At 56.0% G+C, this 57,671-nt stretch carries 54 protein-coding genes (1 of these 54 running past the window's edge); 40 read left to right on the plus strand and 14 right to left on the minus strand.

All coding sequences use genetic code 11. From position 1 onward, the window contains the following. The first annotated feature begins 185 nt into the window (after positions 1–185). The 21 genes from ACRBB0_RS08200 to ACRBB0_RS08300 all read left to right on the plus strand — a co-directional run bounded on the left by ACRBB0_RS08200 (position 186) and on the right by ACRBB0_RS08300 (position 23,251). Positions 186–1,874 carry a sensor histidine kinase gene (locus ACRBB0_RS08200; protein ID WP_431373935.1) on the plus strand — a complete coding sequence of 563 codons (1,689 nt, stop codon included), beginning with the start codon at positions 186–188 and terminating at the stop codon, positions 1,872–1,874. Next, on the plus strand, positions 1,871–3,208 hold the full coding sequence (locus ACRBB0_RS08205; protein WP_431373936.1) for a sigma-54-dependent transcriptional regulator: 1,338 nt from the start codon (positions 1,871–1,873) through the stop codon (positions 3,206–3,208). The genes ACRBB0_RS08200 and ACRBB0_RS08205 overlap by 4 nt, the downstream gene beginning before the upstream one ends. Continuing rightward, on the plus strand, positions 3,205–4,443 hold the full coding sequence (locus ACRBB0_RS08210) for an ABC transporter substrate-binding protein (RefSeq protein WP_431373937.1): 1,239 nt from the start codon (positions 3,205–3,207) through the stop codon (positions 4,441–4,443). The genes ACRBB0_RS08205 and ACRBB0_RS08210 overlap by 4 nt, the downstream gene beginning before the upstream one ends. 248 nt (positions 4,444–4,691) lie before the next feature. Beyond that, the gene (locus ACRBB0_RS08215) at positions 4,692–6,020 is read left to right on the plus strand and encodes an ABC transporter substrate-binding protein (protein ID WP_431373938.1); all 1,329 of its coding nucleotides are present in this window, start codon (positions 4,692–4,694) and stop codon (positions 6,018–6,020) included. Positions 6,021–6,058: 38 nt separating this feature from the next. Continuing rightward, positions 6,059–7,087, plus strand: coding sequence for a branched-chain amino acid ABC transporter permease (locus ACRBB0_RS08220; protein WP_431373939.1), 1,029 nt, complete (start codon positions 6,059–6,061; stop codon positions 7,085–7,087). Further along, a complete protein-coding gene (locus tag ACRBB0_RS08225; RefSeq protein ID WP_431373940.1) occupies positions 7,084–8,067 on the plus strand; it encodes a branched-chain amino acid ABC transporter permease in 984 nt (327 codons plus the stop codon). Before ACRBB0_RS08220 ends, ACRBB0_RS08225 begins: the two co-directional genes overlap by 4 nt. Position 8,068: 1 nt before the next feature. Then, positions 8,069–8,890, plus strand: coding sequence for an ABC transporter ATP-binding protein (locus tag ACRBB0_RS08230; protein ID WP_431373941.1), 822 nt, complete (start codon positions 8,069–8,071; stop codon positions 8,888–8,890). Next, on the plus strand, positions 8,890–9,549 hold the full coding sequence (locus ACRBB0_RS08235) for an ABC transporter ATP-binding protein (RefSeq protein ID WP_431373942.1): 660 nt from the start codon (positions 8,890–8,892) through the stop codon (positions 9,547–9,549). The genes ACRBB0_RS08230 and ACRBB0_RS08235 overlap by 1 nt, the downstream gene beginning before the upstream one ends. A 3-nt stretch (positions 9,550–9,552) precedes the next feature. After that, entirely contained in the window at positions 9,553–10,725 is a 1,173-nt protein-coding gene (locus tag ACRBB0_RS08240) for an iron-containing alcohol dehydrogenase (RefSeq protein WP_431373943.1), read from the plus strand. Between the two features lie 81 nt (positions 10,726–10,806). Next, entirely contained in the window at positions 10,807–11,751 is a 945-nt protein-coding gene (locus tag ACRBB0_RS08245; RefSeq protein WP_431373944.1) for a cyclase family protein, read from the plus strand. A 79-nt stretch (positions 11,752–11,830) separates the two neighbouring features. Beyond that, complete coding sequence (locus ACRBB0_RS08250; protein ID WP_431373945.1) at positions 11,831–13,318, plus strand: NAD-dependent succinate-semialdehyde dehydrogenase; 1,488 nt, start codon at positions 11,831–11,833, stop codon at positions 13,316–13,318. A 56-nt stretch (positions 13,319–13,374) separates the two neighbouring features. After that, a complete protein-coding gene (locus ACRBB0_RS08255; protein ID WP_431373946.1) occupies positions 13,375–13,944 on the plus strand; it encodes a ZrgA family zinc uptake protein in 570 nt (189 codons plus the stop codon). Then, on the plus strand, positions 13,941–14,672 hold the full coding sequence (locus tag ACRBB0_RS08260) for an ABC transporter ATP-binding protein (protein WP_431373947.1): 732 nt from the start codon (positions 13,941–13,943) through the stop codon (positions 14,670–14,672). Before ACRBB0_RS08255 ends, ACRBB0_RS08260 begins: the two co-directional genes overlap by 4 nt. Continuing rightward, on the plus strand, positions 14,669–15,925 hold the full coding sequence (locus tag ACRBB0_RS08265; RefSeq protein ID WP_431373948.1) for an ABC transporter permease: 1,257 nt from the start codon (positions 14,669–14,671) through the stop codon (positions 15,923–15,925). The genes ACRBB0_RS08260 and ACRBB0_RS08265 overlap by 4 nt, the downstream gene beginning before the upstream one ends. Positions 15,926–15,939: 14 nt before the next feature. After that, positions 15,940–16,449, plus strand: coding sequence for a DUF3299 domain-containing protein (locus ACRBB0_RS08270; protein ID WP_431373949.1), 510 nt, complete (start codon positions 15,940–15,942; stop codon positions 16,447–16,449). Positions 16,450–16,550: 101 nt separating this feature from the next. Then, a complete protein-coding gene (locus ACRBB0_RS08275; RefSeq protein ID WP_431373950.1) occupies positions 16,551–17,516 on the plus strand; it encodes a dihydrodipicolinate synthase family protein in 966 nt (321 codons plus the stop codon). 176 nt (positions 17,517–17,692) lie between these two features. Beyond that, on the plus strand, positions 17,693–19,825 hold the full coding sequence (locus ACRBB0_RS08280) for a ParB/RepB/Spo0J family partition protein (RefSeq protein WP_431373951.1): 2,133 nt from the start codon (positions 17,693–17,695) through the stop codon (positions 19,823–19,825). Between the two features lie 124 nt (positions 19,826–19,949). Then, positions 19,950–20,357 (plus strand): DUF3768 domain-containing protein, encoded by a 408-nt coding sequence (locus ACRBB0_RS08285; RefSeq protein WP_431373952.1) that lies wholly within the window; start codon positions 19,950–19,952, stop codon positions 20,355–20,357. Between the two features lie 75 nt (positions 20,358–20,432). Next, complete coding sequence (locus tag ACRBB0_RS08290; RefSeq protein ID WP_431373953.1) at positions 20,433–20,795, plus strand: hypothetical protein; 363 nt, start codon at positions 20,433–20,435, stop codon at positions 20,793–20,795. Positions 20,796–20,878: 83 nt separating this feature from the next. After that, positions 20,879–21,457 (plus strand): hypothetical protein, encoded by a 579-nt coding sequence (locus ACRBB0_RS08295; protein ID WP_431373954.1) that lies wholly within the window; start codon positions 20,879–20,881, stop codon positions 21,455–21,457. A 129-nt stretch (positions 21,458–21,586) separates the two neighbouring features. Beyond that, on the plus strand, positions 21,587–23,251 hold the full coding sequence (locus ACRBB0_RS08300; RefSeq protein ID WP_431373955.1) for a hypothetical protein: 1,665 nt from the start codon (positions 21,587–21,589) through the stop codon (positions 23,249–23,251). A 2-nt stretch (positions 23,252–23,253) separates the two neighbouring features. Here the strand turns inward: ACRBB0_RS08300 and ACRBB0_RS08305 are convergent, their stop codons facing one another. After that, the gene (locus ACRBB0_RS08305) at positions 23,254–24,492 is read right to left on the minus strand and encodes an endonuclease/exonuclease/phosphatase family protein (RefSeq protein WP_431373956.1); all 1,239 of its coding nucleotides are present in this window, start codon (positions 24,490–24,492) and stop codon (positions 23,254–23,256) included. A gap of 69 nt (positions 24,493–24,561) precedes the next feature. Between ACRBB0_RS08305 and ACRBB0_RS08310 the strand changes: the two genes are divergently transcribed. The 3 genes from ACRBB0_RS08310 (at position 24,562) to ACRBB0_RS08320 (ending at position 31,213) form a co-directional block, all read left to right on the plus strand. Continuing rightward, on the plus strand, positions 24,562–28,929 hold the full coding sequence (locus ACRBB0_RS08310) for a strawberry notch-like NTP hydrolase domain-containing protein (protein ID WP_431373957.1): 4,368 nt from the start codon (positions 24,562–24,564) through the stop codon (positions 28,927–28,929). Continuing rightward, a complete protein-coding gene (locus tag ACRBB0_RS08315) occupies positions 28,926–29,981 on the plus strand; it encodes a DUF7146 domain-containing protein (RefSeq protein WP_431373958.1) in 1,056 nt (351 codons plus the stop codon). Before ACRBB0_RS08310 ends, ACRBB0_RS08315 begins: the two co-directional genes overlap by 4 nt. Positions 29,982–30,298: 317 nt before the next feature. Continuing rightward, entirely contained in the window at positions 30,299–31,213 is a 915-nt protein-coding gene (locus ACRBB0_RS08320; protein WP_431373959.1) for a DUF2493 domain-containing protein, read from the plus strand. Here ACRBB0_RS08320 and ACRBB0_RS08325 read toward each other — a convergent pair. Further along, positions 31,194–31,397, minus strand: a complete 204-nt coding sequence (locus ACRBB0_RS08325) for a hypothetical protein (RefSeq protein WP_431373960.1) — start codon at positions 31,395–31,397, stop codon at positions 31,194–31,196. The genes ACRBB0_RS08320 and ACRBB0_RS08325 overlap by 20 nt on opposite strands. Before the next feature lie 117 nt (positions 31,398–31,514). Between ACRBB0_RS08325 and ACRBB0_RS08330 the strand changes: the two genes are divergently transcribed. From ACRBB0_RS08330 to ACRBB0_RS08365, 8 genes are all read left to right on the plus strand, one after another. Continuing rightward, positions 31,515–32,030, plus strand: coding sequence for a DotD/TraH family lipoprotein (locus ACRBB0_RS08330; protein WP_431373961.1), 516 nt, complete (start codon positions 31,515–31,517; stop codon positions 32,028–32,030). Beyond that, entirely contained in the window at positions 32,027–32,923 is an 897-nt protein-coding gene (locus tag ACRBB0_RS08335) for a type IV secretory system conjugative DNA transfer family protein (protein WP_431373962.1), read from the plus strand. The genes ACRBB0_RS08330 and ACRBB0_RS08335 overlap by 4 nt, the downstream gene beginning before the upstream one ends. Next, positions 32,920–34,155, plus strand: a complete 1,236-nt coding sequence (locus tag ACRBB0_RS08340; RefSeq protein ID WP_431373963.1) for a type IV pilus twitching motility protein PilT — start codon at positions 32,920–32,922, stop codon at positions 34,153–34,155. Before ACRBB0_RS08335 ends, ACRBB0_RS08340 begins: the two co-directional genes overlap by 4 nt. Before the next feature lie 109 nt (positions 34,156–34,264). Next, positions 34,265–34,822: a TetR/AcrR family transcriptional regulator gene (locus ACRBB0_RS08345; protein WP_431373964.1), complete on the plus strand. Its 558-nt coding sequence runs from the start codon at positions 34,265–34,267 to the stop codon at positions 34,820–34,822. Between the two features lie 23 nt (positions 34,823–34,845). Further along, on the plus strand, positions 34,846–35,703 hold the full coding sequence (locus tag ACRBB0_RS08350) for an SDR family oxidoreductase (RefSeq protein ID WP_431373965.1): 858 nt from the start codon (positions 34,846–34,848) through the stop codon (positions 35,701–35,703). Between the two features lie 56 nt (positions 35,704–35,759). Next, positions 35,760–36,101, plus strand: coding sequence for a DoxX family protein (locus ACRBB0_RS08355; RefSeq protein ID WP_431373966.1), 342 nt, complete (start codon positions 35,760–35,762; stop codon positions 36,099–36,101). 110 nt (positions 36,102–36,211) lie between these two features. After that, complete coding sequence (locus ACRBB0_RS08360; RefSeq protein WP_431373967.1) at positions 36,212–37,585, plus strand: IS1182 family transposase; 1,374 nt, start codon at positions 36,212–36,214, stop codon at positions 37,583–37,585. A gap of 410 nt (positions 37,586–37,995) precedes the next feature. Further along, on the plus strand, positions 37,996–38,457 hold the full coding sequence (locus ACRBB0_RS08365; RefSeq protein ID WP_431373968.1) for an N-acetyltransferase family protein: 462 nt from the start codon (positions 37,996–37,998) through the stop codon (positions 38,455–38,457). Between the two features lie 115 nt (positions 38,458–38,572). Here the strand turns inward: ACRBB0_RS08365 and ACRBB0_RS08370 are convergent, their stop codons facing one another. Next, positions 38,573–39,235, minus strand: coding sequence for an SOS response-associated peptidase (locus tag ACRBB0_RS08370; protein ID WP_431373969.1), 663 nt, complete (start codon positions 39,233–39,235; stop codon positions 38,573–38,575). Between the two features lie 91 nt (positions 39,236–39,326). Between ACRBB0_RS08370 and ACRBB0_RS08375 the strand changes: the two genes are divergently transcribed. Both ACRBB0_RS08375 and ACRBB0_RS08380 read left to right on the plus strand, forming a co-directional pair. Beyond that, on the plus strand, positions 39,327–39,656 hold the full coding sequence (locus ACRBB0_RS08375) for a hypothetical protein (protein WP_431373970.1): 330 nt from the start codon (positions 39,327–39,329) through the stop codon (positions 39,654–39,656). A 79-nt stretch (positions 39,657–39,735) separates the two neighbouring features. Next, the gene (locus ACRBB0_RS08380) at positions 39,736–40,113 is read left to right on the plus strand and encodes a hypothetical protein (protein WP_431373971.1); all 378 of its coding nucleotides are present in this window, start codon (positions 39,736–39,738) and stop codon (positions 40,111–40,113) included. On the opposite strand, the gene ACRBB0_RS08385 is transcribed toward ACRBB0_RS08380, so the two are convergent. Genes ACRBB0_RS08385 through ACRBB0_RS08435 form a run of 11 tightly spaced genes read right to left on the minus strand, consistent with a single transcriptional unit; the run spans position 40,114 to position 51,283 of the window. Next, positions 40,114–42,405, minus strand: coding sequence for a DotA/TraY family protein (locus ACRBB0_RS08385; protein WP_431373972.1), 2,292 nt, complete (start codon positions 42,403–42,405; stop codon positions 40,114–40,116). It lies immediately after the preceding gene. Next, on the minus strand, positions 42,402–42,956 hold the full coding sequence (locus tag ACRBB0_RS08390) for a hypothetical protein (RefSeq protein WP_431373973.1): 555 nt from the start codon (positions 42,954–42,956) through the stop codon (positions 42,402–42,404). The genes ACRBB0_RS08385 and ACRBB0_RS08390 overlap by 4 nt, the downstream gene beginning before the upstream one ends. 17 nt (positions 42,957–42,973) lie before the next feature. Next, a complete protein-coding gene (locus ACRBB0_RS08395) occupies positions 42,974–44,125 on the minus strand; it encodes a hypothetical protein (RefSeq protein ID WP_431373974.1) in 1,152 nt (383 codons plus the stop codon). Continuing rightward, positions 44,118–44,375, minus strand: coding sequence for a hypothetical protein (locus ACRBB0_RS08400; protein WP_431373975.1), 258 nt, complete (start codon positions 44,373–44,375; stop codon positions 44,118–44,120). Before ACRBB0_RS08400 ends, ACRBB0_RS08395 begins: the two co-directional genes overlap by 8 nt. A gap of 4 nt (positions 44,376–44,379) precedes the next feature. Beyond that, entirely contained in the window at positions 44,380–44,985 is a 606-nt protein-coding gene (locus tag ACRBB0_RS08405; RefSeq protein ID WP_431373976.1) for a hypothetical protein, read from the minus strand. Next, the gene (locus ACRBB0_RS08410) at positions 44,982–45,716 is read right to left on the minus strand and encodes a hypothetical protein (protein ID WP_431373977.1); all 735 of its coding nucleotides are present in this window, start codon (positions 45,714–45,716) and stop codon (positions 44,982–44,984) included. Before ACRBB0_RS08410 ends, ACRBB0_RS08405 begins: the two co-directional genes overlap by 4 nt. Then, positions 45,713–46,612, minus strand: coding sequence for a hypothetical protein (locus tag ACRBB0_RS08415; RefSeq protein ID WP_431373978.1), 900 nt, complete (start codon positions 46,610–46,612; stop codon positions 45,713–45,715). The genes ACRBB0_RS08410 and ACRBB0_RS08415 overlap by 4 nt, the downstream gene beginning before the upstream one ends. Continuing rightward, positions 46,609–49,629: an ATP-binding protein gene (locus ACRBB0_RS08420; RefSeq protein WP_431373979.1), complete on the minus strand. Its 3,021-nt coding sequence runs from the start codon at positions 49,627–49,629 to the stop codon at positions 46,609–46,611. Before ACRBB0_RS08420 ends, ACRBB0_RS08415 begins: the two co-directional genes overlap by 4 nt. 18 nt (positions 49,630–49,647) lie before the next feature. Then, entirely contained in the window at positions 49,648–50,061 is a 414-nt protein-coding gene (locus tag ACRBB0_RS08425) for a hypothetical protein (protein ID WP_431373980.1), read from the minus strand. A gap of 16 nt (positions 50,062–50,077) precedes the next feature. Continuing rightward, on the minus strand, positions 50,078–50,626 hold the full coding sequence (locus ACRBB0_RS08430) for a hypothetical protein (protein ID WP_431373981.1): 549 nt from the start codon (positions 50,624–50,626) through the stop codon (positions 50,078–50,080). 15 nt (positions 50,627–50,641) lie between these two features. Further along, a complete protein-coding gene (locus ACRBB0_RS08435; protein WP_431373982.1) occupies positions 50,642–51,283 on the minus strand; it encodes a hypothetical protein in 642 nt (213 codons plus the stop codon). Between the two features lie 389 nt (positions 51,284–51,672). Between ACRBB0_RS08435 and ACRBB0_RS08440 the strand changes: the two genes are divergently transcribed. The 6 genes from ACRBB0_RS08440 to repA form a co-directional block, all read left to right on the plus strand. Next, entirely contained in the window at positions 51,673–52,689 is a 1,017-nt protein-coding gene (locus tag ACRBB0_RS08440; RefSeq protein ID WP_431373983.1) for a hypothetical protein, read from the plus strand. 12 nt (positions 52,690–52,701) lie between these two features. Continuing rightward, a complete protein-coding gene (locus ACRBB0_RS08445; protein WP_431373984.1) occupies positions 52,702–53,349 on the plus strand; it encodes a type IVB secretion system apparatus protein IcmL/DotI in 648 nt (215 codons plus the stop codon). Further along, on the plus strand, positions 53,349–54,575 hold the full coding sequence (locus tag ACRBB0_RS08450) for a DotH/IcmK family type IV secretion protein (protein WP_431373985.1): 1,227 nt from the start codon (positions 53,349–53,351) through the stop codon (positions 54,573–54,575). Before ACRBB0_RS08445 ends, ACRBB0_RS08450 begins: the two co-directional genes overlap by 1 nt. Then, a complete protein-coding gene (locus ACRBB0_RS08455) occupies positions 54,572–55,867 on the plus strand; it encodes a DotG/IcmE/VirB10 family protein (protein ID WP_431373986.1) in 1,296 nt (431 codons plus the stop codon). Before ACRBB0_RS08450 ends, ACRBB0_RS08455 begins: the two co-directional genes overlap by 4 nt. 16 nt (positions 55,868–55,883) lie before the next feature. Further along, entirely contained in the window at positions 55,884–56,231 is a 348-nt protein-coding gene (gene icmT, locus ACRBB0_RS08460; protein ID WP_431373987.1) for an IcmT/TraK family protein, read from the plus strand. 520 nt (positions 56,232–56,751) lie between these two features. Beyond that, positions 56,752–57,671, plus strand: partial view of a plasmid partitioning protein RepA gene (gene repA, locus ACRBB0_RS08465; protein ID WP_431373988.1) — the 5' portion only. Its footprint extends 277 nt past the window's final position; the window shows 920 of its 1,197 coding nt (coding positions 1–920); it begins with the start codon at positions 56,752–56,754; its stop codon lies beyond the right edge, outside the window.

Raw genomic sequence — 57,671 nt, forward strand, 5'->3', positions numbered from 1 at the left:
ATAATCAGACTTATGTTAAGTTATTGATATAATTATCAACAAAGTTCCATAAGAAATATTATGCGGTATTCGATCGCAATGGCGACGGAAGTGCAGTATGAGCGCTTTTCGCTCAAAAACTAGAACGCGAGCGCTTTTCGCTCACTCCACAATTTGATAGTCTTTGGTATGGGGGATCAATTTGCGTGACAAAAAGCTTTTCGTTCAGAAAACTAAATCTTGCCCGACGATATTTGTGGGGAGCCCTTGTCGCTGCCCTTATACCACTCATCCTTATCGCGGCTCTATATGATCAATATAGCGCCAATCTCCTGAACAATCTAATCACCAATCGAGTGAATGCTAATCTGGAAGCAACGGCCGCCAAGATGAGCAACTTTATGTCCGTTCAGGTGAATCGGTTGGAAAACATCGTCGATCTTGCAGACACCAGTGACTTTTTCCGAAGTGAACGACATGACAATATGTCAGGATTGTTGGAGGACATTCTTCTACTCGAAGCTGAAAGTCCGGATATTTATGCCATTGAGCTTGCCGACATAGAAGGCAATATCCTGCAGACTATCCCTTCAACCCGAACACGCCTAAAGCCAGAAAATTACAACACCTTGCCACTTGTTCAACATGGGACCGTCGAAGTGCTTGGCCCGGTCCTTCCCAAAAATGGACGGCCCGGCTGGTTCCTTATTCGCATGCCGGTTATGGTCAATCAGGAAACGATTGGCCTCGTATCCTTGCGAACCCGGCTCGCCTCCCTGACAGAGCAGGTTGCTCCGCTCATAGAACCCGACGTGTACGAGCCGCAGATCGTCGTCTTTGATCGCGTGCATCTCACGTCAGTTGGCACACACGCAGAAGTAGGGAATGCCTTTGCCCGTTCTCGGCAGTTTTTTCCGGGTTGGCGAATTCATCTGGTCGAAGGAAAAGGCAGTCTTCAGGAACCGCGAACCCAAATTCGTTACCTCCTCTTGGTTGCAGCAGCAATTTCCGCGCTGGTGATGATCTATCTGTTTTTCAAAATGTCTGAGCGGGTTTCGCGCTATCTCTTGCCGTTGAACAACGGTGCGAAGGCCATTGCCAATGGCGATTTTTCAACGCCGGTATCCGAAGATGCCCCCGGCGAATTGGGCACCCTTGCGAGATCATTCAATCGCATGCGGGAACAATTAGAAAAACTCATCAAGTCGCGTGTAGATGTTGAACGGCGAGCCGCACTCGGGAATATGGCAGCGAGTATTGCACACGAAATCAGAAACCCACTCACCACTGTCGCGGCCACGGTGCATGGTCTCAATCGCAATGAGGCAGACCCGGAGCGGCGCCAAATGTTTGATGTCATCTCCTCTGAAATCACCCGTGTCGACCATACCATTGCCGAGTTTCTCAATTACGCACGGCCGAGCGATCCTGTCAGGGAGAACGTGTCGGTGCGAGACGTCTTCCGCTCCATCAGAACACTCATTGCGACAACGGCGCATGAAAAAAATATCATCATCAACCTTTCAGGCGATTCCAGTCTCACCATTGAAGTTGACCAAGCACATCTGAGACAAATCCTTTTGAACCTCGTACTCAATGCCATCGATGCGATGCCCGAAGGCGGGCATCTCACGCTTCAAGCCTACAAGGAAAATGGTGCGGCTGTTCTGATTGCATCTGATGATGGCGCTGGCATGGACGACGAGACCAGATCGCGAATTCTCCGGCCCTTTTTTACCACGAAGTCAGGTGGTTCTGGTCTTGGCCTCTCCATCACGAACCAACTCGTTGAGGCCAATCACGGCACGATGGATGTCGAAAGCGAAGAAGGCGTCGGAACAACAATCACCATCACCTTCCCGATGAATGCCGAGCAAAAAAAGGTTGGGTTATGAGCAAGACAACGGTCCTGATCATCGATGACGAAATCAAGCTTACCCAGTCACTCGCCTTTACACTTCGGCAAGCCGGAATGGAATGTCTTGAAGCCCATAATGGTCATGTCGGTTGCAATCTGGCTCAAAAGGAGAGCCCTGATGTCGTTCTGCTAGACGTCAGGATGCCTGGTAAAAACGGCCTCGAAGTCCTTGAGTGGTTTAATGCAGAAATGCCCGAAGTTCCCGTCATCATGATGTCAGCGTTCGACGACACCAAAGATGCCGTCACCGCTATCAAGATGGGAGCTGTTGACTATTTATCGAAGCCGTTCGATGTCGATGAACTAATTCATCTGTTGGATGAAACCAACACGCATCGTCAGCTCAAATCAGAAGTTCAATACTTAAGAGAGCGCAACACAAACGACACCGCACTCATTGGCAATAGTACTGTAATGCGGGACTTGAGAGAACACATTGATCGCATTTCACAGAGCAATCTGGGGACATTGCTTTTAGCCGGAGAGACGGGCGTTGGCAAAGCAGTGGTTGCGCGTCAGATGCATATCAAGAGCAATGGTGGCGAAAGCCCATTCGTTGAGATCAACTGTGCGACATTGCCGGAAAACAAGATTGAAGCTGAACTATTTGGTGCGGAGCGCGGCACCCTGCCCGGTCTCGTCTCAAGGCGCCGTGGACTTGTTGAGATAGCAGACAACGGTACTTTGTTTCTCGATGAAATCGGCGAAATGCCCCTTTCCGTTCAGGCAAAGTTGCTGACATATCTAGAGACAAGAACGTATCGTCCTGTCGGGATCACAAGAGAGCATCATTCAAAAGCTTTGGTTATTGCCGCGACCAATAAGAGCCTCGAGCAAGCGGTTGCTGCAGGAAATTTCCGTCAGGATCTGTTCTATCGACTGAACGTCGTTCCATTAGAAATTCTCCCACTGCGCGAAAGAGATCAGGATATCGCGCTGCTGGCGAAGCACTTTGCGCGTTTTTTTGCAGAGGAATCAGCGTCTAAGTCGATTGGTTTTTCCAGATCAACCCTGACATTCTTCGATTCATACCCATGGCCTGGAAACGTACGGGAACTGAAAAATCTTGTTGAACGTCTAACGATCCTTCATCCAGGCCAAGTCATCTCGGTTGATCAATTGCCGCCTGAAATCCGAAACGTTGAGCCACGCAAACCCGTTTCAATAGAAGAACAGATGGACAACGTCGAACGCAACATGATTCAGGACACCCTGATCAAGTGCCGCGGTAAAAAAGGACTCGCAGCTGAGCGTCTCGGCATCTCCAGGCATGCTTTGAAGCGCAAAATGCAGCGACTGGATATGTCATGAAATACATAATATCGATATGCGCTACCACCGTTCTGGCAACACTTCTGTTTGCATTCCCCTCGTACGCCCAATCAGATCCAGTCAGGATCGGGTGCCTCTATCCGCTGACCGGTCCAGGTGGGCTCTATGGGCGCGATAGTGCCGTAGCGATCAAGCTTGCACAGGATCATCTGAATGCACTTGAGCCAGCCGACTATCCGCAGCTGGAAGTTCTGATCGAAGACACGCGCTCGAAATCACTTAGATCGGTGCAGATTGCTCGAAAATTCATCGAAGAAGAAAACGTCGATTTTCTGTGTGGTGTCGTCAGCTCCAGTATAGCGCGTGCAGTCTCTCCGATCGCCGAAAAACATGAGACATTCTTTATTGGTACTGACCATGCCTCACCCACTTTGGTGAAAGAAGCACTCCATCCCTACTACTTCCGGGTCAATAATGGCACACGCCTTTCGATGCTGGCAGGCGCGCAATATATCGAGGAAAACTATGGTCAAAGCGCCGACCCTATAAGGATCGCATTTGTTGGGCCTGATTATGAATACGGATATCAGGCATGGGACGATCTCAAAGGTTTTCTTGACGCGCATAGCATGGCGACAGACATCCGTGGAGAATACTGGCCCAAGCTCTTTGAGACTGATTACACGCCCTACATTCAACAGCTGCTGAAGGACGAAGTGGACATCGTCGTCAGTGGCCACTGGGGCTTGGACCTCGTCACTTTCGTGAAACAGGCAAAACAGCTGGGTCTGTTCGAGCAAACACAGTTTATGAACTTCGATGCCGGCGGAAACTACGAAATTCTCGCGGAGCTTGGCAATGACATGCCGCTCGGCCTTGTCCTTTCTGCCCGGCATCATGTCAATTGGCCTCCAACTTCACACAACGAAAGTTTCGTAGAAAAGTTTCATGAAGAGGCCGGTCGTTATCCCAGTTATGCGGCCCAAGGCGCTTACGCAGGCATCTTGGCAATTGCTGAAACCGTTCGGCAATCCGGTGGTGCAGATGATCCAGAAAAAGTCAGGCGCTCTCTTGAGACTTTATCGTTGTCTCTGCCGGAAGATCCCGAAGGTTTTCGGTCGCACATGGACCCTCAAACGCATCAGATGCTGCAAGTGCAGGCTATTGGTAAGACTGTTTTCGATAACCGTTATCCGCCCGCAACGGTGCAATTGGGCGAGTGGTCGATTTACTATCCGCCTGCGCAATGGCCGCAGCTTACCGATCCCAACTAATCGAACTGTGAATAAGTTCCACAGTGAGCGGTTACCGCTCACCCAAAGCGAGGTTTGAGCGCATTGCGCTCGCAAAACTACCGCTCAAAAATTGAAGAGTTCCCTAATCCGATGAAAATGACGGCAGCGTGCTCACCGGGTGCGCAGGGAGGATTTCGCACAGTTACACCTACCGGTCGGGGGAGGCTCTGCCGCGTGCTGCTGCGTGAATTTCTATCTCAAATTCGGATAGAACTTGGAGGAATAACATGAGGCATTCACCTCGCATCGGCACAAAATTTGGTGCTGTTTTCAAAAATTCAACATCACTCATTGCAGCCGCAACAATCGGACTTTTGGGCAGCTTCGCTTCGCCGAATGCCGCGCAGGCTCAAGACGAGACTGTCAAGATCGGTTTCGTCACCTTCTTGTCAGGCGGTGCAGCTGGCCCATTCGGTGTCCCGGCGCGCAATGCCGCAGAGCTGATGATCCAGTCCATCAATGCGGGCACGATCCCTGGTCAATACAACACTGCCGGTGTTGGTGGTGCGATGATCGAACCGATCTTTGTTGATGAAAATTCAAAGCAGAAAAATGCCGACTACCTCAAGCTTGTCGAAAAAGACGCGGTTGATATGGTTGTCGGTTACATCTCATCGGGCAGCTGTAAAGCAATCGCACCGGAGGCGGAGAAAGCGCAGAAGTTGACGATTTTGTTTGATTGCGGCACACCGCAAATCTTCGAAGAGATCGTCACCGATCCGCAATACACATTCCGCACAGGTGGCCATGCCACAATGGATAATGTCGCGGCAGCACGTTATCTTGCGCAAACAGGCGCAAGTGCGGCAAACGTTGCGGGTATCAACCAGAACTACGCTTGGGGACAAGACTCATGGCGTGACTTTTCAGCTTCGATTGCACAGTTGAACGCAGACTCAAAGGTTGCCACCGAACAGTTTCCGAAAATCTATGCGGGCCAGTACGGGTCTGAAATTTCAGCGCTGCTGACTTCCAAACCAGACGTCATTCATTCCAGTTTCTGGGGCGGCGATATGGAGGCCTTTATTATCCAAGGCTCAGCACGCGGCATTTTCGAACGTTCCAAAGTTGTACTGACAACCGGAGAAACAGCGATGCATCGTCTTGGCGCTCAAATGCCCGATGGCACAATCATCGGTGCGCGTGGTCCGCATGGCGATCTTGCGCCTCAGTCTGAGCTGAACGACTGGTTCCGCAAAGCTTATTTTGATCGCTTCGGTACATTGCCAACCTATCCATCTTACAAGATGGCACAGGCGCTTCTCGGCGTGAAAGCCGCCGCGGATAAAGCGGGCAGCGCTGATCAAGATGCTGTCATCGGCGCTTTGAAAGGCCTTGAATGGGAAGGCCCGAGCGGAACCGTTTCCATGGCTCTTGCCAATGGTCACCAGGCGATCCAGGACACGGCTTATGGCACTTACAAATATGACAAAGACGCCGGCAAGGCGACACTGGTTGATGTTGTTCGTTTCCCAGCCGAATGCGTGAACCCACCAGCCGGTATTAACTCTATCGACTGGATCAATGGCGGTTTTGAAGGCGCGAAGTGCGAATAGAGACGTAAACCTCCCAAGTTGGGCGGTGTGCCGGTCACATGATCGGTACATCGCCTGAAGCAACTGGCCGGGCTTCAGGCTATCAAATTGACGAGCTTGAGCCCGGTTTTTCTCCAACAGCTGATTTTGCGGCGAGGAGGAAACACTCAAACAATTATCTGGAGTTAATGATGCTGACCGCAATCGCGATAGCAGTGGATGGTCTTGGCTTTGCCGCATGGCTATTTCTATCATCGGTGGGGCTCACGTTGATCTACGGCGTGATGCGGATCCTCAACATTGCCCATGGCGGGTTTTATGCGCTCGGCGCTTATTCCTCTGCATGGGCCATTGGTTTGTACACTCAAACCGGCAACACAGTCGCACTTACCTTTCTCATCATCCCGCTTGCCGCTCTTTTGGCAGGTGTCGTGTCGGGCTTATTGGTCGAGCGCGGTATCTTAAGGTTTATGTATGGTCGTGACGAAGTCCTGATGGTGCTCGTCACCTATGCGATCTTTCTCATACTTGAAGATGTCACGAAGCTGATTTGGGGCACCGAGTCTTACGTAGCATGGCAGCCTGCCTTTTACTTCGGGACGATCGATATCTTCGACATCCCTTACACGGTTTATAAATTCATCATCATTGGCGTCGCCATCACTGTTGGCCTTGCCCTTTTCATCGGTCTTAATCGCACACGCATCGGTAAGCTGTTGCTTGTGGTTATTGAGGATCGTGAGATCAGTGGTGCGCTCGGCATCAATGTAAGACGTTTTTTCACAGTCACATTTGTTATTGGTGCCACTCTCGGAGCACTCGGCGGCGCCATCACGGCTCCTGAAATTTCGGTATCCCCCGGCATTGGCGCAGAGATCATCGTCTTGTCATTCGCGGTGATCGTGATTGGCGGCATGGGATCGATAGGTGGTGCCATGCTTGGCGCGGTGATTGTTGGCTTTGCACGCGCAGCCTCCGTGCACCTGTATCCGCCAGCTGAACTTTTCTCGATCTATCTCGTCATGGCCGCAGTCCTGGCCGTTAAACCTTATGGCCTCTTTGCTTTGGCAGAAAGCAGGAAGATATGACCAAATCACTCGACCGCACTGAACTCGGGCTTATCATTGCCCTTCCAATCCTGATCTGCCTCGCCTTCATCCTACCGAAATGGATCGTCAACTACGTCCAAGTCTCGATGGGCACTGGTCTTGTGGCCCTCGGCGTGATGATTCAAATGCGCGCCGGTCTCGTCTCATTTGGGCAAGGGCTCTACTTTTGCGTTGGGGGCTACGCTGCTGGCATGGCAGCCAAGTTCATGGGTATTTCCGATCTCTTCGTGCTTTTGGCATTTGGAATAATCGCAGCTCTTGTTCTTTCGACCATCCTCGGTTTCCTGCTGCGCAGATACCGGGAAATCTTCTTCGCCATGCTCAGCTTGGCAGTGTCAATGATCCTATTCGGACTCCTTTCAAGCACTGAAGAACTGGGCAGCACCGACGGCTTCAACTTACCGACTGCTACTTTCCTGGGCTGGGCACCAACGGGCGAAACTGCGCGACTGACGCTCTATACGATCACTTGTGTCGTCGTCATCGGATGTGCGATCGCACTAAACCGATTTCTGAAAGGGCCAATCGGCTACATCAATGAGGCAATCCGAGAGAACGAACTCCGAGTCGAATACCTTGGCACATCAGCGCACAAAGCGGTCCACATCACTTATGTTCTGGCCGCAGTCGTCTCATCAATTGGTGGTGTGCTTTGGGCCCTGGCGCTCGGACACGTTGATCCTGAAATGACCAATTGGACGACCTCTGGACAGTTTGTATTTGTCTCTATCCTTTCCGGTATCGGCAATATCGCCGCACCACTCATAGGTACGTTCATTCTTGAAGTTGTTCGGATCTATGCCGTGGAACTGTCGCCAAACACTTGGCAGATGATCTTGGGCACCGTGATGCTTTTGACGATTATTTTCCTGCCAAAAGGTCTTTGGTCGCTGGTTGCATCCAAGAAAAAATCCAAAAAAGAAAAGCTGGCGGCATCTGCTCCAGCAGCAGGTGAATGATATGACCACGCTTCTTGAAACCCGCAAATTGGAAAGAACCTTTGGCGCCGTCTATGCCGCCAAAGACGTCAACATCAAAATCGATGCTGGCGAAATCCTGGGCGTCATCGGTTCAAATGGCGCGGGCAAAACAACCTTCGTCAATATGGTCACCGGATATCTGACGCCAAGTTCGGGAGAGATCCTGTATCGCGGCAAAGAAATCACCGGATTGCCAACGCGGGACATCACCAAGCTAGGTATTTGTCGCTCGTTTCAAATTCCGCAGCTCTTCCCGGAACTGCCGGTGATTGAAAACATGCTCATCGCTTTGACGATTGCCAAGCAGAACAGCACGGTCCTGTTCAAACCGGCAATCAATCAAGCTCTCGAAGATGAGGCGATGACGCTTCTGGCACGGTTCAAGATCGACCAGTATGCCGATCAGGATATCGCCACACTGCCGCAGGGCGTTCGCAAGCTGGTCGACATAGCAATGGCGACGGTCGCTGAACCAGATCTCTTGTTCCTCGACGAACCAACCAGTGGCGTGAGTGCTGACGAAAAGATGGACCTTATGAAGGTTCTGATTGACGCGCTTAAATCCACAAAAACTGCCGTTCTGTTCATCGAACATGACATGGAAATCGTCGAAGCCTTCTCTCCACGCTGTGTTGCGTTCTACGAGGGAACCATTCTCGCAGACGGGCCCACTGCTGACGTTCTGGAAAATCAGAAAGTCAGAGAGTTTGTGATTGGCAGTGAATTCCACCGCAGCGCTGCAGAGCCTGAGACATCCAAACCGGCACCAGAAAAGAAAACCTCCAAGAAAGGGGCTGCATAATGCTGACCATCGACAATATCAGCCTTTCCATTCAGCGCGTGCCGATCCTACGGGATGTAAGCCTAGAGATTGAAACCGGGACAACATGTGGTCTCATCGGTCGCAACGGTGCTGGCAAGACGACTTTGATGCGGTCGATAATGGGCGCTTTGGCCGTTGAAAAAGGTGCCATCCGATTCAACCAGGTCGATCTTCACACGGCCAAACCGCACGAACGCGCGACACTCGGTATAGGATATTTGCCTGAAGACCGACGCTTGGTGCCACATTTCACCGTCGAAGAGAACATCATGGTTTCCCTTTGGGCGACCAACAATGACGACCATAGTCGCCTGAAATGGGTGTACGAGCTCATGCCTGAGATCGGCCGCTTTGCAGAGCGCAAGGCGATGACTTTAAGTGGCGGGCAACAGAAACTTGTCGCCTTGGCACGTGCTCTTGTTGCCGGGTCGAACCTGCTTCTTCTGGATGAGCCCTTTGAGGGCGTGGCACCTGCATTGGCCCAACGTCTTATGGAAGTTATCGGCGATCTGAAGTCTGAAAACTTGACAGTGTTAGTCTCTGAATCAGACTACACGCATTCTGAAAAAGTGGTCGACAAAGTCTATTCGATCGAGCGCGGTCAGATCAGTCTGATGAATGAAGTGGAGGCGGCGTGAGTCATGTCTGACTTTGTTTTCAACACAACGCCGTCCGTTCGACAAATCAATGGTGGAGCCGCCAAGCTTGGAGAAATCGTCGACAGCATGCCGTTTTCTTCAGACCGGTCGGAGGTTCTGTTTGTCACCGATCCCGGCATTATCAATCTGGGGCTTGCAGAACCCGCGATTGCCAATTTGAAAAAATGCGGGTTTCTCGTCACCGTATTCGACAAGATCGAACCCGATCCGAAGGCGTCCACGGTGATGGAAGCGGTTCAGGTTGCGAAGCTGCATGAATGCGCCTGCGTCATAGGTTTTGGCGGCGGCAGTTCGATGGATGTGGCGAAGATGATCGCACTCCTCGCAAACTCTGCGCAGTCGCTTGATGACATGTACGGCGTCAATCAGGCGACCGGCACACGATTGCCACTGGTGTTGGTTCCAACAACGGCAGGCACTGGCTCTGAAGTCACTGCCGTCTCGATCCTGACCACTGGTTCTGAAGAAAAGAAAGGCGTCGTTTCGCCGATCATCCTTCCGGATATCGCTTTACTGGATGCTGAATTGACACTTGGGTTACCACCTCACATCACAGCCGCGACAGGCGTTGATGCGATGGTGCATGCCATAGAAGCGTTCACATCAAGAAGTGTGAACAACAATCCGATTTCCAAAATACTCGCCAAGCAAGCACTCAATCTTTTGGGGGCGAACATTCGTGAAGCCGTGTTCAACGGATCGAACAAACAAGCCCGCTCTAATATGTTGCTTGGGTCGATGCTTGCAGGTCAAGCGTTTGCCAATTCGCCTGTCGCGGCGGTTCACGCTCTTGCCTATCCGATCGGCAGCCTTTTCCATGTACCGCATGGACTTTCCAATGCCTTGGTCCTCGTAGAAGTCATGCGGTTCAATGCCCCTGTCTGTGGTGCGGAATACGCAGAACTTGCTCCGCATGTTTTTCCAGACATCGACACCGATCAGGTAAGCGAGGCGGTAACAGCAGAATTCATCGAAAAACTTGGGCAGCTCAATATCGAACTTGGCCTTGAAGCCGGTCTTCAACAGGTAGGCATTGCCAAAACCGACCTTCCCAAACTTGCTTCAGACGCAATGAACCAAACGCGTCTCCTCATCAACAATCCACGCGAAGTCCTGGAGGAGGATGCAACGCGGATTTACGAAGCGTCGCTCTGAGCGAACCTGCCCAGCCGTGCTCGCGGTCATCGGATGGGCTGAAAACCCAATAAACCGCCAACCTCTAAGGGAGGAGACACTATGAAAACCTTTGCACTCGCTGCAGCTATTGTCTGCGGTATTGCGAGCTCGGCTGGAGCCCAAGACTGGCGTGAGTCGCCTTGGGGGCCTGAAGATGAACTGGGAGCTGCCAATCACATCACACCTGAAAGTGTGCTGGAAGCGTCCAAGCTCATCAAGACTGGGAAAACCTACAATCTTGGCATCGTTGTTGATTCGAAAACACCGGCCTTTAGTCCCCGGTCGATGAGCATCACCGTCCTTCAGCCAAACCAGATCACAACACAAGGTCTGGGCACAAACGGTATGACCTACAATGATGATATCTTCATGGGATGGCTTGGAATCGGCCCTCAAATTGATGGGCTAGGCCACATCGGCATCAAACACGAATACTACAATGGTCTCCAAGGGGCTGAAGTCGCCAAGGCCGATGGATTGGCCAAATTGGGTCTCGAAAAACTGCCTCCAATGGTCACCCGCGGCGTCGTTCTCGATATGACCAAACACTACGGTCAAGAGATCATCACGGAGGGTACAGCCTATACCAAGGAAGACATTATCGCCGTTGCTAAGGCACAGGGCGTTGAGTTGAAAAAGGGCGACACCGTCTTTTTCCATTCCGGTTGGCTCAACCTGCTTGACGGAGAAAATCAGGATCATGACCGTTATGTCTCTGTTGAGCCGGGCCTTGGCATTACAGGTGCAGAATATCTCGCTGAAATCGGCGTTGTGGCTGTTGGAGCCGACACCTGGGGACTGGAAGCACTTCCATTTGAAAACGGCACCGACGGGGTCTTTGCGGTTCACCAGATACTGATCCCCAAAAACGGCATCTATATTCTTGAGAACATGGATACGCGGGAGCTCGTCAAAGACGAGGCTTGGGAGTTCATGTTCGTGCTCGGTGTAACCCGTATGAAGGGTGCCGTCCAAATGATGATCAACCCAACAGCAATTCGATAACGAAACAAAACTCGACTTCCGCACCGTACCGCGGTGCGGAAGTCCATAATTTCGAAGGAATCAACAAGAGATGCCATTCATGTTCGACACACTTGAGAAGAGACTGAGCCGAAAAGACCTGCTCGTTTCGGCCGGCTATATCGGTGGCCAATGGGTCGACGTCAGGCAGGCAGAAGAAGAAGACCGCAAAACCTTTAGTGTCAAGGATCCGGCAACAGGCGATGTGATAGCAACGCTTCCTGATCTAGGCGTTGGGGGCGCAAAGGCTGCCATTGAAAGCGCTTTTATCGCCCAACAAGAATGGAAGACCAGAACTGGCAAGGAGCGCGCCTCGGTGCTGCGCAAGTTGCATGATCTCATGATCGAACATGCCGATGATCTAGCAGCAATTTTGACCGCTGAAATGGGCAAACCGTTTGCAGAAGCCAAGGGCGAAATTCTGTATGGTGCTTCATATGTGGAATGGTTTGCAGAAGAAGCCAAACGCATCTACGGCGATGTCATTCCGGGCCACCAAGCCGACAAACGAATTGTCGTCATCAAACAGCCTGTCGGTGTTGTCGCGTCGATCACACCATGGAACTTCCCCAATGCGATGATGACCAGAAAGCTCGCACCTGCACTTGCTGCGGGCTGCGCCTTTGTTGCTAAACCCGCAGCAGAGACACCCTTGTCGGCTCTTGCTATGGCAAGACTTGCCGAGGAGGCAGGCGTACCTGCAGGGCTGTTCTCCGTTATCCCGTCAGCAGATGCCAAGGCAATCGGTGAAGAGTTCTGTTCCAATGACAAAGTGCGCAAATTGTCATTTACGGGGTCGACTGAAGTTGGTCGGATATTGATGAAACAGTCTGCTGACAAAGTACTGCGAACGTCGATGGAATTGGGCGGCAATGCACCCTTCATCGTGTTCAATGATGCTGACCTTGATGCAGCAGTAGAAGGAGCCATGATTTCCAAGTATCGAAACAACGGCCAAACCTGTGTCTGTGCAAACCGTATTTATGTGCAATCCGGAGTGTATGACGCATTTAGCGAAAAACTCACGGCCGCGGTTCAAAAAATGAGGGTCGGCAATGGGTTTGATGAAGCCATCAACGCCGGGCCGCTGATATCAAGCGAAGCACTAGCAAAAGTCGAAGACCATATCGCAGATGCGGCGTCCAAAGGTGCGCACATCGTTACTGGCGGCAAGCGTCACCAATTGGGGGGCACGTTCTTTGAACCAACCATTCTGACCGGCGTGACAAAAGCGATGAAGATCGCAAAAGAAGAAACCTTTGGACCTGTAGCGCCGTTGTTTAGTTTTGAAACAGTCGAAGACGTCATCGAGCAGGCCAATGATACGATCTTCGGTCTTGCATCTTATTTCTATGCAAGAGACATGGCGCAGGTGTGGCGCGTAGCCGAGGCGCTCGAATACGGAATGGTGGGTATAAACACCGGTCTCATCTCAACGGAGGTTGCACCATTTGGAGGCATCAAACAGTCGGGACAAGGCCGGGAAGGGTCGAAATACGGCTTAGAAGATTATTTGGAAATCAAATATCTGTGCATGGGAGGCGTGTAGTGTTTGTGCCTCGTTTCACAGTTCGGACAGGGCTGTCAGTTTTCGGGACGGCGGTATTGCTTGCAGTCTCGCCATCATCTGTTTTGGCCGAGGGCAGCCAGCATGCCGCCCACCAACACGGCCTTGCCACGCTCAATATCGTTCAAAACGGTACGATAGTCCGCGCTGAACTAACTGCGGCTGGCGCAGATATCGTCGGCTTTGAACACCAGGCGACATCGGAGGCGAGTAAAAAGAAAGTCTCCGATGCCCTAGAGCTTCTGCAGCAATCAGCAAATGCTATCGTCTGGCCGATTGAGTTCAATTGCTCCACGAAAGAAAGTAAGACTGACCTAGTATCGCAAGAGCCCGATGATCACGAAGAGAAGGACGGTCATACTAATGAAGACCACCATGATGATCATGGCGACCAACATGAAGAAGAGCGTGAACACTCAGAGTTCGTGGCGCTCTATGAGTGGGAATGCCGGTCATTTGATCTTTCTGGTGACGTCCAACTTCCCGTGTTTAATGCCTTCGGAACGCTGACAGCGTTAACGGTGAACTTTGTCGGTGACACTGTGCAGGGTCAGCAGAAGGTTGGTCGAAACATACCTCGATTTCAGTTGGGTAGATTGCGTCCATGATCCGGATGGACCACGCGACCACGCCAAGCTTGCGGACACGTAAAGTGTCCTTGTCGTGGTCGACGCGATCCACTGATACAACCAACAACTTCAAACTCACAATTCCAGATATTGAATTGTCTGCCGGCGACACTCTCCTTTTAAAGGGCAGCAGTGGTTCAGGTAAAACCACAATCCTGACAGCGCTCGCAGGGCTCATGGGTAAAATCGAGGGCAAGATCGCGGTCAATGGAACTGACCTTTATGCGTTGTCTGGACCTAAGAGAGATGCATACAGGGCCAATTTGATTGGCGTTGTGTTTCAACAACTAAACCTCATCCCGTACCTGACACCGATCGCAAATGTACTATTACCGTTTACTTTTCAAAGGACAGCGGGTTTCTCCGATCAGGATTTGGAAAAGCGCGCCTTTGATGTGACCAGTCGATTGGGTGTGAACAGATCAGAGATGCTGAAGCAAAGCTCGTCAGACCTGAGCGTCGGACAACAGCAGAGAATTGCTATTGCTCGGGCTGTCATTACTCGACCAGCAATTGTCCTTGCAGACGAACCAACAGCGGCTCTGGATGATCTGAATCGCGACGCATTTCTAGACCTCCTGTTCGAAACTGCTGAAGGCGAAGGCGCGATCTTGGTTATGTCCAGTCATGATCCAGCAGTCGCGGAGCGCTTTTCTCAAACCCTGGATCTAAACCGGATACAGACAGGTTTGGAGGGCATGGTTTGACCCTCTTCTCCGTGGCCATGCGGTCGGTCCTTTCCAGGCGCCTAACGACCAGCCTCACTGTCTTGGCGATTGCCTTATCCTTTGCACTGGTTCAGGTCGTCGATATCGTCCGTAGCGGAGCTCGGTCGAGCTTCACCAATACCATTTCGCAAACTGATCTAATCGTGGGAGCCAGAACGGGCAATGTTCAACTGCTGTTGTACAGCGTTTTCCATTTGGGAAACGCAGCCAATAATATCAGCTGGCAATCATATCAAGCATTGTCAGAACATGACGCAGTTGAGTGGATTGTCCCACTTTCGCTCGGAGACAGCCACAAGCAGTACAGAGTCATTGGCACAACGGATGAATTCTTCAGCCGTTATCGTTTCGCGCAGGACAGTCATTTGTCATTTGCATCGGGTAAATCGTTCGAAGAGTTGTTTGATGTCGTAATTGGTGCAGATGTCGCCCAAACACTGAACTATGAAATAGGTACTAGTCTCGTAATCGCTCATGGGCTTGAGTCTTTCGTCGCTCATGATGATCTGCCTTTTCGGGTATCGGGTATTCTGCAAAAAACGCACACACCGGTCGATCGCTCCGTTTACGTAAGTCTGCAGGCGCTCGAGGCTGTCCACCGCGACGTATCAGCACTGCGCGAGTCCCTTGGCGACGTCGTCCCTGCCCAACATCTTTTCCGTAAAGTCGATCTAACACCCAAAGCTATAACGGCGGCGCTTGTGGGTGTTAAAGACAAAATTCAGATTTTTGGACTTCAGAGAGACATAAACGAGTATCGTCCGGAGCCACTGACAGCGATCATACCCGGTGTAACCCTATCTGAATTATGGCGTGTTACCGGCCTTGCAGAGCAGGCGTTGCGATTGGTGGCATGGGCGGTACTGTTGGCGGCCCTCTTGGGAATGATCGCAACATTTGTCGCGGGCCTGACGGCACGAGAACGAGAATTTGCGATCCTTCGCACGATTGGTGCCGCGCCGCAGCATGTCGTTATACTGATACTGGTTGAAGTCTTCTTCCTCGTATTTATTGCTCTCATCGTTTCGATCATTTTAGTCGGATTGATCCTCGTTGGGGCTAACCCATTCTTGCAAGACGGGTTCGGGGTCTCGTTGCCACCAATTACAGGCATATCAGAGCAATGGCGCACTCTGCTCTTTTTTGTCGTCGTCGCGCCGCTCGCGGCTTTGGTCCCCGCTTATGAGGCCTACCGAAAAACGATCACTTCACAATTGGCCCGCAAATTTTAGACGAAGGTGTATCAATGAAAAACAAGTCGCGAAGAGATATCTTAAAAGCCGGAACCGTTGGGTTTGGCTGCGTTTGCCTAAGCTCTGTTGGTTACACCGGAACACCTAACGTCGAAGAGCTTAGCTGGGCTGATCTTACACCCACGGGAAAGGCAGTATTGTTGCCTCCCGTCACACATGCTGGCGCTTCTGCACCACAGGACACTCATAACGCAGAATCAGTACAGTCACTTCATGGCAAACTGGTCAGGATCCCAGGCTTCATCATTCCGCTTTCGTTTGAACAGCTTGATGTGGTTGAGTTCATTCTGGCCCCCTACAAAGGGGCATGTATCCACGTGCCGGCACCACCACCCAATCAACTCGTGCATGTTCAAACCGACATGCCGTACCCTAGCGCAAGAATGGTTAGGCCCGTTTGGGTTTCTGGTGTGCTTCAAATAGAAAGCAACGACACGCCATTGGCGCAGGTCGGCTATCGCATGCAGGCCGAGACAATAGAGCTATACAAAGCAAATGGATGAAGCTGGTCGTCTCAAAGTGACCTACACAGCCCACTTTGAGACGATCACCTTCAAACCTTCAACCAAACTGTTGGGACGTATGGCAGAGGGAGACAAGTGATATGTGCTTTGAACAACAGGATATCACCTTCGAAGCCCTCGCCGGCGGGACCATTGCCTCCACGCTGACCCCCTTCGATGAGGCGGGTGGTGTGCTGTGCCGCGCCATTACCGACCAGGCCCGCAGGCTGATGCGTATCGATGGCGTCATCGGCATTGCGGTCAACACGACCGTGCGGGAACGGTTATCATTGACGCCGGAAGAGCGGCTCGAAGTCATCCGCTGCACCAAGGCCGGTCTGGAGAACGGTCAGATGCTTGTCTCTTGCGTCGGCGAGCTGTCAGAGGCGGTGTTCGATGATGTGATCGCCTGCAAGAACGCAGGCGCTAATGCCATCATCACCTTCCCGTCCAGATGGCAGAAGGGGTTTGAGGGACAGACGCTCGGCGAGCGGATTACGCATCTGGCGGCGCTGACCGACTGCCTTGCCCTGCCCGTCATCCTCGCCTTGGGCAATGGCGAGAACAGATGGGCAGACGCGCCCGAAGACCTTGCGCTCCTAGCTACCGCAGGTCGTCAGATCCTCGGCTTCGACATGGGCCATGACGACAATGTGCTGCGCTACGATCAGGATTACTACACGCTCAAAGCGACCGACAAGCCAATGGCCTTGCTCCCATCCTCGGAAGGCGCCCTGTTCCACAATCTCAACACCGGTGGCGACGGTGTCTTGTCATCACTGGCTTATATCGCCCCGCATGAAGTCGCAGCGCTCTACAGTGCCTCCCGCAATGGTCGGTTCCATGAGGCGCAAGCCATCCACAATCAGCTTTCACCGTTGATCGGGATCATAAACGGTCATGATGTCGATACCCGGGAGATGCTCTGTCGCCAAGCGGCCCATCTGCGCGGTCTCCTCGCCTCGCCCGATGCACGCGGCCTGGACACCCCGCTCTGTCCCCACCTTACCGCCAGTCTTCAGAGCACGCTCAATGATATCGCGCTTAAACCGATCTCTTGGGTGTAGCGCATTCTGAACGCCTAACTGGCCACAAACAAAATGAGGCGGTGGCTGAGGTTCATGATCCGGCCGCGGCGCGCGGCGGCCGACCGTGCTGAGAGGAAGAGGAAGGAAAGCCCGGGTTGCCGGGCTTTTAAGGGAGAGAGAGGCTCTCCCGGTCCGGCTCCCAAAGGAGCTTTCCGATGACCAACCCCAAACCCAACTCCGTTGCCAAGACCAAGGCGGCTGGCGCTGCCAGCCTGCCGCAGGCCGAGCTGCAGATGATCCCTCTCAACAAACTGGTGATCAGCCCCAAAAACGTGCGCAAGACCCCGGCTACTGAAGCACAGGACGCCGAACTCTATGCCAGTATCAAAGAGACTGGCCTCAAGCAGAACCTGCTCGTTCACAAGGTGGATGCAAAGTATCATGTGCATGCGGGTGGACGACGTCTGGCAGCGCTGCACAAGCTGGCAGATGACAAAGTCATAAAGTCGTCGCATCAGGTCGCGTGTTCAGTCGAGGATCCCGATCAAGCCGAAGACACGTCGGCTGCAGAAAACATGATCCGCGCTGCGATGCACGCAGCCGATCAGTTCGAAGCCTTCGCGGCTCTGCGCAAGAAAGGCCGTACCGAAGACCAGATCGCCTCCCAATTCGGTATCACCACCGATCTCGTGCGCCGGCGTCTCAAACTCGCTTCAGTGTCACCGGAGTTGATGGAGCTCTTCCGCGCCGGTGAGATGTCGCTTGATTGCGTGATGGCCTTTACCCTGACTGATGATCACGCGCGGCAGATTGAAGCCTGGGAAACAGTCAAACAACACTACAGCCCCTCGCCGCATTCGATCCGCAACCACCTCACGCAGCAATCCTATTCCGGCGCGTCCAAACTCGCTTTGTTTGTCGGGATCGATGCTTACAAGGCGGCGGGCGGCACGGTCATTGAGGACCTGTTCGCTGAGCGCGATGCGATGCATCTGGAAGATCCAGACCTCTTGGAAAAACTCGCAACAGAAAAACTCCAAGGCCTGACGGATGAAGCGGGCAAGACGTGGAAATGGGCGGAGGCCTGTCTGGATGTCGACTATGATAGCTTTCGTCCCTATGGCCGGGTCTATCCGCAACCGCTCGATCCCGATCCAGCACTTGTCACAGAGAAGGCCAAGCTGGAAGAACGTCACGCCGTCCTGGAAGCGGATTACGATGAGCAGACGTGGACAGAGGAACTTCAGAAAGAAGAAGACCAGATCTGGAAACGCCTGCGCGAGATCGAGGCGATCGAGGAAGCCAACGTTGCCTTCACCGATGATGACTACAAAATTGCCGGATGTATCGTAAGCGTCTCCCATAATGGGGAACCGCGTCTGGAAACCGGTCTGGTGCGTCCCGAAGACATTCCGGAACCTGAAGCCGCACCCTCTGATCAGTCGGATGATGAGACCACCGACGACAGCGATGATGTGGTCGCAACGGGCCCGACCATCGAACTTCCTGCAACGATGCGCCAACCGGACATCCCGATGAATGCGACGGACGCGGCGCGCAAGGAACAGGGCATCCCACGAGCGTTGGCCGACGATCTGCGCGCAACGCGGCATCAGATCATGCGGGCGCATTTGGCGGCTGATTACGGCACCGCCTATGACACGATGCTCTATGCCATGGTGATGGCCGTCCTCGGCACCTACCGCAGCCAGTCACCGCTTGACCTCTCGCTGCGTCCTGCGACGACAACCGCGTCTCGCGAGACCCTGAAAGACACCGTCGCGGAACGCATGCTGGATGCGCTCAAAGACGGTCTCAATCTGGCGTGGATGGAAGCCAAGGCACCGGAAGACTTTCATCAACTGTCCCAGCTTCCTGACGGTGACAAGCAAGCGCTCTTTGCCTGGTGTGCGGCCTATGCCCTGAACCAGCAGCTCTCCAACGATACCGATGCAAACCCTGTCATCGAGGCGATCGGGTCACGGTTGAATGTCGATGTGGCCGCCTGCTGGCGTCCCGGTGCGGACAATTACTGGGGCCGGGTCAAGAAAGACCATGCGCTCGAGACTGCAAAAGCGCTGATCGACGACCGCTGGGCCGATGACAAATCGGGTCTGCGCAAAGCCGAGATCGCAAAGGCCATGGAGCAGGCCTTCTGCGACACGCCGCAGGAGAGCGCCGGTTTGACCGCTGAAACTGCCGCCAAGACATCTCGCTGGCTGCCCGACGGCATGGTGGTGGGGGACACTGAAGACACAGCGGTGATTTCGGAAATGGATGCAGTTGAAGCAACATCCGATTCTGAAGAACCGGAAGGCCTGCCCGCCTTTATGGATGACGCGGCTTAACCTCTCAACGTCTACAAAACGCTTTGGATCGCCCCCGCCCGTCACAGGGATCGGGGGCGGTCCTCTCTGTCTGCCGGAAAGATCAGTGCCGAATGGATCGGCCGGTCCGGCAAGGAGAAAGACCATGACCCAAGCACAACAAGCAAACCCCGCAGACATCGCGCAGGATGTCACACACCCTCAAACAGCCGCCATCATCGCCAAGCAGAACGATGCCTTCCGCACATCCATCACCGCTTGTCCCAAGTCGCCCGACACACCGCCCGGCAAACTTGTCATGACGGCTGGCATTGCAGCGCAAAGCGATGCCTTCCGCGCAGCCCTCATCGGCGCGTTGATCACCTTTGATGCGTTCGACGCGGACAGCGACCCTTACGGCCTTCACGAGATGGGCGTGCTCGAGATCGAAGGCGAACGCGTCTGGTTCAAATTCGATCTCTACGACGAGAATTACGAATATGGCTCGGAAGCACCCGGCAATCCCAAACGGACGCGCCGGGTCCTGACCCTCCATTTCCCTTCCGAATACTGACGAGCACCAATCTCACAGAACCTTGTCGACCGTCCTCATGATCGAGGGCGGTCCTTTTCTGCTGACGGGTTTCACATGGGGCCGGATGATCCGGTCCCGCCCGTCACGGAGACCAAGACCATGGCAAAACCATGCGACTACAAAGTCACGCTTTACCCCGCCCACAAGGATGGCGGCTTCGTCGTCACCAAATACGACATCTTTGGTGGCACCTATCCAAGCAAAGAGATCACCGCCGCCGGCATGGACGATCTGGTCGACCAGGTTACCCATTTCGCGATGGAACATGGGGAGGGCTGCAGCGCGTCCGTGCGCTGCCTTGCACCGCGCAAACCACCCGGTTTCAAGAAAGCGACAGACAACCTCTACTTCAATCTGAAATCGAAGGAAGAGTTCGAAGCGCAAGAGGCCAAAAAGGCCGCAAGCGCCGCTGCCTGATCTAGACCCACACGCAATCAATCCAGAAAGGCTCGCCCGTCACGGCGGGCCTTTTCGTCTTTACCGGAAAGAGGAGAATATCAATGAAGACCCCTATCCACCAAGAGACCTACCGCGATCACACCATCAAGATCATGCATGATCCCGACCCCGAGAGCCCGCGCGACTATGACAACCTCGGCACGATGGCCTGCTGGCATCGCCGCTACACTCTCGGAGACAAGCACGAGTACGGCGATCCGCGCGATCTGCTGATCGCGCTTGGCGATCTCGATAACGAAACCGACCTTTCGATGAACGATCTGTTCGTGCGCACCGAGAAACGCGCCGTCATCCTGCCGCTCTACCTGTATGATCACAGCGGTATCACCATGAACACGACGGAGTTTCATTGCCCGTGGGATTCCGGGCAAGTCGGCTACATCTATGTGACGCTGGCCGATATCCGCAAAGAGTACAGCGTCACCCGTGTTTCGCAAAAGCTACGCGGCAAGATCGCCGATCAACTGCGCCAGGAGGTGCGAACCTACGATCATTACCTAACGGGCAATTGCTATGGCTTTGTTGTCGAAAAGGATGAGGACGAGGTTGTATCCTGCTGGGGATTTCTGGGCGATTATGACGGCTATTGCCTCGACGAGGCCAAAGCGTCGGTGAATTGACGCCACCGCGCGGCCCGCTTGGCGCCGTTCCGGCCGCAAAGAGCAAGAGGTGGGTTGGGGAAGGGCAAGCCTTCCCCTTTTTAGAGAGAGTTTCCGGGAGGGCGTTACCCCTTTCAAGGAGCCTTCCCCATGAACATCCCAACAACCTTTCACGCCTGCGTCGCGGACGACGCGATCTCCAAAGTCTCGCGTCTCTTCAACGCGACCCTCGATGATATCTTCTCCGAGCTGTTTCAAAATGCCCGCCGCGCTGGTGCCACTCAGATCTCCGTGAGCCAGATCGAAACGCACGACTTCGGGCCTGTCATTTGTCTGATCGACAACGGTGCCGGTCTTTCTGATCCCAGAGACCTGTTCACACTGGGGCAAAGCGCATGGGATCATGACGTCCAATCCGATGAGGATGCCGCCGGCATGGGGTTCTTCTCATTGGCCGGTCGCAGGGTTCGCATCATCGCCCAAAAACAGGACACATCGCAGTCCTGGCGGATAGATGCCGAGCCTGACAGTTTTGGCGGCACCCATCCGATCACCTGCACCCATGGGCCCGCGAACCACAATGGCACAACAATTCTGATCGCCACCAAACCCAATGAAAACTACATGGCGGCCGCCAACCATGCGGCGCGGTATCTGCCGCTCGACGTTATAGTCGACAGCGTCACAGTCGAGCGCAAAGACTTCCTCGCTGACGCCGAGCACATTGAAGAGTGGAACGGCATCCGCATCGGCATCTACGCGCGCGGTCCAACCGGTTTCCGCAACAATGAAACCGTCAACTTCCACGGCGTGACCCTGCATGGCCGTTTGCCGAGCCTGTCACAGGAGTTCCACCGATCCTACTTTGCGCGACTGGATGTGATGCACTGCGCCGATCTGAAACTGGTTCTGCCCGCCCGCAAGGAGATCGTCGAGAACGACTTCATGGACGCACTGCGTGCCCATATCACCAAGATCTTCTACCAGCTCATCCAGGCGGCTGGACCGCATTCGCTGTCATTTGCGAACCATAAGCGTGCCTCTGAACTGGGCGTCGATCTGCCACCAGCCGCGATGCGGTTGCGGGTGTTTGAACCGAGCCATGCAGACAGCGACATGAATAGTCATGGAAACGTCGAACCCATCACAGAAGACGATGTGATCTTCGACTCCGAAGATGGCGCAATCGAAGAACAGAACCTCGCCTCGGCACTCTCCAACCAACGTGCCCCGACCAGGCTCTACGATCCTCAATCCGGTTTTGAGGGTTATGATTGGTATGACCAACTGGCGCGGGCTTTGGTCAAAGGATATCGCGTCATCGGAGATACGGACACGGTGTGTGTTGAGCCGGGCAAGCGCCACACGCTCACCGAACGGCCGGATCAATTGGAGATCCATTGCAACGTCACCGATGGTGCTCACACGGAAGACTGGGTCTTGAGAACGGATTGGCTCATCCTCGGCGACGATGACTGGGGGTTGGATGATGTTGACATTGCAGTGACCAAATCATCGAAAGCGACCGCAGCCGATCTTGTCGATTTTCTGGAACGCGCTTTGTTCAATCCCTCAGACGATAGCGAAGCAGGATCTTACGACCAGCAGCAAAGCTGGTTCCGAGATGATGCGGAGGATCTTGCTATCCGTCTTCTTGAGACCTCCCTTGAGGTTGAGATCAATGCGATCACTCGGATCATCAACCGCGAACTCTATTGGTTGCGCCGCAGGGATCACATGATCACGGTTCAGATCGGCAATGGTCAGATCGAAATCAGCGGCCTCGAAGAAAATGACGTGACCGCCGCCGAATGAGGTCAATCAATATCGAGATCGACCCAAAGACCATGGTGATCCGATGCGCCATAAAGCGGCTTGGTCAGTTCCGGATACATCTCCCAACGACCGGAGGCGGTCCACACCCCCTTACGGAAGATGCCGCCGACTTTTACCCTTTTCCAAAGCGCCGGTGACAGGAGGATATAGTCAATCTTCTTCTTATCGGCACCGGTCGCAAAAGTGCCGATCCCACGATCCTTGGTCTTGGCGTTGAATTCGAACTCAGTGAACTTGGGATGATCGGTGATCTCTTTCAGCGAGGTCTTGAGCAGCGGGTTCAATTCAGCGCTATCGGGCGTATCGTTTAAATCACCCAGCACGATGATATTCTCGATACCCTCTTTCAAGAGACGGCGATAATACTTCGCCACGAAGGTCGCCTGGGCCTCACGCTTGTCGCGCGACGGTTTGTGATTGCCACCATATTTGGATTTGAAATGGTTTGGCAGCACCGCGATCTTGTTCCCGCCGGGCGTCTCGATGATGTATTCCGGGCAATCGCGCGAAAACACATCCCTCCCCTTGAACGTCTCATCCACGTGGCTGCGCATCGACGGAATTGAAAACCCCTTGCGGGCCATGATGCCGACATCGATGCCGCGCCGGTCATTGCCATCGATCACCATCAGATGGCGATAGCTGTTCCCGGCAAGCGGCTCGTAGATGTAGTCGTGGAATTCTGTCAGCACCGGGCGACTTTCAATCTCGACGAGTGCCATGATGTCGGCGTCCATGTCGCGGATCATCCGGGCCGTCATGGTGATGGCCTCTTCCTTGACGCGGGCCGTCTTCAGCTCCACCCAGCCGACCCAATCGTCTCTTCCACTCGCCTCGATCCGGATCGGTCCACTCTTTTTGGGGCGCACGATGATCTTGCCTCTGATCTTGCGCAGCCAGACAAACGGGCCTTCGTCGTCCTTGAGAATGCCCAGCTTTTCCATCAGGTGGAGCATCTTCTTCTTGTCGGCGGCAGAATAGACCGGCTTCTCGAACAGTTTGTTTAACGCCGCGTGGGCGTCCAACACGTCCTTATGGGTTTCCGGGTCTTCGTCGTTAAAGGCTTTGATCCGGTCAAACAGGTTTTCAACATTAAAGGCAGCAACGCGCATGAGTATTTCCCCTCTTAAATGGGAGCGAGCATGCCCGTTTTTGCTGTCGCGCTCAAGTTGTGGCCTGAGGCTGCCGGAAAGGAAAAGGAGGGTTTTGGGGAAGGGCAAGCCCTCCCCGGTGTCAGAGAGAGTTCTCGCGGGGGATGGGCGGCAACCCTTCAACCCCGGAGACTTTCCATGATGCATGTTTCAACTCCCGCCCCGGCGGCGCGCTTGCGCGCGGCCGCTTTGCTGACCGCCGCGACCCAGCTCCTTCCTCACTTTGAACAAGGCAAACCCCTCGATCAGGCGACCGTCCGGGCGGCCATGGAGATCGCCTTTGGCGGTACCGATGCCGCTGGCGCCTGGGTATGGAAAGACGCCTATGAGGCGGGCGAATGCGCCCAGATCCTGCTGCTGCAAAAATATGGCGCGCTGATGCGCCGCCAATGCGCAACGCCGTCCAAGTTCATTGCCATGGTGGAGAAGGTTGCGGGCTTCGCACTATCACACACAAGACGCAGCGAGACCTCCCAGAAGCTTCAGCAATTCTCAACGCCCCTGCCCCTGGCGGGGATCGTGGCGGAAGCTGCCCAGCTGCGCGCCGACGATGTCGTGCTGGAACCCTCCGCCGGCACCGGTCTGCTTGCGATCTACGCAAAACTGGCAGGCGCACAGCTGCATCTTAACGAGATCGATGACACCCGCGCCGACCTGCTGTCTCTTCTCTTTCCGGAAAGTGAAGTCACACGCCATGATGCCGGATCGATCGATGACCGGCTTGATCCTTCGGTTGCGCCCAGCCTCATCCTCATGAATCCGCCCTTCTCAGCCGCACCGGGTGTTGAAGGCCGGTACAAAGCCGCCATGGGTCAGCATGTGCTGTCAGCGCTTGACCGGCTTCAGTCCGATGGGCGTCTGGTGGTGGTGTCCGGTGCAAACTTCGCCCCGTCGAATAATGCCTTTCGATCTGCCTTCAAGCGCATCGGCGAGATCGCCTCGATCCGGTTCTCCGCCCCGATCGCCGGCAAAGTCTATGCCCGCCACGGCACGACCACTGAGACCCGCCTGACAGTCATCGACAAACGTGCTGGCCTGACGCCCGATTTGGCTGAGGTCTATCACGATCAGGCCGAGAGCTCGCAGGCATTGCTGGAAAGCGTAGAGGCCCATTGTCCGCCGCGGCTGGTGACGCAATCGCTGGACATGTCATCGAGCCAGGTCGCGACCCCTGCCTCATCAATTCAGTCCTTGCGCGATCAGGCGCGCAGCGAGGTTCGTGCCGTCGCCGCCGAAAAGGCGCGTCATCCATTCGATCAGTTGGAAGCGGCGGAGATCGCCTATCTGCCCAAAGCCTGGGCGGAGAAATCCACGCGCCTGACGGAAGCACTTTATGAAGGCTATGAGGTGCAATCCATTGCCATCGAGGGCGCACATCCCCATCCGACCGCGCTCGTGCAATCGGCGGCCATGGCCTCGGTCGCACCGCCCCTGCCCTCTTACCGGCCCAAAATCCACACATCTTTGATCACAGATGGCGCGCTGTCGGACGCGCAGCTTGAAAGCATCATCTATGCGGGCCAAGCCCATGAGCAGCACCTCTCTAGTTGGTTCCGGCAAGACGAAGAAGATCAACGCCTTGTTGCCTGCGAAGCCGATGCCGAAGACGGGTTTCAACTGCGCAAGGGCTGGTTCCTCGGCGATGGCACGGGTTGCGGAAAGGGCCGGCAGGTTGCCGGCATCATCCTCGACAATTGGCTGCGGGGGCGCAAACGCGCGGTCTGGGTCTCCAAATCCGACAAGCTGATCGAAGACGCCATCCGGGACTGGACGGCGATTGGTGGGCGTGCCTCCGATATCGTACCGCTGTCGCGCTTCAAGCAAGGCTCGGACATACGTCTCGAACAAGGCATCCTGTTTGTCACATATGCGACGCTGCGCACGGCGGAACGCCAGCATGGTGACATCCTCAAAGCTTCTCGTCTTGACCAAGTCACGGCATGGCTCGGCAAGGACTATGATGGGGTGATCGCCTTTGATGAGGCCCATGCCATGGCGAATGCTGCCGGTGAAAAGGGCAAGGAGGGTGGGCGCGGCGACAAACAGGCTTCGCAACAGGGTCTTGCCGGTTTGAAGTTGCAAAACCGCGTGCCCGATGCGCGGGTGCTCTATGTCTCGGCCACAGGTGCGACGATCGTTGGCAATCTTGCCTATGCCTCTCGCTTGGGACTTTGGGACACGGGAGACTCGCCTTTTGCCACGCGCGAGCAGTTTATCGCGGATATGGAAGCGGGCGGTATCGCAGCGATGGAGATCATTTCGCGTGATCTGAAAGCCCTTGGTCTCTATTTGGCACGGTCGCTGTCCTATGAGGGCGTCGAATATGAGATGCTGGTCCATGATCTGACATCGGCACAGCGCGATATCTATGACAGCTATGCCGAAGCCTTTCAGGTGATCCACACCAATCTGGAAGCCGCACTGGAGGCCTCCGGCATCACGGCCGAAGGCGGCACGCTCAACGTGCAGGCCAAGTCCGCGGCGCGCTCGGCTTTTGAATCCAACAAGCAGCGCTTCTTCAATCATCTGATCACCGCCATGAAGTGTCCCACCGTGATCAAATCCATTGAGCGCGATCTGGAGGCCGGGTCATCGTCCGTCGTGCAGATCGTCTCCACCAGCGAGGCCCTGATGGAACGGCGTCTGGCGCAAATCCCGGCCTCGGAATGGCACGATCTGCATGTCGACATCACCCCGCGCGAATATGTGCTCGACTATCTGATGCATTCTTTCCCGACACAGCTTTTTGAGCCCTACACGGATGAGGACGGCAATCTCAAATCCCGTCCGGCCATGGATGCGGACGGCAACCCGATTGAATGTCGCGAAGCCGCGCGCAAACGCGATGCCATGGTCGAACGTCTTGGCGCATTGGCACCGGTGCAAGGCGTGCTCGATCAAATCCTGTGGCATTTCGGGAAGGATCAGGTCGCCGAAGTGACGGGTCGGTCGCGACGCATCATCCACACGCGCGATCAGCGCCTGAAAGTTGAGAACCGGCCTGGTTCTTCCAATATTGGCGAGACACAGGCCTTTATGAATGATGACAAACGCATTCTGATCTTCTCGGACGCCGGTGGCACGGGCCGCTCCTATCATGCCGATCTCGGGGCGAAGAACCAGCGGCTGCGGGTGCATTATTTGCTGGAACCGGGCTGGCGGGCCGACAACGCGATCCAGGGTCTGGGCCGTACCAACCGCACCAATCAGGCACAACCGCCGCTGTTCCGACCCTGCGCGACCAACGTCAAAGGCGAGAAGCGGTTCTTGTCGACGATCGCGCGGCGGCTCGACACGCTCGGCGCGATCACCAAAGGCCAACGCGAGACCGGCGGGCAGAACATGTTTCGCGCTGAGGACAATCTGGAAAGCGCCTATGCCCGCAAGGCCCTGCGCAACTTCTTCTGGGATCTGACGAAGGGGAGGATTTCGGCCTGCTCGCAGACACGGTTCGAAGAGATGACGGGTCTGTCGCTCATGGACAGCGACGGTACGTTGAAAGAACAACTGCCGCCGATCCAGCAATTCCTCAATCGCTGTCTGGCGCTGACCATCGACATGCAGGATGCAATCTTCGAGTGCTTTGGTGGGTTGCTGGAAGCCATCATCGACGATGCGATCGCGGCGGGCACCTATGAGGTCGGATTGGAAACCCTGCGCGCTGAAAAGTTCGAGATCATCGATCGCAAGACGATCTTTGAACATGAGGCGACAGCTGCGAAGGCCACTGCCTTGACGGTGGAGCGCACCGATCGCAATCACCCGCTGACGCTGGCGAAGGTAAAAGAGTTCTGCGCGCGGGGCGACCAGGGGCGGCTTATGCTCAACCGTAAATCCGAGCGGGCGGCTGTTTTGGTTCCGACGTCGAGCCTGATGACAGAGGAAGGCGAACCGATCGCGCGGGTCGAGTTGTTGCGGCCGATGGCAACCGACCGGATGCTGGAGCTTGAACTGCCCGCATCTCATTGGGAGGACGTGACGGATGTCGCGTTCGAGCGGGCCTGGACCAAAGAGGTCGACGCGGTGCCGGAAACATCCGTCTCAAAGCTGACGCTCATCTCGGGCCTGTTGCTGCCGATCTGGGACCGCTTGCCAACCGACAACATGCGCATCTACCGTTTGCAAACCGAAGATGGTGAGCGCGCCATCGGGCGGATGGTGACACAGGATCAGCTGGCCAATGTCTATGCGGCACTCGGATTGGACTGCGCGGTCGAACTCACCGCCGATGAAATCTTTGACGCGGTTCTCAAACGCGGACAAAGCCTGCCGCTGGCGGGTGGTCTGACCCTGCGCCGGTCGCGGGTGATGAGCGAATACCGGCTGGAACTCGTCGGCTACAATGTTGCCGCTTTGGAAAGCTATAAGGCAATGGGATGTTTCACCGAGATCATCTCCTGGGCGACGCGGCTGTTCGTGCCGAGCGATGACGCAAAGCTCGTCGAGCATCTCTTGGCCCATCACAAGATCACGGCAGCCGGAGATGCGGAAAGGATCGCCGCATGACCCAGAATGCAAAACGGTTTGAAAAGCTGGATGCGGGCGCGATCTCAAATGGTCTCGCCCGGCACGCTGAAGCCTTTTGCCGGCACTGGTTTCCCGAAGGGCGTCGTGTTGGCAATTACTGGCAGATGGCGGACGTCTCGGGCGCAAAGGGGCGCAGTCTGGTTGTGCGTCTGCGATCCCACGGTGGCAAGAAAGCCGGTAAGTGGACGGACAACGCCACGGGCGAGCATGGTGACCTGCTCGATCTTTTGCAACATCATCTGGAGCCGGTGGCCTATCCTGACCTTTTGCGGCAAGCCGCAGACTATCTCGGCGACGCACCTGTGATACCAGAGAACGAGCCGCGCGTTGAATCTCCGGCCGTGGCCTCCATTCGCCAAGCGGCGGCGGGACGCAGATTGTTCTCCTATGGCAAGCCGATCACAGGCACCTGGGCTGACGCCTATCTGCGTGGGCGCGGTATAGCGCGGTTCGGACCGGCCCTGGCGTTTCATTCATCGGTCTATCTCAGAGCCGAGGATGGCACACGGCTTAAAATCCCGGCGTTGCTCGCAGCAATCACGGACAATGCGGGCAAGGTCACGGGATGTTCGCGCATCTTTCTCGATGGACAGACAGGCGGTCTGGCCGACATCGAGGCCCCGAAACGTGTGCTGGGACGCCTGCATGGCAACGCAATCCGGTTCGGGAACTGGAAGGGATGTACCGATCTTCTCGCCGGCGAAGGGCTCGAGAACACCTTGTCCGTCGGCACGGCGCTGCCAAGAGCGGCTTTGGCCTCCTGCCTGACAGCAAACCATCTCGCCGCCTTCACCTATCCCTCTTCGATCAAGCGCCTCTGGATCGCGCGCGACAATGACGCCGCCGGTGAGCGCGCCGCATCCCGCCTGGCAGATCGTGCAGAGTGCGACGGGATCGAACCGTTCGTCCTGACCCCGGAGCTTGACGACTTCAATCTGGACCTCACAGAAGGCGGCATCACAGCGCTGCGTCGACGGCTGGCGGCGCGCATCACGGAACAGGTCACCGAACACGATCTCTGGCCTTCGTGAGGATGTGCCGGAAGAAAGCAGGGCTCACGCGCTGGCCTTTTGGCACCGGCGTTGACGCCCTGTTCCGTTTGGATGTCCGGGTCGATGGACCGTCAGGTCGGGCGCAGAGGCGCCCTCATCCCACCCGCAACGGCCAGCGCCCGGAAATTTCCCCTGGGCGCTACGCGCCCATTCCTCGCGAGACAAATTTCCGCGCTCTGCCCGTCCTTCGCTGCGCTACGGCCCTCCCGGGTGCCGCCGGGCTGCTGACGGTCCTTTCATCGCCCTATCCAAATCGGATCAGGACGAAACCCAAAGCCTTCAAAAAGGACCAGACCATGACCTTACAGACTTCCACCTTCACACCCACCTCAAGCCCCACAGATGATGTGCTCAGCACTCTTGCCCTCTACGGCGCAACACCACCCGAAGACGAGATCGATCACCGCCCTCTGCCACAAGAGGACCAGACCGAGACCGCCATCTGCGCCATGGTCGAGGCGAGCCAGATGCTTCTTGCCGACACACAGCTCGAAGAGGATCTGCAAGAGATGCTCTGGTCCCTCACCAACATCTTTCATCGCCGCCTCACCCGATTGGAGCGCCAGCTCGACGAGAATGAATGCGAACAACGCGACCTGGTTAAATGCCAGGACGGATCAGAGGTCAAAAGCCTGGAATTGGAACGCAAGATCGACCGTGGACAGAAGCTGGTCGAGCACCGGGACGCCTATGAAGCGATGCGGGACGCGTCAGCCGCCCATTTCCACACGGAGACCGGATCGATCTGGATGCCAAGATCAGGATCCCGGGTGTCGCACAAGAACCTTACCGCCTCGGTGGTCGACAGCCGCAACTTCCTTTCCGCCGAAAAACGCAAGAAGAACGAAATCCACTGTCCCGATGGTACCCGCATCGCCTTCACCGGCGGCGACTATCAGGATTACGATGCGATCTGGACCATCCTCGACGGCTCGCGAGAGAAATATCCCGACATGATCCTGCTCCATGGCGGCACACCGAATGGAGCCGAATACATCGCGAGCCTATGGGCAGAAAACCGAGGCGTCACCCAAGTGATCTTCCGTCCCGATTGGAAGTCACACAACAAAGCGGCCCCCTTCAAGCGCAACGACCAACTCTTGAAGACAATGCCCAAAGGCATCATCGCCTGCCCCGGCTCCGGTATTCACGAGAACCTCGTCGATAAAGCCCGCAAGCTGGGCATTCCGGTCAAAAGGATTGGGAGCTAGAGCTCCATTTCTCTGGCGCGTGTTCAGCCACGATACGCGCCAGAGCCTCAATTTCATTTATGACATCAACAATATCCCGATCAGCTACCGCCTTAAGATAGGCACGCAAGACAAAGCTGGTCTCGGGCCGGTCAGCGAGATCGGCCAATTTCTGCGCAATGGCGTCGAACTGTTGTTCTGGCATCACGTTCTCCTGTGAGATCATCATTTTACTTGATGACATATCGTTATATATAACGATATAAAAGCACCAGTGATTTGAAACAATTCACAAAACAGAAGATTGAACGTGGGGACCTGCATGCGATTGGCCCAGACCATATTAGTGACTCTTGGTGTTCTGAGCTGCGCAGCCTGCACGACCACCAAGCCGCCTGCGACGACAAGCCTGTCAGCACTGATTGATGCCGAAACATCCGTCGTGGACCGCGAGATCGCTGATGCCGGTATCTATAGTGGCGTTCTGGAACCCTACGCGACCGATAGCTCAACCCTCAAGAACCCGGACTACGTGACAGATGAGCGGCTGATGAATGTTGTGCATTCGCAGTTCACCGGCCCGATTGAAGATTTCGTGTCCAAGATGGCTTTGGAAACCGGTTACCGGGTGATCGCCCAAGGCGAAAAGCCTGGCGCGCCGATCCTGATCACTCTGGTCCAGCGCGACCTGCCCGCCATGGGTGCGCTCCGCGAGGCCTTCTTTCAAGGCAAGGATCGGGCCTCTTTGGTGGTCGATCAGCGCACCAAGACTATGACGATTGTGTACAAGCGGCCCGAGCGCAGCCCCGTGCCCCATATCGAGGATAGGCAAGTATGATGCGCATCTCGGCCAAATCTCTCTTGCCGCTCCTGGCTGTTGTCGTTCTGGCGGGTTGCCAGACCCTGAAACCGGAAGAGTCGGACTTTGTCGAACCTGATCCGATCCTTGTGGGCGGGCCTGACCAGTATCGGTCCAATCGGCCGCCTGCTGACTTTGCCGAGTTCAGCCGCCGCACACGGCGCGGCAATTACGAAACGTCCGTCGATGAGGAGCGCTACGATCTCTTACGCGAAGCGGCGGTCTCCTATTCGGCGCAGGCGGGGTATCAGCACAGGGTCTGGGAAGTCATGCGGCAGCTCGAGCGGGACAGCGGTAAGCTATCCCGCACCTTCGACTTCAACCGCGTCGCCTACAGCGCGCCACGAGAGACGGGATATATCCTCCCACCCGTTGTGAGCCGCGCCACGGCTGCCATCAATGTGGATGAGAGCGGACAGTCCGCGGTGGCAGCCGATGAATTCTACCGTCTCGAGATGCCAGGCCGGATCGTGACGATTATGCCGACCTGGCGTGACTATCTGGTCATTCCGCTCGAAGAGGCAAGCGAGCCCGACGATGACTTTCTGCCGCAAAACAAGGAAGAGAAGCAGGTGTTCAACCGCTTCGCCGCAGAAGGTTGGCAGGCGGGGGTTGAACAGGCAAACGAGGCGCTTGCGCTGAATTTCTCCCGGCTGAAACGCGACTATCTTGGCATGGTCGAGTATCGGCGCATGGTGCAGGCAGGTCTGGTCAGAGAGCTGGTCATTCAATCGAGTGAACGGCGGTCCGCTGGCGAAGGTGAAGAGCTCTTTATCGGTGAGCGTCGGGTGCGCATCGTGAGCTCCGCGCAATTCGTCCGCGATCCCAGCCAGTGGAAGCCTTTGCAGAGGCGCTATGCGGTGACCAAATGATTGATCTGGAGCGGATCGATCTCACACCATCAGACCCGAGCGCGGCAGAAGTCACTATCCTGAAGGATGAACCCAATCGCTTCGACAACGATCTGTCCGCCTTTGATCACTTCCTTGTCGGTGCTGCCATGAAGGGCGCGTCTGATATCAACATCAGTGCGGATCTCCGGATGCGCGTGCAAATGCATGGGGATCAGAAACTCGCTACCAAGCGCCGGCTTCTGATCACGGAAGTCCAAGCAATGCTGGCGCATCTCTGGTCGGCCAATGATGCGATGAGCCTGGTCAGCGCAGGACGGCCACTGGATTTCTCCTATGAGAAGAAAATCGACCGCAAGCGCAGTCAACGGTTCCGGGTGAATGCCACCGGCGAGCAACGCTTCGGGACAAACGGTGTGCAGATCACCTTGCGGGCCCTGCCCGATACCACACCCACTCTCGATGATGTCGGATTAGAGGACGCGCTGCGCGACCGGCTGGAGCCTGCAAGCGGGATTATCGTTGTTGCGGGCGCGACCGGACATGGCAAATCGACGACGATGGCGGCGATGACCAGGTGCCATCTGGAAAACAGATCACGGTCTCGTAAGATCGTCGACCTGCAGGCCCCGATCGAATACACGTTTCGGGATATCAACACGGATGCGGCTGATGTCGCCTCTTTCATCAGCCAGTCGGAAATCGGTGTGGGGCGCAACATCCCGACCTTCGCAGAAGGGGTGCGTGCGGCTATGCGCCGGGCTCCAGCCGTTATCAATGTCGGCGAGAGCCGTGACCGCGAGAGCATGGAGGCCTGTATCGAGGCGTGCCTCACGGGCCATTTGGTCAACACAACGACCCATGCGGGATCCATCGCCGAGGCGCTGCGACGCATGGCATTTCTCTTCCCGCCAGAGGAACAAGAAGCGCGATCTTTCGATCTGATGACATCACTCAATCTGATCATCTGGCAACGCCTGGTCAAAACGGCCGATGGCAAAGGCCGCGTCGCCTTGCGCGAATATCTTGTCTTCGATCAGCACGTGCGGGATCGGTTTCTGAGCGTGCCGCCTCTCGATTGGGTCAATGTCGTCAAACAGATTTTCTCCGACAGTTGCTCGAACCCGAATCTAATTGCCCGAACGATGACGCAGTCAGCCGAAGACCTGGTTCAACGCAAGGTCGTGCGGGCTGAAGACCTCTCGGGCATTCTCCAAACGGGGATAGGGTTTCTGGGACAGATCAAATTGTGATCGATGATGGTGGCCGGGTCGGGATTGACAGTTTCAGCAATTCGGCGCATTTAGAAATGAATATTCATTTCTGCTTTGAGCCATGCCCAGACCCACGCCCGACCAAATCATGAAAAAAATCCGCGCCGCTCTCGTAGCTGAAGTGGCCGAAAAAGGCATTGGCGCGACCTCCGTTGGTGCTGTCGCCAAACGGGCAGGTGTCGCAACAGGCACGATCTATCTGCAGTTCGACAGCAAAGAAGACATGCTGCAGAAGATCTACCTGCAGATCAAAACCGAGTTTCACGGACTTATCGTTGCCGCGGCGGGCGAGCCATCATCGAAAGGGATGATCCGCAAGATGTGGTTTGAGATGTTTGCCTTTGTCGATGCGCATCCGCTCGACTTCATGTTCATTGAGTATGCCGGCGCAGCCCAAGTGCTGACCGCGCAACAAGCCAAAGACATCGCCTACACCCAGGCTGAAATCACCGCGATGATACAGCGTGCCATTGACGACGGCACAGTGGCAAACCTGCCGGTCTCGGTTGTCACCACCTTACTCGTGGCGCCTGCCATGCACATGGCACGGACCAAGGCGCTGCGTCTTGAAAAACTCTCAAAAGCCCAAGTTGACCTCACCTTCGAGCGGGTTTGGCTCTCCATCGCAGCACCCGCGCAACCTTAATAGACCCCGAAAGGACCTCCCCCATGTCAAAAGTCATTCTCATTACCGGTACATCTTCTGGTCTCGGCATCAGCATTGCCATCCAAGCCGCCAAGGCGGGCCACGTTGTGTATGCAACGATGCGCAATCTGAAGAAGCGCGAAACACTGGATGCGGCTGCCAAAGAGGCCGGTGTGTCGCTCAACGTGTTGCAGCTCGATGTGCAGGATATGGGCTCGATTACGGCGGCTGTTGACTACATCATTGGTGAAACCGGCCGGATCGACGTTTTGGTGAACAATGCAGGTGCGGGGTTTGTCCGCACGATAGAACAAGCCTCAGTCGAGGACATGAACTGGGTGATGGACGTCAATTTTATGGGCGTCGTACGCTGCACAAAAGCGGTCATGCCGCATATGCGCAAAGCGCGCTCAGGTCGTGTGCTCACCGTATCATCTGTCGGCGGTCTGGTTGGGCAGCCTTTCAATGAAATCTACTGCGGTGCAAAGTTCGCCGTGGAAGGCTTCACCGAGTCACTGGCCACCTATGTCACGCCGAACTTTGGGATTGATTTCACGGTGGTTGAGCCGGGCGGGATCAGCTCAGAGTTTGCGGCCAATGTCATGAAGCATGTTGAAGAGACAGGCGGCATGCTGGAGGACGAATATTTGCCGATCCTGCAAAAATATGTGGGCGGCTCCACCAACCGCCAGGCAGGCTCTGACATCTATCAGACCACGGACGAAGTTGCTGCCGTGATCATGGACTGCATCGAGGCTGACAATCCGCCAATCCGCAAACGGACCTCCAAATGGGGTGAGGAATTCGTAGGCTTGAAAACCGACCTCGACCCGGACGGCAAGAAGCAGCAGGCAAAGGTCATCGAAGAGTTCCTGAGCTAGTGGGTCTGGCCCGGACTGCATGATGATTTGGTTTGGCGAATAGGAGCATGGGCGTGATGATCTACTGGATATCTACCGGACTGGTCACGGCCATGCTCACCATGAGCGCACTGGCGTATTTGTTGCACAAAGCGACGATAGACGGTGTGCGTGATCTGGGATTCCCGGATCATTTCCGCATTGAGCTGGCTGTTCTGAAACTCCTAGCGGTCATCGTATTGCTCGCGCCGCAGATGCCTGTTCCTGTGAAAGAATGGGCCTACGCCGGTGTAGCCCTGTTCTTTGTCACATCGATCGTGGCTCACACCGCGCACGGTGACCCTTGGACATTCAATCTGATCAACGTCGTTCTGCTGTTGCTGCTCGCGACATCGAGGTACTATCACCCTGGCTTGTAGGTGACGATAGCGCGAACTTCCGCTCTGAGCCTATTCCGTTGAAAAACTCGCCTTAATCTCGGCAGTCTTTGCTGATTCAATTTCTCCATTGATTTGGAGGAAGTTTTCGAATGATGGGACCGAAGAAAGAGGTGCAGAGTGCTCTGTTTTATGAGTTCTGCCTTGAGGACCATGTCCCGGCGGATCATGTGCTGCGCTCGGTTGATCGATTTGTTAATCTGGATGCAATCAGGACTCATCTGGCGCCGTTTTACAGTTCTACAGGCCGTCCATCGATCGATCCTGAGTTACTCATCCGCATGCTGCTTGTGGGTTACATCATGGGCATCCGTTCGGAGCGGCGTTTGTGCGAAGAGGTTCATCTAAACTTGGCCTATCGCTGGTTCTGTCGATTGGACCTTGGTGATGCTGTTCCAGACCATTCGACCTTTTCTAAAAACAGACACGGACGCTTCCGGGATAGCGATGTCTTGCGCCACATCTTTGAGGATGTTGTTGCACGCTGCATTGAAGAAGGTTTGGTCAGTGGGCAGCGGCTGGCTGTTGATGCCAGCTTGATTGAAGCTGACAGCAATCGACAAAACTCCTCTCCGATTGCTGATTGGACACAGGAGATGATGGATCCAACGTTGGCCCCGCGAGCAGTGCGGGAGTATCTCGACACACTGGATGATGCTGCTTTTGGCGCTGCGACAGATGTGAAGCCGAAGTTTACAGCTCATTCCGACCCAGCTTCACAATGGACGGCAGCCCGCAAAGGACCGGCCTTCTTTGCCTATTCAAACAATTACCTCATCGACACCGATAATGCTGTGATCCTTGATGTCGAGGCCACACGCTCTGTCAGGCAGGCTGAGCTTGGCGCCTTGCAGACCATGCTCGACAGAACCAATGAGACCTTTGCCATTCATCCCGAGCGTATCATTGCCGATACTGCCTATGGCACTGGACCGTTGCTGGAATGGTTAGTGCAAAAACGCGGTATTGCTCCGCATATCCCGGTTGTTGAGAAGTCAGGCAGAACAGATGGAACGTTCGAGACAGCTGACTTCATCTACAATGGCGAAAGCGATGTCTATGTCTGTCCCGGTGGCAAAGAACTCAGGCAACGGCGGCGCAACTTCACAAACCCAAGAGAACCGCAGCCTGACAAACATGGTGTTCTTCGATACCGTGCCAGCAAGAAAGATTGCGACAACTGCGCCCTCAAACAGCAATGCTGTCCGAAGGCTCCACAACGAAAAGTCACCCGTTCAATCCACGAAGCTTCCCGTGATGTCGCTCGTAAAATCTATCAAACTGCCGACTACTCTATCTCATGCAAGTTGCGAAAAAAGGTGGAGATGCTGTTCGCTCATCTCAAGCGCGTTTTGAAACTGGACAGGCTACGATTGCGAGGACCTTGTGGTGTCCGCGACGAATTCCACCTCGCAGCAACCGCTCAAAACCTCAGAAAACTCGCAAAACTCATCCCAGCGGCCTGAATAGCCGACGGGGAACAGTGCGTTTAAAGACAAAATCTGAGCTGGACCCCATCACAGACAGCTAACTCCGAGACTTTTTCAACGGAATAAGCCCAACCCAGACCTTGATTGGAGTTTTGCAACAAGCGCAATTCTGGTTGCCGTTTCCGGTCGAAATTGATATTGGCTTCGTAAGCTTGACAACTAGGTCAGGCGATGGAGATTTTATGTTCACGATTGCGGGAAACCGCTAACCCCGATTGAAGGGGTTGCCGACAAAAACAGGTTGACGAATTATCGTTTCAGCCTTCCCTTTTTTGCGGCCTGAATAATCTCACCAACCATTGAAAATTGAACGTGAGTAACAGGCTCGAAGTCCGTTGCTGCAAGCCCATACCGCTTGAGCATCGGCATATTGAAAGACGACTACAATGAAAATTAGACCAACAAAGTCCGAGGACATTCCAGCACTTAAATTGGTACTGGATGGCACGGAGCTTTTTCCAAGTGAAATGCTTCCTGATATGGTGAGCGGCTTCCTTTCCACCGAGGAAAGCGAAGACGTTTGGCTGACGTGTGAAGCAGACGGCAAAGCCATTGGTTTTTGTTATGCTGCCCCAGAGGCGTTGACGGAAGGCACATGGAACATGCTTGCAATTGCTGTTCTTCCCGAAAAGCAGGGAAGCGGTGCAGGCGGTGCAATCGTCAGAGAGCTTGAATCCAATCTGCGAGCAAACGGCCATCGTGTTTTGATTGCCGACACTTCGGGAGCGAACGAGTTCGCACAGACCCGCGACTTTTACCGTAAAAACGATTACTCGGAAGAAGCGCGTATCCGCGATTTTTGGGCGGAAGGTGACGACAAGGTCATTTTCCGGAAATCCCTGAAGTAGCGAACGACCTGTGCGGCACGGTCAGTTAGGCCGTGTCGCATAATTGAATATATGAAGCTTCAGTGTTTTTGCGAAGCGCACTAAATGGTCGATTTGTCCGCACTGCGGACTTTCACTATCTTGTCTCTGTATCAGACTTGCCGCCCCGGTGAACAATTTTCAACGCGCCATCAGGCAAGGGGCGCTGTAGCGCTTTTGCGACGTCCCATGGTTCATTCATCCAAGTTTCCAACTCATCGTGTTCAGTCAGAATAACCGGCATCGCTTTGGGATGAACCCCCCCAACTTCAGCGTTCGCATCTGTGGTCAGAAACGCGAACAGATCGATTGTGACCTCGCCCTCTTTCAGTTTTCGTGTGCCGGTCCAAGTGGTCCAAAGACCGGCAAAACATGCCAGTGGACGTTCTTCGCCAAAAGCAAACCAGACGTTCTGCGATGATTTGTCGGGCAGGCGTTCAGGTTCGGCAAAGCTGTTAAACGGCACCAGACACCTGTTCTCTTCCTTGAACCAACGACGCCAATGGCCAGACGATGTATTGCGGACGTTTGTGACCCCTGAATTCACCTTGCCTTTGACCGCAAAAGAAGGTTTTGGCAGGCCCCACCGGGCCATCACCAGCTCGCGGCCCTCGCTGGTATTGCGCACGATGGGGGCGCTGTAGTCAGGAAAAATCCCCGGCAATGGCTGAAGATTGCCGACGTCTTTTGACGAGGTCATCGCCCGCGTCAGATCGAGGATTGCCTGCCGACTCGAGGTCATGGAGTACAAATTACACATCACGTCAGACTAAACGCCGCCGCGATTTTTCTCAATCTGCAGCTTGTTCTTATTTTGTTCTCGTCTATTTTCCTCGCGTCGAGGAGACCAAATGCCCGAGAGCTATCTGCCCATAAAGGCCCATCCGGCCAAGCCTTTCCGCACGATCACGGATGCGGCGAATGATGGGCAATTGCTTGTTCTAAAATGCAATCTGTGTCGGCGCACGACCTATTTCCTGGCGATTGACCTTTTGACTATCATTGACCCTAAGCACCCGGTTCACATTCCGCCCTTTCCGTGCGGTCGTTGCAAGACGCGGGAATATGTCAATGTGAAGATCCACCATCCCAATCCCGGCGACTACGGTCAGCTACCGGTGCGCAGGCCGGGAAAAATCGTTCGTATTCAGAAATGGCGTAACGTGAAACTCGGAGAGTAAGCCGCATGTATCGTTATGTGTCGCGATACATATAAACCGACCTACTGGCCAAAATCTGCGCTTTGTGCCATAGTGGGCTATGTTCACATGGTTCAAAAAGACGCGGCAAACGCATAGCAAGACCGGCTACTGGGTGCATCTCGGTGGCCAATGGCTGGCTGTTGGCCTGATGATCTATTTCTGGCGCGCCATGATACACCTGCTTGGGTACTTGGAAGCATTTGCCGGCGGTTGGCAGCGCAGCCACTCGGAGCACTTTGGTTTCCTTGATGGTATTGTTGCGATGGGTGCCCACCTGGTCTCGGAGCCGATCTATTGCCTTCAGCTGCTCTGCATATATGCGGTTCTACACCTCACCGTGAACCGCGAAGGTTATGGGGATCCGGTGTGTGTGCCTTACAAGCCCAATCACGGTGGCATTGCCATCTTCGCGGCGATGACCCTCTTCCGGCGATAGCTATTTGTCTTTCGACGCCTTGTTGCCGATCTGACGTTGTTGACGGCTTCTGTGATTGGCCAATCCGACATTCCCCGCGGACCCCAGCAGTCCGCCCGTGGCTGCCCCACCTTGGTATGAACCTGCAACCCCGGCAGCCTTGGCCGTCATTGCTGTTCCTGCTCCTAGGTCATCCCCGATCCCGTCGATCCATTTGAACACGCGGGCGGGAAACACATTGATCAGGCTGAATGACCAATCGATGATCACCACATAAAGGATGCCAACAAAGACAGTCAGAACGGCCATGGTCAGGAAGCTCGACAACGCACCGAATGCACCGGGGTCTGCGGCCATCTGAGAGCTCAAAGCTGCAAACAGCATCCCGTTCAGCGAGAAGGCGGCAATGCGGAACAGGACCATCCCAAGCAAAAACCCGAAGATCATCAGGAGCGGTGTGAGGAACAGCATCAGCAGAAGAGACCATCCTTTGCGCGAGATATTTGACGAAATGCCGTGTCCGTCCATCGACAGCATAGCCACGGCCCAAAGGGGTGCTGCAAACACGGCCTCGATCACCAGAAGCATGAAGGCCAGGATTGCGATCAGCCAGATCACGGCTGGAAGGTAGGGCAGGATGAATCCGACAAAGATGGCCGCAAAAATACCGATCTGAAAGAGACCACTTGTCAGTGAGGCGAGCGTCGCAGGAATCGACCCCACGACCGGAACAGCCGATGCGGTCGCCAAGATACCGATGACGGCTATGGCAAATGTCAAAAACGTTGATGCGTAGGCCATCAATCCGATCATGGGATCGACAGTTATGGTTTCCGGAGAAAGCAGGCGAATACCTGCTAGCAAATTGGTCGGTGGTGGCAGGAAGTTTTCCGGGGATGACGCATCGTCCCCGGCATAGGCGCGCTCTGTGATGAACTCACGAAGACCCGCAATCGCCGCCGCCTCGTTCCAAGCCGACACACTTGCATTGTAACTCGCACCGATGCTGGCCAATATCTTTTGTGCATCCCGATCCGCATTACTCTGAAACCAATATTGCTGGCCAAGTTCAGATGCGATCGTGTTCTGAACACCACCGCTCAGTGTGGTTGAGATCAACGTGCCGGGTGTCGCGGTCGGGAACATGCTCGCGACGGCATTGGCATCCCCGGATATCTTGCTGATGAGCATGTAGTAGGATCCGGCCATCATCCAGCCGCCAGTTCTGAGATCACCCGCAATGGCTGTTGGTGCGGATAAAGCCCCTGACCCGTCACTACCGATGGATTGGATTTGCTGGCTGATTGGCGTGCCACTCTCGCTCTGAACCAATGTCGAAAGGGCGTTCGGGTTCACGATGGGATTAACGATGGCCGAATGCTGTTGGCGCAGAACACGCATCATGGTGCCGAGGTCCGGAATGTCACCGGCTTGAACCGGTTCACGCGCTGATATCTTCGCCACCACCGTCTCGGCCGAGCCGCGCATCTCGGTGCGCAGGATATCGATCAGATTCCGCATGCTGGTGTTGATGGTGTCCATGTTCGTGGATGGGCTGATGCGCTTCAACGCGGCCGTGGCCGCCGGCAATGTCACCGAGCCACAAGCGCTTGTAATCGTCGGTGTCGAATAGGTCAGGATTTGTGGCGTGTAGCCATCAATCAGATCGGTGGCGGGAGCGGATTGCAAGTTCGACCAGATGCCGCCGCTGACAAGCTGCAGGTCGCCGCCTTTGGAGACCTCAAAATTATAGGCAGCGCGGCAGAACTCCATCCGCCAAAGCTGCTGCAGGAACCGGGCGTCTGACCCGACATAGTCCGTGCCGACGATCGGCACTTCGTCCGAGACGATCAGATCCGCCGTCTGGTTCCAAAAGAACGACCCCGCAGCGGTGCCCGCGCGGACCACATAAGAGACGCCATGCTGGATGCCGTTGTAGCCATTGTCGAGCGGGATGAGCAGGGCGAAGGCCGTGAGGATCCGGATCGGCACCCAGATCGTGGACTTTTGGCCGAGCACGACCCCTTCATGGGCCGAATCCAATGTTCCCTGAAAGATGTTGTAGAGCAGAAAGAGCGCGCCGACGGCCAAAAAAAGGATGTTGAACGACAGCATCAGCAACGAGATCACGGTGCGATTGTTCGCAGCTGGTCCCGGAAACAGATCGCCGAAGATCAGATTGAAGAAGGTGTTTGAGCGATCATCGCCGGTCCCGTTAAAAATGTCCGGCACGTTGATTTCTTGCGCCATCCCAACATCGGCTGTTGCCAGAAGGAGAAGGGTCGCGACACCGAGACTGGCTGCAGTTTTCATCGGTCCCGCTCTCGTTTCTGGATTTGATCGCGCCGTCTCGTTGGTACGATGATCTGCATGTTCCGGGGCAGGCGCGAGGTCATGTAATCGTAAAACCCGCCAAACCGCCCCTGCTCGATGATCCAGGCGAAGAAGTCGGCACGCACCGCCCGGAACATCGAAAACAGGAACAGGGCCACAAGGCTGATCACGAATAACCGACTGATACCAAGAAAGATGAGGCCGACAGGGATTGCCAGCACAGCAAGCAGCCCCGCATATTGGAAACAGGCGCGTTGTGTCCGCCAACCTTCATACTGGCGGTCCAGCTCGGTTTCACTCATGGACCCAGCCATCTCCTGGAACCGTTTGATGCCACCATCCTCATAGCGCCCGGTCAGACCTTTCGGATCGAGCGGTTTTGGACGCACCCGGTCGGCAAGATCGCCGATAAAGTCTGCGCCCAGCTTGCTCGCCTCAAAGGCTTTGTCGACGCGGCCACGGCGCGCGAAGAACCCGGCCGCGCGTCGCGTGCGGCTTTTTCTGGGTTCGTCGCTATTTTCACGCACCATGTTTTTGCAGTCGCCCTCTAGTTGCCAATCGGCGCGCCGCCGCCCGCACCCTCGGTCCCATCGATGGTCGAGGCCAGGCTTGCGGCTTCCACGGCGGCCACACGGCGTTCCAGACCGAACCGCATCCAATTGACGTGCAGATCGAGCGCTTGCGTCAGGAGAAGCTCGCGCATCACCGCATCGGGTGACATCTTGGCGATGGACTGGTGCCAATCAGGATTGGCAAACCGCGAATGCACAAAGATATCGACGGCCTGAAGGGACGAGACCTTGTCACCAACAGCATTGGGATAGGCCGGTCCGGCCGCGTTGCGCGCCCACGACGCCAGTTCCGTCCCGCCCGTGGGCGTTGCGATGTCACCCAGATAGGTGAAGACCGCATGAGACGCAGATCGCCGTGTCGCATCGACCTGTCGCGAGGCGATCCGTGCCAAACCTGTCGGCGTCTGCGCCTCTTCCGTCGTGACGGGTTTTGGCGGCAGTGGATCAACCATGTTGTTGATCATGCGTGCATAGGCCTGCGCCACTTGCTGGTCGGAGGTGTCGAGGGTGATCGCCTCGGTCAGAAGCCGCACATCGGATGTGGGATCGCCGAAGCCTCCGACGTTTCTAAGGTTGTCACGATCCACCTTGATTTCCTGTGCGAGCGCCAGACCGCCGGAGCGGACCGGCGCGCCCGCTGTTCCGTTCCCGTAGGACCGGTTGCGCGACAGGTTCGCAATATCGATGCCGCCAACGCCTTGGCTGGTCTGTCCTCCCCCGAAGTTGAGAACACCCGAAAGATCGATACAGGCCGATGTGGCCGGATCGTAGCGTCCGCCTTCTGCCGCCGCCCTGATCTTTTGGCGCTCAAGCAGAACGGCGTTCTGATCCCGCCCTTCGGCGATGCGCTTGGCCGCCTCGGTCTCGCGCTTGGAATAAGCCGAAAGCTGCGCGACGCCCTTCAGGATGTTGTCGACAATGTAATTGCCGACATCCGTGGTGTGGTTGTTGACGTTGATCCGGGCTGTCCGGACGATGTTCTGTACCCCGCCACAGGAACAACCGCCGAACGCATAGCTTGGCGTTGCGAGCGTAAAGAGCCAGGCGGTCGCGCAGACGGAAAGAGCCCCGCTCAAACCCGTGGTCTTGAGAGCTGCGCTGCGAAGCGGTGATGTCGGTTTACTCATTGTCATTTCCGGTGTCCTCGCTCTGATTATTGGTGTTCTTGCCCCGAATGATGTCGTTGACCTCATCCAGGTTGTTTCTGGAATCTGTCGTTCCCTGAAGCTGGATGCCTGGATGAACCGCAGGCTCTGGCTTGCCTTGGGTCAGCGATTTCGGCACCTGAAACGATGTGAATTGCGTCAGCAGCACGAACGCGACGACGGCCAGAACGACAGCCAAGGCGATCCATTTGCCCAAGGACATTTTTGACATGAGATCACCCACCGCTGCCGCCTCCGTAAATCAGGTCGTAGACCGCATCGAGATTGTTGGGACTGACCGTGGTGCCATTGACCGTGACTCCCTGCCCCGTCTGACCGCCGCCGGTGTTCAGATCCACGCCGCCAATCGACGTCGTTGAATTGCCCGTCAGGCCGCCGATGGGCAGAAAGTTGAAGTTTGGCAGCTGCAACAGATTGGTGATCTGCGAAGTCAGCTCGTTCATTTTGTCCTGGGCGAAGGAGCAAACCTGGCCTTGCGCCTGACTGACGGCTGAGGCGAATATCCCCTGCAGGTTCGGCACCTGGATCGCGATGTCGAGATTGACATCGAGCAAATTGTCCAGACACCCAAGCGCCGCAATGGAATGGGGTTTTTTGAGCGCTTCCTCGCCGCGCAGAACCTCCGCTTCAATGCCGGACCGGATCGCGTTGGTGAGGTTCAGCTTCACGTGATCGACGCAGCCCTGCCCGCCGGACGGGAAGAGTTGCAGGATCTGGTCATTGGCTTGCGCTTGCGCCTGTGGCGCATTGGCTAATGCCAAGCCTGCGACGAGTGCCGCGCTCAGGATGTGCGGCGCACCTTTCTTTTGTGGTTTGGTCATTGATTGCCTCCGAGGTTGGTTCTTTCCCCCTGAAACGGGGGTGTTTCACGAATGAGAATGGGTCGTTTGGCGCCAAGGCCCGGAAAGCCTTCGGTTTGCTCAAACGTGCCGCCGGTGCCGGCACCGCCCGCATAAGTCGTCCCGGACGCGCCACCGATCCGGTTCATCAAATGAGACTGCAGCTCGTCGTAAGAGCTGAACCCGTTGGCGGTCAGATATTCCGGCGGAAAGACCGTGGGATCGAAGCCGCTTTCGACCCAGTCATTGAGCGCGCCTGCTCCCAAAAAATGCGCCGCTGTGAGAAGTCCGCTTTCGGTAAAGGTCACGCCGTTGATGGTTTGACCAGCCAGCCCGCGCGTCTGCGATGAGAGGGCGGAGAGATTGCGCGTTGTGAGCGTGTTGAAGGCCTGGTCTTGCAGGGCGTGTCCCGACGGCGAATTCAGGAACCCGCTCAGCGACGACACGCCCTGGCTGGTCGCCTGCGATGTCCATTCGTAATTGCTCCAACTGCCGCGTGAGCCGCCGGTGTGCCGCACATAACCAAGGCTCGCGAGCGTGCCTGCTGTGATTTGATAGGCCCCGGCCGCCGTTCCGCCTTGGGTGTTTAGCGCGCCGTAATTGCCACCGGATTCCTGCGTCCGGATCAGATCGGCATATTCGTCGGCAAGTGCTGCCGTCGCCCATAGGGCGAGCGCGAGCGCCAGAGTGCGTAGGGTTCGGCGCAGGATCATTTCACCGTCCCCGCAATGGCGACCTGCTGGATCAGGATCGTCTCCATCGGCTTGCCGGTCGAAGGCGAAATCACTGTCACGCCGTTGCGGGAGAGCGTCTCGATCCCGCGAAACCCGTTCTCATCCCGCAGGGTCCGCGACAAACCGACCACGCCTTCGAGCGCCCGGATCATCCGGTAGGATTGGCCGATATTGTTGATCAGGAAGACCGGACAGGTGGATTGCCCGCAAAAGTATGGCGAGCGCACGACGATGATCTTCTCGCCGCCTTCGAGGATGTCCACATCATAAACGCTGACCTCGGGTGGCCCGAAGGACGTCGCGGTGGTTTGATCTATGTTCGCGCCAAGTTCCTTGCTGACAAGCGCCAGCTCTTCTTCAGTTGCCGCGCGTTCCACCAGGTCTTTTTGGTCGGGCTGTGGCGTGTAGCTTTGCGTGTTCCAGGTCCAGACGCGGCCGTCTTCGATGATCGAGCGCATGCCCGTTGGCGTGACGGCGGATAGCCCAAGTGCGTCAGTGGCTGGCCTGCGATAGATCTCCAGCCATTTCTCGTTATGGAACAGCGCGACGTTGAAACACTCGGTGTCGCAATTGCGGCTCTTACCGATCTTGAGGAACAGCTGCTCGGGATCATCGTTGGGGGCTTCCAACCAGACCCGTACCGCTTTCACATAAGGAAAATCGCGGCCATACATGCGTCGCGCGATGCTGAGCGCCTGCTGATCGTTGCGTGCGAAGGAGAGTTGCTGAACCGGGATGTCGCCGCCGGGATTGTTGTTCTTTTCGGTATCCTGCGCCAAGGCGGCGAAGGCCCACATGATGACAAGCAGTGCGCCCGTGTAGATCGGCAAAGGCGACCGGCTTCGCTTATGCGGCGGTTGCAGCAGAAAATTCATTGAAAAGCCCCTTTCACAAGGTCGTCGGCCATCCGGGCGATGACGTTTGAGCGCACGGACTCGTCGATCATCTGGCCCGATGACATCAGGCCTTCGAGTTCCGCTTCGATTTCTGATTTGGCAGACCCGGCCGGAAAGCGCCGGGCCAGGATGCGCCGGGCCTCGGGACTGCCGAGACGTTCATAGAGGATCGCGCGGAGCGCCGTATCTTCGGCGGTGGTCGATAGCGCCCAAAGCTCAATCGGGCCGAGCTGGTTATAGAAATGCTGCACATAGGTCTGGGATTTGAGCTTGAAGATCGCGACGATCGGCGCGCCCTCGCCCGGCTCCGGCCCGGTCAACCGGCTGATGACCGGCTTCAGGCTGGCGGGCAGATCATAGGTGTCCATCACGGTGCGCACGCTTTCGGCGGTCGGCACGTTGCAGAGGAAGATGTTGGTCGCGAGTTCACGGATCGAATGATCAAAATCGCCAATGAGCTGACTGGCGAGTGAGATCTGCACGCCGGCCTTCCGGCCCACGCGGACGTCCGCGACGACCTGGTCGCGAATGCCGAGCCCACCGGTCAGATGGTATTCGTCGATGCAGATGCGCTTGGGCATCTGGCGGTTGTTCTGGAACCGCAGTAAATGGTGTGAGCGCACCTCTTCGGGCAGATCGGAGGCTTTGATCTCATCCTCATCGAGCCAGAAGTCCGAGGTCAGTGTTTGGCGCGCCATCATATACATAACCGCCGTCTGCTTGCGCCCGCGTTTGCCGGTGGCTTCCGTCACACCGGCCAGATCGAAGGCCACCACGCGTGCGTTGGAGACATCGAAGCGGGTCGGGTTCGACAGGATCACATATTGTTTTATCGCCGCCGTGATCTGACGCTGGAACGCGCCAACCATCGGTTCCTGTGTCGATTGAACCCGCATTTCGATGAAGGGCTCACGCACGGTCTCGGCGTTCGAGATCGGAATGAGATCGCCGAGAATAGGCACGGCAAGACGTTGCGCGAGCGCCGCCGCATGATGCTCGCCCTTCGCAAAGAGAAAATCGACGATCTCCCACCAGCTGGTTTCTTCGTCGACTTCAAAGTGATGCTTCTTCAGACCATCATCGACCTTGAGATCCATGGTCGGCGAGTAGCGCTTCGGGCTAACTTCGTCGGAATAGTAGCGATAGGCTTCATCGACACAGGCCTCTGCCAGTTGAGAGACACCATCATAGGGCGCATCGGCATCTTCCGGCGTGCAGATCAATGCGATCAGGTTCACCAAAAAAGACCGTTCATGGGCAAAGGGTTTGCGACAGCAGAGCTGCGTATCAAACGGATTGACCGCATCACGTTCGACCATCTTCAGTCGGTGGAACATCGCCTCATGTCGGCGGTTCGGGGGCAGAGCATCGCGGATCAGGCTGATCAGTCCGGACGAAGACGGTCCGATGTCGATGATCGCGATACGTGGCAGGATGGCCTGGTTGTCCCCGCCCCTGCCCGATTGCGGCGATAGAGCCACGCCGAGATTTATCGCATTCATCAGCACCGATTTACCCGACCCCGGCGTGCCGACCATGATGTCGACGCTGGCGTTCTGCTTTGAGGAGCCCGGTTGATAGGGAAACGGCTTGCCATCGGCAGTCCGAAAAATGATCGACCCGCGCTCCCATGGACAGGCGGGACGGACGATGGGGGCCATGGCGAGCACGTCCAGAAGATCAGCCGCACAGCTTTCAGCGGTGGACGATGTTGAGAGACCGAGCGCGGAGGACATCACGCAATCAAGTGGGTCGCCGACAACCGCGTTAGTGTGGCAATTGCCCCAGGACTTGACCATCTCCTGCAGCGAGGAGACATGGGCGCGCAGCTGTCCGACTTCGTCGGCAGGCGCCCAGGCGGCGAAGGACGCACGCCAGCGGATGACGGTGTTCCCGTCGCCATCCGTCTGACGCAGCCGCTCGAAACTCTCCTTGATGCGTCCGTTATGGGTCGGCGCTGTCCAGGCCAACAGCCGTGCGAGCTGCTCGCGAAACACCTGCCCTGCAAAGCCGCCGCTTTCCATCAGGATCGAACAGCGCCATGAGATTTTGGTGCCATTGGCGATCACACGGCGGATCAGTTCGTTGAACTGCACGACGATCTCGGGCGGCAGCACGATGTCAAAGCCGGAAAACACACTGTTCCCGATCCGCACGATCTTGCCGTCGATCACATCCGCATGGTCGGTGAAGATTTGCTCAGACAGTCTGGGCCAGACGAGGTTGGAAATGTCTTTGCGTCTGATGTTGCGCCCAAGGCTCGGCAGTCGCGCTTTGAGATAATCGCCGGGCAGCGTTGCCCGCCAAGGATGGTTCAGGCCCAGCGTATCCGGTGCCACGATCTTACGGATCGCGTTCAGCGCCTCGTAATTGTCCAAGAGGTCAAGCGCGATGCCTGCCGCGCTGAACTCGCGCCCCAGGGCGGTGACGAAACTGTCATGCCGGATAGCAAGACCTTCAAGAGCCGTGTCAGGGATCTGACCGAGCGAGATCGGCGGTGCGGCATTCAGAACCTTGGTGCGTTGCTTCTGGCTGGCGCTGCGATCTTCGGCCGTCAGCAGGGATGGACGTGACCACAGCGCGAGATAGCACCGCTCGCCATAGAGCTTGGAGGGAAGCAGTTTGCGTCGCTCATCCAGAAGATCATGCAGATCGAGCGCGTTGTCGCGGGCGACGCGGGCACTGTCGTCGATGATCGTTTCGACCTCGCGGGTGCCAAGTTCTGGCGAGTGGCCGAACCAGAACTGCAGCGCCAATCCCGGTTTGGAGAAAAACGGCGAGAGACCGACCCGCAGACGGTCGCAAGCCTCGGTTACATCCTCTTCTCCCGGTAACGAGCGGAAGCCGTCGAGCCGGAAGAGTGACACCATGGAGCCGTCATCGGCCACGAGCGCGGTGTCGCCATGGGCGGTCTCCAGACGGCAATAGCCGTCCAGAGATACTTTCAGCGATCCCCGGCCCAGATGGGCGGCGGCCTGATGCCAGAATGCGACCATCGATCCATTCGCCCCCTTCTAGTTCAGCGAGCGGAGCTGGCCGTCCACGGAGGATTGGTTGGCACCGGTGCCAAAGATCGAGGCGACACCGACATTCAGGAAGGTCGGGATGGCAACCATGCAAGCGGCGGCAATCGAGAGCATCAGGATGCGGCCCGATTCAACCGAGTTGTCATTGGTGTTGCGCGAGCGTTTGATCATCGCCATCACGGCCATGATCGCGAAGACCACGCCGAGCACGAAGGAGATCGTGCCGAGAATGTCAGCGGCGGGTCCCAGCTGGCTGGAGCGCATCTCGGTAAAAATGTCGCCGAAGGTCTGTGCAAATGCCTGCGTGGCCCAAAGCGTTCCAAAACCGAACGAGAGCGCTGAACGCACAATGACAGGTCGCCACGAGCGACGGGTTTGGGTCGGAGGTTTTTTTCTGATCATGATGGGGTTCCTTATTTTAGCCGAAGAAGAGATTTTCGAAGAGACCGACGGTGCGGGGCAGATCGACCGCCATGATCCCGGCGATCATGTGGATGAAGCCCTTGCCCATCAGTCCTTGGGCGGGCATGTCCGCCGATTTGACGCAGAGAAAGAGACCGCGCACGACGGCCAGCAGTCCGATGAACTGTGCGACCCGCACGAGCGCGATCAAAATGGCTTCGCCGGGCGCACCCGCCACGGGCGACAGCATTTCTGGCGCATAGGCCATGATCTCGCTGGCGGCACTCGCGGTCGTATTGTCGGCCCCATAGAGCGAGGCGATCCAGGCGGAGAGCGTCAGGTCGAGGGAGATGATCAACAGGCCGAAGACAATATAGGTCATGCCCTGCCAGTAGCCGTGTCGACGATGATGGGCGTGCGCCCGTTCCTCTGCGGTCACCAGCATTAGCCGGCTGCCGATCACGACAAGAATGATGCCAAGCACAAAACAAAGCGCTGCCACGAAGGCTTGCGCCGGCGGCAAGATGTTCGTCACCCGTGTGAAGAAGGCGGTCAGCTCGTCCATCAGATGGTGTCTCCATCATTCACCATCCTTGTCGGCCTCGGTATCGCCTCCTGGGATGAGCACCACACGCTTGGGCGTGTCTTGTTCTTGAGATGCGGCGACGGGCGTGACTTGAACGGGACGGGAGCCAATAGGCTCGGACGCAGTGCCTTCATCTGCCAATGGCAGCGATGCGCCAATCAGCCCTGTGGTCGAATAGAGTTGTCGGATTGCGTTTGAATGTGCGCCATTCACCTTGCGCTGTTCCTGAAGACGGCTAACGAGTTTGGCCAAGACGCCATCACGGCCGGTCAGAAGAACAAGTTCGGCGCGCATCGCCATGCTTTGTTCTGTCAGCAACGCGACTTCGGATCGCAGTTCGTCCAATTCACGCGATTGCCGATCCTCGACAGCTGACCCCATGACCGCCGGTCCCGCTTCGGCCTGCAGATCGAGGGCGTTGAAGGTGATCACCCCGCCGATGGCGACAAGGCCGAAGACGGCGACAGCAAACAGGATTTTGCACAGACCATTGATGAAGTCCGCAACCGGACGACGGGTTTCCAGAAAGATCGCGCTGCCGTCTTGGGTTCTGCGGGCCGATTGAAACCGGTCGGCGAAAGCGTCTGCGTGGGAAAGAGGTGTCGCTTCCACTGCCCTGTCCGACCCAAACATCATCAATCCTTCCGCATGAAGCGTTCGTGCGAGACCGGATGCGTTGTGGGTTCTCGCAATTACGCTATGGCTATCAAAAACATATCGTTATATATAACGATATAAACCATGTAGTAAAGCACTTTGAGAAACGCACCCCCAGCAAAAGGATTTCCCCCATGCCCCATGTAGAACAGAGAACAAACCGCCCATTTGGTAGCTTGCAGAAAGCAGTCTCCACCGGCTCGGGAAGTCGATCGGTGACCGCTTTGGCGCTGATCTTGCTGATGGGCTCTGCCTCGGCCAGCAGTGCGCAGGACTATAGTTGGAAGGAAGGATTTGCCGGTTGCACGGGCACATCTCCTTTTATTGAGACTTTGATCTCCAAGACAGATCCCGATGTGCGCCCGCTCATGAAAATCGGCGAGATGCAGGCCTGGGCAATCAAGGATCAGGAGGGAAATCCGGCAACCGCGCTCACAACACAGGACGGATTGACGATTGTCGGTCGCATCATCGGACCACAAGGTGAGGACATCACCGCCGCCTTGCTTGCGACGGTCCCCGATCCGAATGCCAAACCGATCGCAGGGCCCTCTCAACGGTTGATCCCATCATCGCCGCAGGCGGTGACAAACCAACCCACCGCGCACGCCGCACCTGTGCAGAATGAAGCAAATTCTTCACCGCGTATGACGCCGATACCCGAGGCCGCGCAAACCGCGTCGCGTGTTTCAAGCGCCCAGTCGCCTGCCCTCAGCCAGCTGCGCACTGTTTTGCAACCACAAGCCAACACACCCGCCGCGACACCAGCACCCGCCACACCAACACCTGCAGCCCCTGCCGCGACATCGACGACCACCGGCACTGTCGCCAGTGCGCCGATCACCGCTGTCGAGCAGCCTTCCGCCGGCGTGCAGGCGGGGATGGATACGATCTTCAAACAGGCCGGTGAGGAACGCATCTGGTTTTCGGCCGCCACACCAAACCCGGGCGCGCCCGTCGTTTATATGCTGGCCGATCCGGAATGCCCCCATTGCCAATGGACCATCGATTCCATGCACAATGAGATTGCGAGCGGCGCGATCGATCTTCGGATCATCCCCGCGCCGATCACCGGCGTGCAAGGCTTCAATACGTCGCTCTCAATCCTTCATTCGGAAAACATACCCCAAACCTTCATGTCCCATATGACGTCCAAAACACGCGGCACAGCCGCCGTGACCCAGATGGACGCCAACCAGGCCGATAAGGCCGTCATCCGGGGCATTGTCGATAACATCAACTGGATGCGGGCCAACAAGATGCCGGGCGTGCCGTTCTTTCTCTATCAGACCGATCAAGGCGCTAAGTTCGCTTTCTCTGAACTGCCTTCGGATATCCTGACCATTGCCAAGGCGGATGCGCCCACCACTGCCAGCAATCAGTGACAGGATGCGCCGATGCTGCCAGACAATGAGAACCTGAGCGCAGCCGAGTCTGTTCTGCGCTCGGCACGCACATTCGAGATATCCTACAAGGTCATGGCCAAGATCGCGCTCGGTCTTGGCCTGTCGACAACTGTGCTGGCAGCTTCAACCGCATATTTGGCCGTGAACCGTCCCGAACCGCGCTACTTTGCCACCACGACAGACGGCCAGCTCCTGCCGCTCGTCCCGCTTGATAAGCCGCACCAGTCCGCCGCCGAGGTCAGCAACTTCGCGGTCAAGGCGGTGACGTCGTCCCTCACCTACGACTTTGCCAATTACCGCGCCGATTTTAACAACGCCCTGCAGTATTTTACCAAGCCCACGGGCTGGAACCAGTTCGTGGAGGCTGTTCAGAAGAGCCAGATGCTCGATCTGGTGCAAAGCCGGCGCCTCAACACAACAGCGGTTGCCAACAATGCGGTCATTGTCCGCGAGGGCATCAATGATCGCGGCGTTTATGAGTGGATCGTGCAGATCCCGTTGCGTGTCACCTATCAATCAGCCTCCGAGGTGACAGGTCAGAACTTCATGATCACCGTCAATATCGAACGGCTGCAAACCTATGAATCCCCCTATGCGATGGCCATCTCCCGCTTCATCGCGGCTCCCGGAGGTGCCTGATGCAAATCCCATACCTATCCTCAAAGCGGCTTCGCCTATCGCGTAGTTCTCTTGTCCTCATGCTAGGCTTGATGCTCGCGCCCAACCTGACCCATCAGGTTCACGCGCAGCAGGTGCTGCGCGACGCCAATGGCGATGAAACAGTTCCACCGGGCACGGAAGTTCAGACCCCCCTGCCCCAGCCCACGAACCGTCCGACGGCGACACTCCCCGGTCAGGATAGCGGAACCACGGTTGTCACCATCGAGAATGGCGGAAACCAGGCACCTGCGCAGCAAAACCTGCCGACAGGCTCCGAACCGCTCACGCAGAACGAAATCAATCAACGCCTGCAGCCGGACCAACCCCAGCAGCCGCAGACACCAACCGGAGACTTCCCGATTGTCGGCGCGCAAGAGCTGCTTCAAAGCCTCGATGATCTCGACCGGCCGCTGACACCCGAAGAAATCACAGCTTATGGCGCGGCGATCCAAAGTCAGTTCCCGATGACGCCTGAGATGATCCTCGATTACCGCCGCCGCGTCGATGAAAGTCAGAAAGCAGCCGCAACGCCGCCGTCGGGCCAGTTTCCGAACGCGATCACAGATGCCAAGCGCCTGACACTGGAATCGGCGCAAGAACCCGAGGTTCTGCTGACCGGACCCGATACTGTCAGCGTAATGGCCTTCTATGATCGTACCGGTGCTGCTTGGCCCGTCGCATCCTATGTGATCGGCAAGCCCAAAAGCTTCCAGGTCTATGCGATGCAGGAAGGCTCGAACCAGCTCGCGGTCACGCCCCTTGTGCCCCACGGGTTTTCCAACATCGTTGTCTCTCTCGTGGGAGAGAGCCGACCCTTGGTGTTTGAGGTTCGGACGAACTCACTCAACACCCATTATCGTCGCGACTTCACGGTGCATGGGCTTGGGCCCAATGCGGCCTCAAAGCCGCTTCAGACACGCCAGAGCGAATCCGTCGCCCGCGCGTCTAACGATGTGATGATGGCATTTGCGACAGGGGCCGATATTCCGGGCAACGCCGTGCGCTTGTCGACCGACAATCCGGGCGTGCGGGCCTGGAGTTATGATGGCGCGATCTATTTGCAATCGGCCGATGCGATCATCTCACCGCCCGCCTCAAGGATCCTGACAGGCCCCGGACAGATCAAAGCCTATCGGATCAGACCAACATCGGTCGCCCTGATCTCATCGAACGGCCGCGTCTCGAAAGTGAGGATTTCTCAATGAGTGAGTCAAAAGAACCAAACAAGAACAGTGATGACGCTGATATCGGGCCAACAGTAGAGCCCGCGGATGCCGCAAGTGGCGATCGCGCAAGTCATATCAACCGCCAGCGTAAAGGTGGATTGCTCTCGTTCAGGAACGTTGCCGTTCTCACCATTCTCGTTGTTGGCGGTGCGGTTGGCTATGAAGTCTGGAAGAACCCCGAACTTATTGGGCCAAGTAAGGTCGCAGGCACACCGAACGTCGATGATACGCCCGCGGGCGATCAATTGCGCACGTCTGAGCGCTATCAGGATAATTTGCGGCAGCAAAACCAGGACGGGGCGCGAGAGGCGCAAGACAATGACACCTCTTTCATCGCGACACCGGACGAGCCGCTGCGCCAGATTGATGAGAAACCACCGGCCATCGCGCCCAATCCCAACAGGCCCCTGCCTCCGGCCAATGTGCTCGTTGAAACCCAGCAACCGCGGACGGTCGTGATTGATCGCCAGCAGCCCGTGCGACAGCAGGCCCAGCCGACCCCGAACCAGCCAGCGCCCCCTGACTATGCCCGTATCAATCAACTCGCGCAGCTGATGGCCACGCAGCAGCAAGGGCTTCTGAGCTCATGGCAGGTTCAACCCTCGGCAGGGACTGTCGTGGTCGAAGAAGACCTGTTGCCGAAGGAAGAGCCCGACATCGAAGGTACAGCAGCCAATGGCAATGCAGCCCAACGCAGCTCCCCTGCCCTCTCTCAACCGCTGATACGCGCAGGCGATGTCGTGCTTGCCTCAACCATCATCACCAATGACAGCGACACCCCCGGCCCTGTCGTCGCTGAAATCCGCAGAGGCCCGCTCAAAGGCGCACGGCTGATCGGTGGATTCGAAGCAAACCAGAACAACACCCATCTTGTCGTGCAGTTCAATTCGGCCGTCTTGCCCGATGGGACGCAGGTGCCGGTATCGGCCTACGCGGTGGACGCACGGCAGAAGTCGCTTGCAGTTCGCACGGATCTGGATCGACGGCTCTTTGCGCGCTATGCGCCTCGCGTTGCGGCAGCCTTTGTCTCTGGCGTTGGTGAAGCGCTCTCCGATCCGGGAACCTCGCTGATCGAACTTGGCGGCGTCACCGGCGTTACACGGCCGGCAGCCACCATTGAACAAGGCTTATACAAAGGTCTCGCAGAGGTCGGCAACGATCTGGCCGGAGAGTTTGTGCAAAGCGCTCCGAAAGGCCCGCTGATCTCGCTGCGATCGCGCCAGATCATCGGCGTCTTGTTCACCAGCAATGTGGAAACGCCCACGCGCTGAGAGCGAAAGGTCGATCATGGCGGATGAACGGTACAACATCTATCGCTCGACGGTGCATTGGCGCTATGCCATGGCGCGGCCGCATCTCATGTTCTTTGATGCACGGCTGATCTTTTTCATCATCCTGTTCATCTTCCACATCAGATGGTGGACCTTTGCCGTACTGGTGTTCGCGATCGCAGGCTTCACGGGTGCGAGTTACTTCAACTACTCGGTCGAGAACCTCATACGGCTGGCCCGCTCTAAACTCGTGGGTGCGTTTCGGCCGGCTGTGTCCTACACGCTGTTAAGGCCGATGGCGGATTATGGAACGGACGCGCTTTCGGACAGGGCTTCCATGCGACCGGGAAATGATTTTGATTGAATTCACGCTAGCTGAGGTGGATGCAGTCTAAAGCGAACACACATCACGGTACCGATGGTGTTAGGAGCAAGTCCATTCCAGCCATGCGAACTCGCAGAGTATTATGTGAGCGCGATTCGTTTTCAATGCCCGAATCGGTTGTAACAAAACGTAATTTTGCCATCGACAGCCGTTCAAACCAGCTTCACAGCGAAGTCGCAAAGTCTGGAATACCATCCCATCCGAAAGCCGCATATCGGTTGACTCAATGATGGTCGCGCAGACCCCATACTTGCAGCCAAAATAGTTTTTGCCTTCCTAAATACCTGAATTTGCACGCGAAAATGGCACTTTTGACTGCCGTCAACACTTCAGCCCTCCAAAGTTTCTTCGATTGGGTCGGCTAGCTTGTGTTGCACAAGATGTAGTTCTGCTGGGCATTTGAAGTGGAGCGATTGCCTATTGATTACTAAGGTATTTTGACCATAATAGCGACAAAATAATCTAATTGGCCGATTTAGCGCCATAACGGGCAGAGCATATGGAAAACAGAACACCGTTTCCGGCGTTTGAATTTGATAACAAGATTCTTGCGCAAGGTGCAGAGATTTCTCGGCGCCTAGACATGTTGCGTCGCGAAAACTTTCCACCGGATGCGCGAAAGATGCTGCGCGAATTCTCGATGGCGGAAGCTGCGCGGTTTTTGGGTGTGAGTCCAAATAACCTGAAGCGACTAAGTCTCGAGGATAAGGGCCCTACTCCAACAACTAAGGCCGGAGGTCGACGGTTCTATACGGCAGAGCAAATAATCGAGCTTCGTACCTACCTCGACAAGACCGGAAAGTCAGGGGCAAAGAACTATGTTCCCCATCGGCGAGACGGTGAGAAGCTCCAGGTCATAGGTGTTGTCAATTTCAAAGGCGGGAGCGGCAAGACAACGACCGCGGTCCACCTAGCGCAACAGTTAGCTCTTACGGGCCATCGTGTTCTGGCACTAGACTTGGATCCTCAAGCGTCACTTTCAGCACTGTTCGGATACCAACCCGAACTCGATGATAACCGGTCAGTCTATGACGCATTGCGCTACGATGAAGATCGCCAATCAATTGTTGAGCTCATCAGCCCAACCAATTTTCCTTCGCTTGACATAGTCCCCGCCAACCTCGAGCTGTCCGAGTATGAATTTGAGACCCCGCTGGCAGCGCAAGCGTCCCGGGAAGGCAAACTCTTCTTCACGCGATTGAGCAAGGCGCTAGAGGATGTCGATGATTGCTACGACATTGTCGTTTTGGATTGCCCGCCACAGCTTGGATATCTGACGCTGACGGCCGTAACGGCATCTACTTCGGTTCTGATAACAGTTCATCCCGAGATGTTGGATCTGATGTCGATGAGCCAGTTCCTACTGACCCTCGGTAACTTCACCAAGTCGCTTGTGAAAGCAGGTGCAAATGTCCAGAT

Source organism: Pelagimonas sp. (assembly GCF_050633425.1).
In the GTDB taxonomy this organism is placed as follows: domain Bacteria; phylum Pseudomonadota; class Alphaproteobacteria; order Rhodobacterales; family Rhodobacteraceae; genus Pelagimonas.

Excerpts from the sequence above, each read along its gene's own strand:
- ACRBB0_RS08205 (WP_431373936.1), top strand. The coding sequence starts at position 1,871 with ATGAGCAAGACAACGGTCCTGATCATCGATGACGAAATCAAGCTTACC.
- ACRBB0_RS08210 (WP_431373937.1), top strand. The coding sequence starts at position 3,205 with ATGAAATACATAATATCGATATGCGCTACCACCGTTCTGGCAACACTT.
- ACRBB0_RS08215 (WP_431373938.1), top strand. The coding sequence starts at position 4,692 with ATGAGGCATTCACCTCGCATCGGCACAAAATTTGGTGCTGTTTTCAAA.
- ACRBB0_RS08220 (WP_431373939.1), top strand. The coding sequence starts at position 6,059 with ATGATCGGTACATCGCCTGAAGCAACTGGCCGGGCTTCAGGCTATCAA.
- ACRBB0_RS08225 (WP_431373940.1), top strand. The coding sequence starts at position 7,084 with ATGACCAAATCACTCGACCGCACTGAACTCGGGCTTATCATTGCCCTT.
- ACRBB0_RS08230 (WP_431373941.1), top strand. The coding sequence starts at position 8,069 with ATGACCACGCTTCTTGAAACCCGCAAATTGGAAAGAACCTTTGGCGCC.
- ACRBB0_RS08235 (WP_431373942.1), top strand. The coding sequence starts at position 8,890 with ATGCTGACCATCGACAATATCAGCCTTTCCATTCAGCGCGTGCCGATC.
- ACRBB0_RS08240 (WP_431373943.1), top strand. The coding sequence starts at position 9,553 with ATGTCTGACTTTGTTTTCAACACAACGCCGTCCGTTCGACAAATCAAT.
- ACRBB0_RS08245 (WP_431373944.1), top strand. The coding sequence starts at position 10,807 with ATGAAAACCTTTGCACTCGCTGCAGCTATTGTCTGCGGTATTGCGAGC.
- ACRBB0_RS08250 (WP_431373945.1), top strand. The coding sequence starts at position 11,831 with ATGTTCGACACACTTGAGAAGAGACTGAGCCGAAAAGACCTGCTCGTT.
- ACRBB0_RS08260 (WP_431373947.1), top strand. The coding sequence starts at position 13,941 with ATGATCCGGATGGACCACGCGACCACGCCAAGCTTGCGGACACGTAAA.
- ACRBB0_RS08270 (WP_431373949.1), top strand. The coding sequence starts at position 15,940 with ATGAAAAACAAGTCGCGAAGAGATATCTTAAAAGCCGGAACCGTTGGG.
- ACRBB0_RS08275 (WP_431373950.1), top strand. The coding sequence starts at position 16,551 with ATGTGCTTTGAACAACAGGATATCACCTTCGAAGCCCTCGCCGGCGGG.
- ACRBB0_RS08280 (WP_431373951.1), top strand. The coding sequence starts at position 17,693 with ATGACCAACCCCAAACCCAACTCCGTTGCCAAGACCAAGGCGGCTGGC.
- ACRBB0_RS08285 (WP_431373952.1), top strand. The coding sequence starts at position 19,950 with ATGACCCAAGCACAACAAGCAAACCCCGCAGACATCGCGCAGGATGTC.
- ACRBB0_RS08290 (WP_431373953.1), top strand. The coding sequence starts at position 20,433 with ATGGGGCCGGATGATCCGGTCCCGCCCGTCACGGAGACCAAGACCATG.
- ACRBB0_RS08295 (WP_431373954.1), top strand. The coding sequence starts at position 20,879 with ATGAAGACCCCTATCCACCAAGAGACCTACCGCGATCACACCATCAAG.
- ACRBB0_RS08300 (WP_431373955.1), top strand. The coding sequence starts at position 21,587 with ATGAACATCCCAACAACCTTTCACGCCTGCGTCGCGGACGACGCGATC.
- ACRBB0_RS08310 (WP_431373957.1), top strand. The coding sequence starts at position 24,562 with ATGATGCATGTTTCAACTCCCGCCCCGGCGGCGCGCTTGCGCGCGGCC.
- ACRBB0_RS08315 (WP_431373958.1), top strand. The coding sequence starts at position 28,926 with ATGACCCAGAATGCAAAACGGTTTGAAAAGCTGGATGCGGGCGCGATC.
- ACRBB0_RS08320 (WP_431373959.1), top strand. The coding sequence starts at position 30,299 with ATGACCTTACAGACTTCCACCTTCACACCCACCTCAAGCCCCACAGAT.
- ACRBB0_RS08325 (WP_431373960.1), bottom strand. The coding sequence starts at position 31,397 with ATGCCAGAACAACAGTTCGACGCCATTGCGCAGAAATTGGCCGATCTC.
- ACRBB0_RS08330 (WP_431373961.1), top strand. The coding sequence starts at position 31,515 with ATGCGATTGGCCCAGACCATATTAGTGACTCTTGGTGTTCTGAGCTGC.
- ACRBB0_RS08335 (WP_431373962.1), top strand. The coding sequence starts at position 32,027 with ATGATGCGCATCTCGGCCAAATCTCTCTTGCCGCTCCTGGCTGTTGTC.
- ACRBB0_RS08340 (WP_431373963.1), top strand. The coding sequence starts at position 32,920 with ATGATTGATCTGGAGCGGATCGATCTCACACCATCAGACCCGAGCGCG.
- ACRBB0_RS08345 (WP_431373964.1), top strand. The coding sequence starts at position 34,265 with ATGAAAAAAATCCGCGCCGCTCTCGTAGCTGAAGTGGCCGAAAAAGGC.
- ACRBB0_RS08350 (WP_431373965.1), top strand. The coding sequence starts at position 34,846 with ATGTCAAAAGTCATTCTCATTACCGGTACATCTTCTGGTCTCGGCATC.
- ACRBB0_RS08355 (WP_431373966.1), top strand. The coding sequence starts at position 35,760 with ATGATCTACTGGATATCTACCGGACTGGTCACGGCCATGCTCACCATG.
- ACRBB0_RS08360 (WP_431373967.1), top strand. The coding sequence starts at position 36,212 with ATGATGGGACCGAAGAAAGAGGTGCAGAGTGCTCTGTTTTATGAGTTC.
- ACRBB0_RS08365 (WP_431373968.1), top strand. The coding sequence starts at position 37,996 with ATGAAAATTAGACCAACAAAGTCCGAGGACATTCCAGCACTTAAATTG.
- ACRBB0_RS08370 (WP_431373969.1), bottom strand. The coding sequence starts at position 39,235 with ATGTGTAATTTGTACTCCATGACCTCGAGTCGGCAGGCAATCCTCGAT.
- ACRBB0_RS08375 (WP_431373970.1), top strand. The coding sequence starts at position 39,327 with ATGCCCGAGAGCTATCTGCCCATAAAGGCCCATCCGGCCAAGCCTTTC.
- ACRBB0_RS08380 (WP_431373971.1), top strand. The coding sequence starts at position 39,736 with ATGTTCACATGGTTCAAAAAGACGCGGCAAACGCATAGCAAGACCGGC.
- ACRBB0_RS08385 (WP_431373972.1), bottom strand. The coding sequence starts at position 42,405 with ATGAAAACTGCAGCCAGTCTCGGTGTCGCGACCCTTCTCCTTCTGGCA.
- ACRBB0_RS08390 (WP_431373973.1), bottom strand. The coding sequence starts at position 42,956 with ATGGTGCGTGAAAATAGCGACGAACCCAGAAAAAGCCGCACGCGACGC.
- ACRBB0_RS08395 (WP_431373974.1), bottom strand. The coding sequence starts at position 44,125 with ATGAGTAAACCGACATCACCGCTTCGCAGCGCAGCTCTCAAGACCACG.
- ACRBB0_RS08400 (WP_431373975.1), bottom strand. The coding sequence starts at position 44,375 with ATGTCAAAAATGTCCTTGGGCAAATGGATCGCCTTGGCTGTCGTTCTG.
- ACRBB0_RS08405 (WP_431373976.1), bottom strand. The coding sequence starts at position 44,985 with ATGACCAAACCACAAAAGAAAGGTGCGCCGCACATCCTGAGCGCGGCA.
- ACRBB0_RS08410 (WP_431373977.1), bottom strand. The coding sequence starts at position 45,716 with ATGATCCTGCGCCGAACCCTACGCACTCTGGCGCTCGCGCTCGCCCTA.
- ACRBB0_RS08415 (WP_431373978.1), bottom strand. The coding sequence starts at position 46,612 with ATGAATTTTCTGCTGCAACCGCCGCATAAGCGAAGCCGGTCGCCTTTG.
- ACRBB0_RS08420 (WP_431373979.1), bottom strand. The coding sequence starts at position 49,629 with ATGGTCGCATTCTGGCATCAGGCCGCCGCCCATCTGGGCCGGGGATCG.
- ACRBB0_RS08425 (WP_431373980.1), bottom strand. The coding sequence starts at position 50,061 with ATGATCAGAAAAAAACCTCCGACCCAAACCCGTCGCTCGTGGCGACCT.
- ACRBB0_RS08430 (WP_431373981.1), bottom strand. The coding sequence starts at position 50,626 with ATGGACGAGCTGACCGCCTTCTTCACACGGGTGACGAACATCTTGCCG.
- ACRBB0_RS08435 (WP_431373982.1), bottom strand. The coding sequence starts at position 51,283 with ATGATGTTTGGGTCGGACAGGGCAGTGGAAGCGACACCTCTTTCCCAC.
- ACRBB0_RS08440 (WP_431373983.1), top strand. The coding sequence starts at position 51,673 with ATGAAAATCGGCGAGATGCAGGCCTGGGCAATCAAGGATCAGGAGGGA.
- ACRBB0_RS08445 (WP_431373984.1), top strand. The coding sequence starts at position 52,702 with ATGCTGCCAGACAATGAGAACCTGAGCGCAGCCGAGTCTGTTCTGCGC.
- ACRBB0_RS08450 (WP_431373985.1), top strand. The coding sequence starts at position 53,349 with ATGCAAATCCCATACCTATCCTCAAAGCGGCTTCGCCTATCGCGTAGT.
- ACRBB0_RS08455 (WP_431373986.1), top strand. The coding sequence starts at position 54,572 with ATGAGTGAGTCAAAAGAACCAAACAAGAACAGTGATGACGCTGATATC.
- icmT (WP_431373987.1), top strand. The coding sequence starts at position 55,884 with ATGGCGGATGAACGGTACAACATCTATCGCTCGACGGTGCATTGGCGC.